The following is a 56,823-nucleotide window of genomic DNA, read 5'->3' on the forward strand; positions in this document are numbered from 1 at the left end:
CGGCATTTCAGAGTCGAGCGATGCCACGGAGGAACGCGGACCCCATGAGCCACACCTCCGCCACCGGTACTAGTCTAGAACAGAACGCATCCACTGATCTGCTAAATTCAAAGGTAGACCCCATTTATCTTTATTAGCGTCAGAGTTGGTCAATTAATATGCGCCTTCACTTTTTATACTGATAACTCATATACCCTAAATAAAACATACAGCTCTAAAAAAATAAATAGAACCGACATAAATATATCAAAATACTTAAACGTCCGTCCTCTCTTGCACCAAACCCGCCTTACTTCATTCCGATATGTGGCAGAAATAATGTAAATCCAACCTCTATATATCCAGGAAAAACTAGAGCCCAATTCGAACAAAAAATCCAGCACCAAAACATCTCCTAGAACTCAGGAAGCACATCTCCAATTTCAAAAAATACGCGATCCGCCCCCGTTGATTTGGTCAAAATTAAATCGACCTGCCCTATCATTCTTGACTTTGCGGATTCTAGCGCAATGCGGGTAAGACGTCAGAGGTGGTCAATAAATATTCACTCTGACCCCATTAATTCTCAGTTGGCGCATGCCTTTCGATAGATTGCCTTCCGGCGTTTCGATCAGCAGGTGGTAGTGATTGCCCATCAAACAATAGGCGTGGCATACCCAGTTGAAGATCTCGCAAACCTCATCGAGGATCGACAACCAGGCGCGGCGGTCGTCGTCTGATTCGTAAATCATCTCCCGGCGGTTTCCGCGAGACGTCACGTGATACAACGCGCCGGCAAACTCCAGTCGCAGCGGTCTGGCCATTCCTTGGCTCCTTCCGTGGTTCTACTTTGGGCGAGAATAGACTGCGGTCATCACAACGAAATGACAAGGCGGGGCAAAACGCAAGACCTGACCCCGACGTCCCGGACGTCCCGCGTCCCGTGACCCCGACGTCCCGTTTATTTATTTTAAATTTGCCAAAGCAAGCGAAATTTTATTTAAAGTTTCACAATATTTATCTATACCCCATTTCGCTTTCGTTAAAATAAATAAAAAAATCACAGAGGCGACTAAGAGCGGCATATGATCATTCGCAAAAAGATAGGTGCACGATAAACCCAGAGCCGCAATCATTGCGGAATAGAGCTTGCTAAACGTTCCCATAGATATAGCGTGAGAATCGGCGCGAAAAGCCCAATAAGAGGGATAGGCTTCGTCCCCGCTCTTTTCCGACAGAGCTTGACCTATCTTATCTTTAAGCTTACGATCAAAATCCATGTCATCTTCTCGAATCTTAGAGAAACCCCTCGAACTTTCCCTCATCGAGGCGCAGAACACGGACACATTAAACTTCGCTTTCTTTGCCTGTCTTTCTACTTCAAAAATACCTGCTTGAATAGGATCCATAAAAATTCCATAACCATTCATTAAAGCAACCGCCCGACCACTCTTTAATAAATATGTGCTCTAATCCATTAATTACTATAAATCCCGTTTTCTACGCCCGTAATCTAAGGAGGGAGGCAATGCCTCCCTCCCAGTAAACATTACATGCCCATACTGGGGCCCGGCGTAGGTGGTTCAAAATCTTCGCCTAGCTCTTCGAGTCGTCTCAACGCATCATCATATGAAAGACCCGACTCGACCACCCGACCGCTAGGGTCAACGATCACATAAGACACGCCAATAGGGTTACCCTCTTCATCCAACTCAGTAATCTTTACAACCGCATAACCGCCCTTCTCCCGAACGATTTCCTTCGTACTGCTCATTGCCTTCTCCTGCAAATGGACGTCGTAAGGGAATCGTGCCCGATCGACATCGGGTTTTCTGTAATATTTTGATTTAAATACGTTTCCAATAAGTTAACTTGGGCGGAAAGGCAAGTTTACAGCTTCTGATCTAACCACTCCGCACGAGTCATTATGCCGCTCAAGGGAACATATACGCAGGTTTCATCCCGGGCGCTTGAATTCAGCGCGATGTAGCAATAACAACTGAGCAGATAATTTTCCGCATCCACCAGACTGCCCTTGTGCCGCCCTTCCCAGAGCGTGCCTGATCGGCGATATGTGCGATTGATATAGCGGACGTACAAACTGCCCACGTGCTGCATCAGCCGGGAGAGGCTGTCGGGCTGGTGGGGCGTGAATAGCAGATGAACGTGGTTGGTCATCAGGCAATAGGCATGGAGTTCGGCGCCATACCGTTTCATGCCTTCGGCGGGCAGGTGTTGGTAGTAGCGGAAATCCTCATCCGCAAAGAAACAGGCATACCGATTGTGCCCACGCTGGACAACGTGCACCGGAACGCCGGGGAGATACATCCGTGTCTTCCTGGGCATTGCGACATCCGTGTTTTGATCCACTTTGAAGCCAAATCCTTTGGCTTTGCGGATTCTAGCGCAATGGGGATTGGTCGTCAGAGTTGGTCAATAAATATGCGCCCTGACACCTTTTATTAAATTCAAAGGTAGACCCCATTAATTCTGCCCCCATTAATTGCTCGTGTTATAGTCATCAGCCATTTAATGAATGAGACGCGCCATTATGGAAAAGACATACATTGCCGCTAAATATAATGAGAAGCATCACATTCTGGTTTGCGGTTCATGTGGAAAGAAGTTAGTCACTGACCCTAATAAACAGTGCCGTTCGCCCGGCCACGACTCCCCCCCGCATGAATGCAAATCTATATGCGTCTGCAGGCATTGCGAAACAACCAATTGTTGTGATCACGGCAAGCTCGAATACAACAACGTTGAACCATCAGGTGGCAATGGCCCTGCAGGAATGAGCTAGGCATTGAGCAACAAAGAAACACGGGGTTAGATTGAACTAACCCCATCGTTAGAAATGGCAAGGAGGGGCAAAACGCAAGACTTGCCCCCCCGCCGCTCCCTCAACGCGCCGGCAAACTCCAGTCGCAACGGTCTGGCCATTCCTTGGCTCCTTCCGTGGTTCTACTTTGGGCGAGAATAGACTGCGGTCATCACAACGAAATGGCAAGGCGGGGCAAAACGCAAGACCTGACCCCGCGTATCACCAAAACGTATCACCAAAAAGTTGTGCAGCCAAACTGGAAAAATATAAATTTTAATAACTTCGACAGCATTTTATCGAGGATAGAAGAAGCAATACGACACTATCATCTAAAAAATTAAACTACTCTTTTTTAATAAATATGCGCCCTGACACTTTTTATTTTTGTAAATTTAGAACATTGCCTTCATAATATGGCCCAACGCCATAAATTTCGTTATTTAGCTCATCAAGAACCATTGACGTACAGAATATTAACTGAAAATCTTTTCGATCTCTGAACAGATTAAAAATCGTTTTTTGAAAATTATGGCTACGATAAGGCTTCATACCTCCATTTTCTATAGCGTCAAGCATCAAAAAACGTGGCAATCGATACTCAGGGTCATCCAACGATTCTTTCAAGGCCGCCAAATGGAAAGCATTCTTCTTTACAAAATTAGAACTGCCAGAAAATTTAATCCTTCCGTCAATTAGATAACGATCTTTCGCGAAATCAATTTCAATATCAGACTCAGTGGCATCCGCGAACACCTCCTCATACGGGTCCCCATTATCGCGCCTCTCGCCTCCAACGATAGAAACAATATTTTCGCTGATCCCAGCAATCACCTTATCTCGTCTAGCCTGATTGGAACTGGTGGCCACTTCTATTTTATTCCTAATTTCAGTAATCCTACCATTCAGCTCAACCTTGAGCTCTTTATTTTTATCCAGCTCTTTTATGAGCTCCATCATTTTCACCAGATTCTTATTCTGTGACTCCAGATAACCAATTTCCCTTGAGTTTTCAATCGCTTTTTGTGAAGAAATATTTACCATCTTCGCAATCGATTCTAATTCTTGCTGAGCAACCTTAAGCTCGCCTTCTGCTATCTTTATTGTCGAAGCCAGTCCGGATTGATGTTCACGGTACTCATCCAATACCTTTTGATTGCTAGTAAGCTGGAAATCAATTTCCGTGATTAGCTCAATATAATTATTGTTAATTTGAGAACCGTCTAATGGAGCATGACACAAATGGCAACAGTCATCGTCCAGATTTTGCAGTTCTTTCATACACGAAGGGCAATGGTTGTATTCAACAACCCCTATTTCCTCATATGAAACCCTAGATTCCAACAAGCTTTTCTTTCGGTATTTCAAAGATTGATCGTAGGCTTCACAGTCGACAATTTCACCGTTAACTACCAGCAGGTCTTGTTTAAAAGCTTGCAATTGACGATTTAATAACCTAACTTTTTCATCGAGCTTTCTGAAGCGTTTATCTCTTTCTTTTTGGACATCCGTTTCGGCTTTAGTTTCAATAGGAAAGTCGCTCAACTGTGCAATACTATCAAGATTCGAAAACACCTCCTTTTCTAAAATTTCTGAAGTTAGCGTCGAATCCCTGCCCATCAATTTATACATCGCATTAAGGTCAGCGGAGATTTTTTCAAACTGCCTTTCCGTTAAAAGCAACTCTTGCCGCAACTTGTGTGTATCCAAATTATCCAAGCCCAGCAAGAATTCAAATATTGCAGTTCTTATACCCTCGCTATCAGCTCTTGGGTTATCTTCGGCACGCAATAACCTTGCAGAAGAAGTCTCCTGGTCTACATACAAGAATCTAAGAATCTGATGCATAGTCAAATTCGCATAGTCATCAGATTTATGAGTGTCCCACCCTAATAGCTCAAAGATCTGCTGTGAGAATGAAGCTTTGTTATTGGACTCACTTCGCCTAGGTCCGAATTTTTTCCATGCTTCTGCCTCACAATCTTTTAGTTCTAGGTTGCCAGACCTTATATATATTGGAGGTATAGATTTCTTATCAATATCTCGCTTAAGCGTAAACACCTTGCCATTGATATTTAGCTGACACAACACATCGTCACAGAGATCGGCGGGCGTCAGCCATTGGCTCTCTTTTATTTCACCACCCAAAACATAAAATATAACTTCCAGTATAGTGGTCTTACCTACAGAGTGATCGCCTCGTATTACATTTATACCTAAGTGATACTTTTCATCGTATATATGGCGACCCGACTTCCTAACAACAAGCCTCTCAATAAAAAAAATAGACTTATCCATATCTAAATTCCATCAAACCACTTTTCGATTTAAAACCATTCGGCCCATCAAGATTTACTTTAGGAAATGATTCCAGCAGCATTTTAAAAAAGTCACAAGACAAAAATTCGTCGCTGTTAAATGATTCAATCAACCTTTCAGACAGCGACTCAATATTCAGCTTAATTAAACCGTTATCCGAATTAACAAATAATTTACCCTCTAATGACTTTAATACAGATTCTTGTGTTTTACCAAGCTCATAAAACATCAACCTTGGATTCGGCGTTATCTCAAACGGGTCCTCTAACTTATCAATTATCTTTTTCTTATAATTTAAAGGTCTGGGCAGAGAGCCCATCCTCTTTAACAAATGCGGATACAGGTAATAAAAGTCGATGAATCTTATCATTTCATGAGAGATTGAAGTATCGTCAATAAAATACAGGATGCTCAATATTCTATATGAGCAGTGATAGGCGTCGTATGCAGGATGATATAAAATCATTACACCCACTCCACATGACACTTCTCGGTCAAAAAATAAAGCATACCCTCTATCAAGTCAGCAGAAATCATCCCGCCCGCCATTGACACTTCCTGATATAGAGGCTCTACGATAGTAGTATTTATGGCAGACTTTAAAGTCACGTCATCGGTACCGTTTTTAATTAGCGGAAGAATATATGAGTTGAACCTGGTCAAAATAAGGCCCAAGACGTGATTAAAAATAATCTGATAGGACTTAACGTGCTGAAATCTAGTTATTGTTTTTGAAGCCTTCTGACTAGAGACTAGTGCCTGATCATAATATATTTTCTTACCAGCCTTTTTCAGCTTGCCTTCAAGACCGATCATCTTTCTCGATTCACAGGCTTTAATTTTGCTCTGAAGCTGCTCTATCAGAAAGATATACTCTGGGCTGTCTTCTGCGAGCTCATTATGTTTTTTAATCAGATCCTTTAGCGCACCCGCTCCTACCGAAACATCAAATGAGGGAAGCTTGACAATGGTAGATCCAACATTAAGGTCTCCACCAATATCATTTCCGCTTATATCGTTTCCCGTAATAGCGATACTCTTAGGTACTCTACCATCTCCGGGACTAGGCATCGGAAAATTGTCCTTTTGAGCCATCAAAAACCCTTATCCAATATTAATGTCGCCACCAGATTTATTTTTTTTTATTTTATTACCTCGAAAAGCACCAGTTTGTTTACCAATATTTATATCAGAATTAGAATAATTTTCTTCTATCTCATTGTTAACAAAGTCTTTTTTATTAGAACCATCGCCCTTCACCTTCCGAGGAATTAAAAGCCAAGCTAAGAATAAACAAAATAAAAAAACGAAAACCAGTAGGACAATATTAACTATCAAATTAGTTTCAATTAGCTTGGATTCAATTAAATAGGTGGAAATCAACTTATAAAACACAAAGGCGGCGACCGTTGCAGGCCCACCAATTTTAAGAGCTTGTCCCCAATCCATATTAATCTTCCTGTTCTCCCTACTCCGCCTGAAAATTCAGCATTCCCCGACACTTCGGAAACGCTGAACACCCCCAAAACTCCTTCCCAACGTTCTCGCCGCGTTTCACGACACGCCGAACCATATCGCCCTGGCACTTCGGGCAGCGAACCGCATTCTCTTTCTCTTCAACAATGCTCTGGACGTGCTTCACATGTTCCCGATGCGTCTTGAAGGAAGACTTCAGGCGCCCCGAATCGATTTTCTCCAAGACCTGACTGACTTCTTCCGCAGCCAGCACCGCTTCATCATAGGATTTGATAAACCGCAGATACCCACCGCCACGCGTCACATTCCCCGGCATCTCCGTCTTAAAAGCCGCATCCCCCACAAACACCACCACCGAATGCACCTGCGCACCACTCAGCCCCAGCAGTGCCTGAATCGTTTTCACATGCTTGTAGTTCTGATGCAGTGGATTCTGAAACTTCTGCGAATGCTTATAGATCTTCTGTGTCCAATACCGTTGATGGGGACTCCCGAAAATCCACCCTTTCATGTTCTTGGTTTCCACGACGAACACGCCGTAGGGCGACACGATGATGTGATCGATCTGGGTGGTGCCGTCTTCGGTGGGCAGGGTGACGTTGCGGATCAGGTGATAAGTGTTCTTGTCGAGAAACAGGCGTACCGAGAGGTTAACCAGGCTTTCGCCGACCCAACCCTTGAACTGTGGCGATTTGAGAATGCCGCCGAGGATGGCCAGCGGGATGAGGTACCAGAGGGCGTGGATTAACGGTTGTAAGACGGGAGCAAAGTCCATTTTTGTTGTCCTCAGCCAGTGCTGACTCCTTGCCTGGCTGTCGTGCGAGTGGTGATTGAGCGCTTAAGCTTTCTGAAAGTTAATGTTGTTTATAGCGAGGGAAAAGGTAGGGAGCAAATGTTGGCGGGGTGGTTGGGCGCAAAATGTTGTTAAAGTTGAGCTGGGTCATATAAGAAAGAGGCAGGCTGAGGCCTGCTCCCCCTCTCTCCAAACCTCCGCTCCGCGCCCCGGCCCATTGCCTGAGGCAATGGGCGTTCCGGCGGACGAAGCGGTGCTTCGTGTCTATCCGCCTCCACCCCACCAGGGGAGAGAGGCTTAGAAAGCAGGCCTCAAGCTACTAGGAAAGCTCCAGTTGCTGCCAGGGCTGCGCCAATGGCCTGGGAAACGCGGTTGTCGGTTTTCATCAGCAGCGCGCCGAGACCACGACCAGCAAAGGCGATGATCAGGGTGGCGATGCCGAAGCCGGCCATGTACGCCATGAAGTGAGAGCCCGCCGGCATTTCAGCGCCGTGGGCGTAGCCGTGGAAGATCATGAAGGCGGCGACCAGCGAGCCGCCCACGGCGGTCGGCAGTTTGGCCAGGGTGGCGATCAGTACGCCTGCCAGCATGACGGACAGCGCAATGCCGGTTTCAACGCCCGGGATGCTCAGACCCGCGAAGGCCAAGCCTGCTCCCAGGAACATGCCGCCGATCATGAACAGCGGCGTGCCGCGTTTCATCCAGCCGCTCTGGCGCATGCTCCAGAAGCCGATGGCGGCCATGGCCAGCAGGTGGTCGAGGCCCAGCATGGGGTGCAGCAGGCCGCTGGTGAAGCCGCCCTGGCCGTGGCCCGGGTGGGCAGACGCGGCGGTGGCGGTCAGCATGAGGCCGGCGGTGAGCAGGGTTTTGGTGAGTCGTGTCATGGTTATCTCCGTTTAACTGCAATCCAATTTGTTTGGTGTGGGCCGATCTCAGGCTGAGGCTTCGATTTTCTCGGGGCGGCGTTCCGGCAACATCCCGCGTTCCAGAATGAAGCTGATGATGGTGTCCAGCCCTACCCCGTCGTACAGGTTGGTGAACACGAACGGCCGCTCGCCGCGCATCTTTTTGGAGTCCCGATCCATCACCTCCAGTGAGGCGTGGACCTGTTCGGCGATGTCGATCTTGTTGATGATCAGCAGGTCTGACTTGGTGATGCCCGGCCCACCCTTGCGGGGGATTTTGTCGCCGGCGGAGACGTCGATGACGTACAGGGTGAGGTCCGACAGTTCCGGGCTGAAGGTGGCGGAGAGGTTGTCGCCGCCGGATTCCACCAGCACCAGCTCCAGGTCCGGGTGGCGGGACTGGAGGTCGTCGATGGCCGCCAGGTTCATGGAGGCGTCCTCACGGATGGCGGTGTGCGGGCAGCCGCCGGTTTCTACGCCGAGGATGCGGTCGGCTTCCAGGGCTTCGTGGCGCAGCAGGAAGTCGGCGTCTTCCCGGGTGTAGATGTCGTTGGTGACCACGGCGATGTTGTAGTGGTCGCGCAGGGCCAGGCAGAGCTGGCGCAGCAGGGCGGTTTTACCGGAACCGACAGGGCCACCGACCCCGACTCGCAGACAATGTTTCATGGTGTGTTCCTCATCGTTGTTTGTTTTCAAAGGCCTCCACCGGGCGTCGAAGCAGTCAGGCATCCAGCTTCCGGGACATCCCACAGCAGGGATGCTGTGGGTAGCGTACAGGGACGTATGTATAGCGCGTCCCGGAAGCTGGGTGCCTGTCTGCGCACCTCAGTCGAAGCCCTCCTAACTTCTGAACAGTCTTGAATACTGTGTTTCGTGGTGCGCGGACGCGAGTGCCAGACCCGGCAGGATCGGGCCCAGTTCGTCGTCCTTCAGCACCAGTGCGTTATCCACGGCCCTCACCAGTGCCGGGCGCAGTTGTTCGGTCAGCCGCTGGGCGGCGGTGTGCCCGAGGGGCAGCGCCTTGCAGGCCACGGCGAGCTGGTTTTCCAGCCAGGCCCAGGCGAAGCCGAGCAGGGTCTGGCGCACGGGCACGTGGCGCTGGTGCGCGGCCCAGGCGAAGACGGTGACGTAACCCGGCTCGTGGGGCATCTGGCCGTCTTCCGGCATCAGCTCCAGGCTGGTGAGCAGGCGCGTGAGGGCGGAGCCCAGGCGGACGTCCTCGTCGCTCAGCTCGGCGGTTTCCCGGGTGGCGTGGAGCCAGTCGTTCCACTGCGCCAGGGTCGCGGCGTCGCCGTCGGCCCAGGCCTGTTGCTGGCGTGCCAGCACGGGCAGTTCGCAGCGGGTGAGGCCGTCGTCCAGCACGCCCGCCAGCCACTGGCCCAGGTCGGCCTCGTTGCGCACCCAGTCCAGCTCGAAGGCGCTTTCCAGCCCCTGGGACCAGGCAAAGGCCCCGATGGGCAGCGCCGGGCTGACCAGTTGCAGCAGGCCGAGCAGGCTGAGATCCGCCATGGGCGATGCCTCAGTGGACATGGTCGCTCCCGTGTCCATGGCTGTGCGGGTGATCGTGGTCGTGATCGTGCGAATGGCCGTGGCTGTGTCCATGGCCATGACTGTGACCGTGGGAATGCCCCGCCTGGGAATAGGCGCCCGGCTCGGGATCGAACGGGGCCTGGTGGTGCTTCAGGGTGGCGCCGAGGCGTTCGGCCAGTTCTTCCAGCACGTGGTCCGGCGGGAAGCGGACCCAGCCGGTCTGCTCATCGATGGTGCCGATGGCCAGCTGTACGTGGCGGTTGCCCAGGTGGTAGCACAGGCGCGCCAGCGGCAGGCCCGCCGGGATCTGGGCGGTGACCACCGGCTCGTCGGCGGCGCGGATGCGGACCACTTCGCCGCCGGCGGATTGCAGGCAGTCGCCGTCCCGCAGCACGGGGCCGCGATCCAGGAACAGGCCCACATCGGTGCCGTTGTCGGTGGTGGCCCGCAGGCGGCCGCGGATGCGCAGCTCGAACGGCAGGGTCAGGCTGTCGAAGATTTCCGCGGGCTCGACCGGGGCGATACGTTGTGTCAGTTCAATCATGCGGGCGTCCTCAGAACAGGTGATAGCGCTGGGCCAGCGGCAGCTCGGTGGCCGGCTCGCAGGTGAGCAGTTCGCCGTCGGCGTGGACCTCGTAGGTCTGCGGGTCGACGGTCAGCGTCGGGCAGGCGTCGTTGAGTTTCATGTCGCCCTTGCGCACCTGGCGCACGCCTTTGCAGGCAGACAGCGGGCTGTCCAGCCCCAGAGCCTTGTCGATGCCGGCGTCCAATGCGGCCTGGCTGACGAAGGTCAGGCGGGTGGCACTGGCGGCCTTGCCGAAGGCGCCGAACATGGGGCGGTAGTGCACCGGCTGCGGCGTGGGGATGGAGGCGTTCGGGTCGCCCATCGGCGCCGCGGCGATCATGCCGCCCTTGATGATGGTGGCGGGCTTCACGCCGAAGAAGGCCGGGCTCCACAGCACCAGGTCCGCCAGCTTGCCCACTTCCACCGAGCCCACATCGTGCGCGATGCCGTGGGTGATGGCGGAGTTGATGGTGTACTTGGCGATGTAGCGCTTGGCGCGGAAGTTGTCGGCGCCCAGTTCCTGGTCTTCCGGCAGCAGGCCGCGCTGGACTTTCATCTTGTGGGCGGTCTGCCAGGTGCGGCAGATGACCTCGCCCACCCGGCCCATGGCCTGGGAGTCGGAAGAGATCATGGAGATCACGCCCATGTCGTGAAGGATGTCCTCGGCGGCGATGGTCTCGCGGCGGATGCGGGAGTCGGCGAAGGCCACGTCTTCCGGGATGTTCGGGTCCAGGTGGTGGCAGACCATGAGCATGTCCAGGTGCTCGTCGATGGTGTTCACCGTGTAGGGCCGCGTCGGGTTCGTGGACGACGGCAGCACGTTGGCTTTCGAGCATGCGGTGATGATGTCCGGCGCGTGGCCACCGCCCGCCCCTTCGGTGTGGAAGGTGTGGATGCAGCGATCCTTGAACGCGGCCAGGGTGTCTTCGACGAAGCCGGATTCGTTCAGGGTGTCGGTGTGGATCGCCACCTGCACGTCGTACTTGTCGGCGACGGTCAGGCAGTTGTCGATGGCGGCCGGCGTGGTGCCCCAGTCTTCGTGCAGCTTGAGGCCGATCACGCCCGCTTCCACCTGGATTTCCAGCGCTTCCGGCAAGGAGGCGTTGCCCTTGCCGAGGAAGCCGATGTTCATGGGCAGCGTGTCCACCGCCTGGAGCATTTTGCCGATGTGCCAGGGGCCCGGCGTGCAGGTGGTGGCATTGGTGCCGGTGGCCGGCCCGGTGCCGCCGCCGAGCATGGTGGTGATGCCGCTCATCAGGGCTTCTTCCACCTGTTGTGGGCAGATGAAGTGAATGTGCGGGTCGATGCCGCCGGCGGTGAGGATCTTGCCCTCCCCGGCGATGATTTCGGTGCCCGGGCCGATGACGATCTCGACGTCCGGCTGGGTGTCCGGGTTACCGGCCTTGCCGATGGCGGCGATGCGGCCTTTCTGGATGCCCACGTCCGCCTTGACGACGCCCCACCAGTCGAGGATCAGGGCGTTGGTGATGACGGTGTCCATGACGGCGTCGTCGCAGCGCTGGCTCTGACCCATACCGTCACGGATGACTTTGCCGCCGCCGAATTTAACCTCGTCGCCGTAGTGGGTGTGGTCTTTCTCGACCTCGATCCAGAGTTCGGTGTCCCCGAGCCGCACGCGGTCGCCCACGGTGGGGCCGTACATGTCGGCGTAGGCCTGACGGGAAATCTTCATGGCTGGCCTCCTGCTTTCTTCTTGTCCACGGCGCCCATGACCTCGCCCCGGAAGCCGTAGATCTCGCGCTTGCCCGCGTAGGGAATCAGGGTGACTTCGCGGGTCTGGCCCGGCTCGAAGCGGATCGCGGTGCCGGCGGCGATGTCCAGCCGGTAGCCGGTGGCCTTCTTGCGGTCAAAGGTGAGCGCCGGGTTGGCTTCGGCAAAGTGGTAGTGGGAGCCGATCTGCACCGGGCGGTCGCCGGTGTTGCCCACCTCGACGGTGATGCGCTCGCGGCCGGCGCAGAGCTCGATGTCGCCGTCCTTGATCTGGTATTCGCCGGGAATCATCTGCGGGCTCCTTACACAATCGGGTTATGAACGGTGACCAGCTTCGTTCCATCTGGGAACGTCGCTTCCACCTGGACTTCGTCGACCATTTCCGCGACGCCTTCCATCACGTCGTCCCGGGTCAGCACTTCGGTGCCCAGGCTCATGAGTTCCGCGACGGTGCGGCCTTCGCGGGCGCCCTCGAGGATTTCGGCGCTGATCAGGGCCACGGATTCCGGGTAGTTGAGCTTGAGGCCCTTGGCCTTGCGACGCTCGGCGAGCAGAGCTGCGGTGAACAGCATCAGCTTGTCTTTGTCTCTGGGGGTGAGTTCCATCGTCGTAACTCCGTTGTTTGCGATGTTCTTTTGTCTTTTATGGTGTAGCCGACGCTTTAGCTTCGGAGCGGGCCGTAGGACCGCCGGATGTTGGCCGGGCGTCTGGCGACGCCTCCGAAGCTGAAGCGTCGGCTACATTGGTTCGTGCTTCCTGTTCTTGGTGACGCCTCCGAAGCTGAAGCATCGGCTACATTGGTTCGTGCATCTATGTGAGCCAGATGCGCGGTATGTGCGCCTCCTGCCCGGTCAATCCCGGCCTCAGGATCTCCCACGCCTGCTGGCAAATGGCCCAGGCTTCGTTGCGTTCGTGTCCGATGTAGCGCAGCAGCAACACGCCCCGGCGGCGGGTGACCGCCCATCTCGGGTTCGCGGTGATCTGCTCGCGCAGGGCTTCGATGGCTTCGTTTTCATCCCCTAGACCCACCGCCCACAGCGTGGCCTGGACGGTGCTGCCGCCCTGCCCCCAGTGGCCCTTGAACCGGGGATGCGTCGGGTCCATCGGCTGGCGTTCGATCCACAGGGGGCGGCCGTCGCGGGTCAGGCGGAAGCGTTGTTCCAGGTGGCCGCTGACGAACGGCAGATCCCCCACCGGACGGCCGAGGGCCAGCACTTCCCAGCCAATGCAGCGGGCCGATCCGGTGAGGTCGATGGTGGTGGTCTGTTCACCCCGTGAGCCGTCGAAGGCGAGGGTTTCCTGGGGCAGCCATTCCAGGGTGGCGCCGTCGGCCACGTTCAGGTGCGTGTGCTGGGCCCAGGCGACGCCGTGGCTGTCTGCCTTGTAGAGCTTGGCGGCGGCGGGCGTGGTCAGCAGCGCGTGCGCGCCTTCCGCCAACGAGGCGGTGATGGACAGCGCGTCACCGCTCACCAGTCCGCCGGGCGGATGCAGCAGGTACACGTGGCAGCAGCCGTCGCGGCCTTCCGGGTAGAAGGGTTTCTGGACCCGCAGCGGGCCGTAGTGGCGGCGGCGAACCAGTCGGGTGATGCGCTGCAGCGACTCGCGCCGGGCTTCGAAACCCAGTTCGATGGACGCCGCCCAGCGCCGCCCGGTATCGAAGCGGTGGCCCGAGTCGTTGGCGGACTCGCGGTCGTTGGGCAGCGGCGTGTTCAGGGGGGCAAAAATCGTCATACGGTCAGGTGCTGCTTGATGAGTGCGTCGGACAGCTCGGCGATCTCGCCTTCAGCCACACGACGGCCCCGGTCCATGATGGCGAAACGGTCGGCGTACTTGCGGGCAAACGGCAGTTTCTGTTCCACCAGCAGCACGGTCAGACCGTCTTCCTCGATCAGCTTGCGGATGACCTCGCCGATCTGGGCGACGATGTTGGGCTGGATGCCCTCGCCCGGTTCGTCGAGGATCAGCAGGCGCGGTTCGATCACCAGTGCCCGGCCGATGGCCAGTTGCTGTTGCTGGCCGCCGGAGAGGTCGCCGCCGCGGCGATTCTTCATTTCCCTGAGCACCGGGAACAGCTCGTAGACCCGTTCCGGGATGGTCTTGCTGCCGTCCTGCCGCACGGCCAGGCCGGTGCGCAGGTTTTCCTCGACGGTCAGCAGCGGAAAAATCTGCCGCCCCTGGGGAACATAGCCGATGCCCAGACGGGAGCGGTCCTCGATCTTGCGTTGGGTCAATTCCACGTCGCCGGCGAACAGGATGCGGCCGTCCTTGACGCTTTCCTCACCCATGACGCATTTCATCAGGGTGGTCTTGCCCACGCCGTTGCGGCCCATGACGCAGGTGCACTGGCCCTGGGGCACGTCCAGGTCGAGGTCCCAGAGGGTGTGGCTCTCGCCGTAGAACTGGTTGAGTTTTTCGATCTTGAGCATCAGGCGCCCTCCCCCAGATAGACTTCGATCACCTTGGGATCGTTGGACACGTCGTCCATAGAACCTTCCGCCAGCACGCTGCCCTGATGCAGGACGGTGACGGTGCGGGCGATGGAGCGGACGAAGCCCATGTCGTGCTCGACGACGACCACGGACTGCTTACCCGCCAGGCTGGTGAGCAGTTCGGCGGTGCGCTCCATTTCCTGTTCGGTCATGCCGGCGACGGGTTCGTCCACCAGCAGCAGGCGCGGCTTCTGCATCAGCAGCATGCCGATCTCCAGCCACTGTTTCTGGCCGTGGGAGAGGATGCCCGCCTCGCGGTGGCGCAGGTCGGTGAGGCCGATGGTGGTCAACACTTCGTCGATGCGGGCCTTGGCCTCGCCGGTGAGTCGGGCGGTCAGGGTCGGCAGCACCCGCTTGTCGGTGGCCATGGCCAGCTCGAGGTTTTCGAACACGGTCAGGGCCTCGAACACGGTGGGCTTCTGGAACTTGCGGCCGATGCCGAGGCTGGCGATGTCCGGCTCGTTCATCGTCAGCAGGTTGTGACGGCTGCCGAACCAGACCGAGCCCACGTCCGGGCGGGTCTTGCCGGTGATGATGTCCATCATCGTGGTCTTGCCCGCGCCGTTGGGACCGATGATGCAGCGCAGCTCGCCGTCGTCGATGGTCAGGTTCAGGTTGTTGATGGCCCGGAAGCCGTCGAAGCTGACGGTGACGTCTTCCAGGTAGAGGATCGGCCCGTGACGGACGTCCACCGGGGACGCCGTCGGGGTCAGGAAATCAAAGACCCGGTCGCGGTGGGTCAGCTCGCTCATGATGCTCATGCGGTGGCCTCCTTGCCGCTGGTGGGTGCTTCGGATTCATCATCCGTTTTCTTTTTCAGGCCCGGGAGCAGGCCAGCGATGCCCTTGGGCAGGAACACGGTGACCAGCACGAACAGCGCGCCCAGGGCGAACAGCCACGCGTCCGGCATGATGCCGGTGAACACGGTCTTGGCGTAGTTGACGATGATCGCGCCGATGACCGCCCCGTAGAGCGTCGCGCGGCCGCCGAGAGCCACCCACACCACGATCTCGATGGAGAACAGCGGCGAGAATTCACTGGGGTTGATGATGCCCACCTGAGGCACGTAAAGCGCCCCGGCGACGCCCGCCAGCATGGCGGAGACCACGAACACGAACAGCTGCACCCGTTCCACCCGATAGCCTAGGAACCGCGTGCGCGCCTCGGCGTCCCGGCAGGCCACGCTGACCCGGCCCAGCTTGGAGGTGACGATGGCGCGGCAGATCACGTAGCCCACCGCCAGCGCGATGCCGGTGGCGATGAACAAGCCGAGGCGGGCGGCGTCGGTGCGCAGGTCGAAGCCGAGGATGTCCTTGAAGTCGGTCAGCCCGTTGTTGCCGCCGAAGCCCATCTCGTTGCGGAAGAAGGCCAGCATCAGGGCGAAGGTCAGCGCCTGGGTGATGATCGACAGGTAGACGCCGGTTACCCGCGAGCGGAAGGCGAGGAAGCCGAACACCAGCGCCAGCAGGCCCGGGGCCAGCAGCACCATGATGAAGGCGAACCAGGCCATGTCGAAGCCGTGCCAGTACCAGGGCAGCGAGTCCCAGTTCAGGAACACCATGAAGTCCGGCAGGGTCGGGTCGCCGTAGACGCCGCGATCGCCGATCTGGCGCATCAGGTACATGCCCATGGCGTAGCCGCCGAGGGCAAAGAAGGCGCCGTGGCCCAGGCTGAGGATACCGAGGTAGCCCCAGACCAGATCCACCGCCACCGCCAGCAGTGCGTAGCACAGGTACTTGCCCAGCAGGGTGACGGTGTAGGAACTCACGTACAGGGCGCTGCCTTCCGGCATCACCAGGTGCAGCACGGAAACGACCATGACGGCCAGGAACAGCACGCCCAGGAAGATCTGGGTCGAGCGCTCAGTAAACGGGCGTGTGAGCCAGGATTGGGAGTAACTCATGGATCAGCCCTCTGCCGCTCGGCCCTTTTGCGGGAATAATCCGCGCGGGCGTTTCTGGATGAACAGGATGATGAAGACCAGCACCAGGATCTTGGCCAGGACGGCGCCCGCCCAGGGTTCCAGCAGCTGGTTGATGGTGCCCAGCGACAGACCGGCCACCAGCGTGCCCCACAGGTTCCCGACGCCGCCGAACACCACCACCATGAAAGAGTCGATGATGTAGTTCTGGCCCAGGTTGGGACCGACGTTGGTAATCTGCGACAGGGCCACGCCCGCCAGCCCGGCAACGCCGGAGCCGAGGGCGAAGGTCATGATGTCCACCTTGGTGGCCTTGATGCCCATGGAGCGGGCCATGGCGCGGTTCTGGGTGACGGCGCGCACTTCCAGACCCAGGCGGGTCTTGCGCATGATCAGCATCAGGCCGACGAACACAACCAGCGCGAAGCCGATGATGTAGAGCCGGTTCAGCGTGAGTGACAGGGCCTCGTTCACCATGATGGAGCCGCTCATCCAGTCCGGCGTGACCACCGTGCGGTTGAGCGGGGAAATGACGGTCCGGACCAGCTGCTGCAGTACCAGGCTGATGCCGAAGGTGGCCAGCAGGGTTTCCAGCGGGCGGCCCTTCAGGAACTGGATGACGCTGCGCTCGATGGCCACGCCCGCCAGCGCGGAGACCAGGAAGCCCGCCGGGATGGACAGGATCAGCGCCAGTCCCGGCTGACCCGGCAGCATCTGCTGCATGCCCCAGGTGGTGTAGGCGCCGAGCATGATCAGCTCGCCGTGGGCCATGTTGATCACGCCCATGACGCCGAAGGTGATGGCCAGGCCGATGGCCGCCAGCACCAGCACGGAACCGAGCGACAGGCCGAAGTACAGGGTCTCGGCGGCGCGGTTCCATTTGAGTTTGGTTTCGATGGAGGCCAGCGCGTCCTGGGCCGCTTGCTTGAGGGCCGGATCGTCGCTGTAGGTGGCGCTGTTCAGGGCGGCGCGGGCTTCGGAGTTGAGGCTGCCGGAGAGCGTCTTCACGGCCCCGATGTCGCCCTGCTCTTCCACCTTGTAGATCGCCAGGGCCTCGTCCAGCGTGGCCTTGACGTCGGCGTCTTCCTCGCTGGCCATCAGCTCGGTCAGCTTCTTGGCCATGGCTTCATCAACGTTGCCGCGCAGGCCCCGGGCCGCTTCCAGACGCTTGTCGGCGTCGTTCACGGTCAGGTCGATGACCGAGAGGATGCCGTCGATCTCGCTGCGCAGGGAGTTGTTGACGCGGATGGTATCCAGGTCGCGGCGGGAGATCTCGCCCAGGTCGTCGCCGGTCAGGGCGTCCTGGACGGTCCAGTTGCGGCCGCGGTTGGACAGTACGATGACGAATTTTCCGGAGTCCTCAACTTTAGCGAGCTTTCCGGCGGAGAAGGCTTCCAGCCAGCCCCGGGCCCGCTCGTCGCCACTGCGGGCGATCTCACCGGCGATCTTCCCTTTCTGGGCGTAGGAAGCGTCCGCCAGTTGGGTCAGTAACGACTGCGCCTGCTCGTCGTTGGCCTGGGCGTGCCCCAGCACCGGCAACGACAGCAGGCAGACAATAAGCAGCTGTTTGAGCGATCGGATGATGCTCATGGTTGCGTCCTATCCAATGTGAATCCTTGTGGCGGCGACGCTTCGAAAAAGGGCTGTGACAACCCAACGACAGTCCCTTTCGGAAACGCCCGCCCTGTGCCTTGAGGTGGGCGGGTGCCCCGAAGGACACCCGCACCGGATGGTGCCTTACTCGGCAGCGACTTCAGACTTGCCACCGCAGGACTTGGTGACGACGTTGTAGTTGCCGCAGTGCAGGGGCTTGCGCCAGTCACTGATCAGGTCCTTGGAACCCGGCAGGTAATCCGACCACGCATCGCCCGCAACGGTGGACGGGGTCTGCCAGACGACGGAGAACTGACCGTTGTCCTGGATCTCGCCGATCAGCACCGGCTTGGTGATGTGATGGTTCGGCATCATGGTGGCGTAGCCGCCGGTCAGGTTCGGTACGGACACGCCGATGATGGCGTCCTTGACCGCGTCCACGTCGGTGGTGCCCGCCTTCTTGACCGCTTCTTTCCACATGTTGAAGCCGATGTAGTGCGCTTCCATCGGGTCGTTGGTCACGGCGTCTTCCTTGCCGGTGTAGGCGACCCACTTGTCGATGAAGTCGTAGTTGGCGTCGGTGTCGACGCTCATGAAATAGTTCCACGCGGCCAGGTGACCGACCAGCGGGCCGGTGTCGATGCCGGACAGTTCCTGCTCACCCACGGAGAAGGCGACGACCGGGATGTCCTCGGCCTTGATGCCCTGGTTGGCCAGTTCGCGGTAGAACGGGACGTTGGCGTCGCCGTTGATAGTGGAGACCACAGCGGTCTTCTTGCCCTGGCTGCCGAAGGTCTTGATGTCGGAGACGATGGACTGCCAGTTGGAATGACCGAACGGCGTGTAGTTGACCATGATGTCGTCATCGGCCACGCCGTGATCCTTCAGGTAGGCCTCGAGGATCTTGTTGGTGGTGCGCGGGTACACGTAGTCGGTGCCCGCCAGGACCCAGCGCTTCACGCCGACCTGGTTCATCAGGTAGTTCACCGCCGGGATCGCCTGCTGGTTGGGCGCGGCACCGGTGTAGAACACGTTCTCGGAGGATTCTTCACCTTCGTACTGGACCGGGTAGAACAGCAGGCCGTTCAGTTCCTCGACCACCGGCAGTACGGATTTACGGGAGACGGACGTCCAGTTACCGAAGATGACGTCGACTTTGTCCTTGGCCAGCAGCTCGCGGGCCTTCTCGGCGAACAGCGGCCAGTTGGAGGCCGGATCCACCACCACCGGCTCGAGCTTGCGACCCAGCAGGCCGCCGTTCTCGTTCTGCTCCTTGATGAGCATGAGCATGGTGTCTTTCAGGGTGGATTCACTGATGGCCATGGTGCCGGACAGGGAGTGAAGGATACCGACCTTGATCGGGCCTTCGTCGGCGGCAGCCACCGGGGCAGAAACGGAAACAGTCAGAGACAGAGCCAGCGCAGATAAACCTGCTGTTATTTGCTTTTTGATTTTCATGGAATGCGTCCTTTTATCCTGGTTGGGTTTTCCAATGCTTCAAACGCATCCCAGGGCAGTGCATCCGGCATTCCAGCACTGAATTACCTTTTATATTTCATGGATTTATCTAGTATACAAGGCTTAAAATCGCCTCTCTCACGACGACACCGACGCCCCGATAGAAGTCAGGCGCTCTATTTGCGCACCATATAAGTGCAACGCTACCGAAAGTCCGGTCCTCGGGCTGCCGGCGGAAAACTTCAATATCGGCAAAGAGTTACTGAATCACCTCGAATATCGCCTCCCTGGCACCCTGATGCGCACCGTGATGGCGCCACTGATCGGTCCCTGCTCACGCGCAGTGCATTCGAAGACGCACCATTAGGTGCAACGAATCACCAGCCGCTTGTTTTTAAAGGCTTTCCAACCATCGATCTGGAATGGCACGCGGCTTGCGAAAGGCTCTTGTATACAAGGGAGCCACGCCTCCCTCCCCGCTGACCACAAAGGATGTTCCCATGACCGACCTTCGAGGATGGACGCTCGCCGAGTGGCGTGAGGCCTACCAGCACCAGAAGACACCGGCGGAATTGCTGCCCCGATTGCTGGACCAGCTCGCCGAGGACGACCCGGCCTGGATCAGCCGACTGACCCACGATCAACTGGATGCGGCGCTGTCGGACCTGGCGCATCGCCTGGAGCGGGCAGGCGGCGATCGGAAAAGGCTGCCGCTGTATGGCATCCCTTGCGCGGTGAAGGACAACATCGATGTTGCCGGCTTCCCCACCACCGCGGCCTGCCCCGATTTCGCCTACACGCCGGAGAAGGACGCCGCCGCCGTAAGCCGGTTGCGGGCGGCCGGCGCGATCATCATCGGCAAGACCAACCTGGACCAGTTTGCCACTGGTCTGGTGGGCACCCGCTCGCCTTACGGTGAAGTGCCCAACAGCTTCAACCCCGACTTTGTCAGTGGGGGCTCCAGCTCCGGTTCCGCATCGGTGGTGGCCCGCGGGCTGGTGCCGTTTTCGCTGGGGACGGACACCGCAGGCTCTGGCCGGGTGCCCGCGGGGCTCAACAACATCGTCGGTCTCAAGCCCACCAAAGGCGCCATCAGCATTGAAGGCGTGGTGCCCGCCTGCCGGTCGCTGGACTGTGTCTCCGTGTTTGCGTTGACCATTGGCGATGCCGGTGAGGTGTTCGAGCTGATCCGCGGGGAGGAACCCGCCGATCCCTATTCCCGCAGCGCGCCGCCCGCGTTTGCCTCGACGCCGGCCCTGCGACGCCCGGGCCCGATCCGTCGTCTGGCCATTCCCGCCAATCCCGACTGGTTCGACGATGCCCGCAATGCCGCAGCCTGGGACACCCTGCTGCGCCGCTGGAGTGCACTGGACGTCACGCTGGTGCCAATGGATTTCACTCTCCTGTTCGAACTGGCTGCCCTGCTCTATGAAGGGCCGTGGGTGGCCGAGCGCCATGCGGCCATCGAATCCTTTATGGCAGAGCATGCGGACGGGATGAACCCGGTGGTGCGCGGCATCATTGAGAAGGCAAAACACTTCTCGGCCACCGATACCTTCAACGCAATCTACCGGCGGGAGGCGCTGCTCAAGGCCATCGATCACCTGCTGAGCGATGTGGATGGATTGCTGGTACCGACCGCGCCGATCACGCCGACCCGGGCGCAAGTCGCCACCGATCCGGTGGGCGTGAACAGCCTGCTGGGCACCTACACCAACTTCGTGAACCTGGCGGACATGAGCGCCCTGGCCATTCCCGCCGGTTTCCGCACCGACGGCCAGCCCTTCGGACTGACCCTGATCAGCGGCGCCTGGCGGGACAGCGACCTGCAGCAGCTCGCCGTCCGCTGGCTGAACAGCCATCCCACAACCCTGGGGGCCACCGGTCGGCCTCGCCCCAAAGAAACGCTGCCAACGTCCGCCGACGGTGAAGCGACCATCGATGTGGCGGTCGTCGGCGCCCACCTGAGCGGCATGCCCCTGAACGGGCAGTTGCTGGAGCGCGAGGCGGAGTGCATCGCAGAAACCACCACCACCTCCAATTACCGGCTTTATGCGCTGCCCGGCACCACACCGGCCAAGCCCGGCCTGCGCCGGGTGGCGGCCGACGACGGTGCGGCCATTATCGTGGAGGTGTGGCGCGTGCCGGCGGCCGCCTTCGGCTCGTTTGTGGACCTGGTGCCACCGCCCCTGGGGATCGGCAACGTGGAACTGGCGGACGGCACCTGGGTCAACGGCTTCGTCTGCGAAGGCTATGGCTTCGAAGGAGCGCTGGACGTCACCCATTTCGGCGGCTGGCGCGCCTATATCGAAAGCCTGAAACAGACCACGGCCTGAGGTCGTTATGGCAAAGACACGTGAAACCGAAACGGGCAATGACCCACCACGTCGACGGGGCAGCGTTGCGGACCGGGTCTATGAGGCACTGAAGGAAGACATCTTCGAATTCCGGCTGATTCCCGGCGACAAGTTCAGTGAGGGGGAAGTGGCGACCCGGCTGTCCGCCAGTCGCACGCCGGTACGCGAAGCGCTCTACCGATTGCAGCGGGAAGGCTACGTGGAGGTGCTGTTCCGCAGCGGCTGGCAGGTGCAGCCGCTGGATTCACGCAAGGTGGATGAACTCTACGACCTGCGCATCACCCTGGAACGGGCGGCCGTTCACAAGCTATGCCGTCAGACCACAGCGCCGGCGGTCCTGCGCCAGCTCAATGCGGTCTGGCGACCGGACCACCCATCGGAACGGGCCTTCGGCAGCACCGTTCGGGCGCTGGACGAACATTTTCACTGCGACCTGGTCGCGGCCGCCGGCAATCAGGAAATGACCCGCATCCACCAGGAAATCACCGAGCGCCTGCGCGTCATCCGACGACTCGACTTCACCCGCAGCGACCGGGTGGATGCCACCTACGAAGAACACGCCGAGATCCTTGATGCCCTGGCCAACAACAACCCGGCCGAAGCCGCCGCCAGACTGACCGCGCATATTCGTGCCAGCCAGGCCGCCGTGCGGGAAATCACCATGGAAAAGATTCGCGAGGCGGCGGCCCTGCAGCGCCAGAAAAAGCCGGACTGAACGGCAACTGTCAATCGGTTTACAGACGACGGTGACAATTCCGGCTATGTTGTCGGGCACGACAATAACCGGAAGACGTTCATGGCCCAGACTCCCCGTATCGCAATCTTCGGCGCCGGCAGCATTGGCTGCTACCTGGGCGGTCGCCTGCTGGCCGGGGGCGCCGATGTGGTGATGATCGGCCGCGACCGGCTGGCCACGCTGTTCCAGACGCACCCCTTGCGCGTCAGCGACTACCAGGGCGTCGACAGCACCCTGACGCTGTCGCCCGAGCATTACACCACCGATCCGGCAGCTGTCGCCGGCGCTGATCTGGTGCTGCTTACCGTCAAATCCGCCGCCACCGAGGAAGCCGGCCAGGCCATGGCGCCGTATCTGGCCCCTGGTACCGTCATCATCAGCCTGCAGAACGGGATTTCCAATGCCGAGCGCCTGGCGCCGTTGCTTCCGGAGCAGGCGGTGCTGCCGGGCATGGTGCCCTTTAACGTGCTGCAGCGCTCGCCGGGCCATTTCCACCACGGGACGGAAGGCGAGCTGATGGCGGCCCAACATCCGGCCATCACCCCGGCCATGGTGGACGCCTTTGCCCGCGCGGGCCTGCCCCTGAGCCTGCAGCCCGATATGCGGGCGGTGCTGTGGTCGAAGCTGCTGCTCAATCTCAACAACCCGATCAATGCCCTGTCGGGTCTGCCGCTCAAGGCGGAACTCTCACAACGGGCCTACCGCCTCTGCCTGGCCCGGGCCCAACGGGAAACGCTGGCGTTGCTGCGGGCGGCGGATATTCCCACCGTCAAACTGGCCGCCGTCCCCATGCCGCTGATTCCCTTGGTGATGTCGCTGCCCGACTGGCTGTTCCAGCGGCTGGCCCAGGCGATGCTCTCAATCGACCCGCTGGCGCGCTCGTCCATGTGGGAAGACCTGCAGGCCGGACGACGCACGGAGGTGGACTGGATCAATGGCGAAGTGGTCCAGCTGGCCCGGCGTCTGGGGCGTCCTGCACCGGTGAATCAATGCCTGGTGGATCTGGTCCGCCAGGCCGAGGCGGGCACCCTGAAAAACCTGTCCGGCGAGGACTTGCTGACAAACCTGAACGCCGCGTCACGCAAGGCATGAGGGAATCTGACGACCGACCTTTCCAAACGATTACGTGCGTGTAATCCATTTCGCACACGCGCGAGCGTGAATGTCCGATTTGCCAAATCCCGCGATCCAGTAAACTTGTTTTCAGCAAGGACGCAGAACTGCACGGACGCAGCACAAGGAAGTTACTGCCTGACGGAACAGGCACACAGGGAAAGGACAACCTGAAGGATCAGGTCGCTCAGGGACGGACTCAGCCTGAAGGATCAGGCGCTATAGGGATATTTCAGCCCAACGGATCAGGGCTTTTAAGCCACGGAACGGGTGCACAAGGATTGTGGGCCCGCATCCGTGACTTAACACTTCTCACGGATTCCACCTCGACTGTCTTTTTTCTCCAAACAACACTCACTTCCTGACCCTATCCTCGTCAGCTCCCTGCCGGAGCCTCGACGATGGCTGCGCTTTGCGATCCTGGCCGGTTTGCACGCTGTGCGTTCTTCGCTGAACAACACACTGCAACGAACCATGGAGACTTCATGAAATTTCTCATCTCAGCTTTCTTTGTATTCGCTACCCTGCTTTCCGGCGCCGCCATGGCCGACAGTGCCGCCACGGACAAGGCAGCCACCACCGTTAACATCAACACCGCCGACGCCAAGACCCTGTCCGAGCAACTGGATGGCATCGGTGAGGTGAAGGCCCAGGCCATTATCGATTACCGCAAGGCCAACGGCCCGTTCAAGACCGTCGCCGACCTGGACAAGGTGGACGGTATTGGCGCCGCCACACTGGACAGCAACCGCAGCCACATCACCGTCCAGTAAGCCGCAATCCGCATCAGCCTGCGGGAGCCGGCCCCCGCAGGTTGCCACGCCCGCCGATTCCCGCTAATCTCGCGGCATGATGAAACTGACCCACCTTTTCGGAAAACGCACACCACCGCCTGTCCGGTCCTGAACCGGATATGGTCTGGATAACGCAGCGACTCGCTCTTTTGGGAGCGTAAAGCGCCGCACCCGCCTGTCCGGTTGTTATCTCTACATCCTTCTCTTTTTATACCGGACGAGATTTGAGTCATGACCGTTTTATCCTCAAAGAATGCCGCCGTGCGCGGTGCCATCCTGATCGCCATCGCGGCCGCGCTCTGGGCGACCACCAGCATTGCCGCCAAAACCCTGTTTACCCGAAGTGAGTTGGAGCCGCTGGCCCTGGCTTTTCTGCGCCTGTGCGTAGCCTGCCCGTTTTTCGGTGTGCTGATGTGGCGCACGCGCAAGCCCGGCGGGTTCCGTCTTAGCCGGGGTCTGTTCATCGGACTGGTAGGGCTGGGCTTTTTGCAGGCGGGCTATCAGGGGGCTTACCTGTGGGCCGTCGACCTGACCGGGGCGGGGATCGCTACCCTGATCACGCTCTGCCTGGCGCCGGTTCTTGTCGCCATAGCGGCGGCACCGCTATTGGGCGAGCGCCCCACACTGACCACCGTTCTGGCGCTGATCAGCGCGATTGTCGGCACCCTGATGCTGGTCTCCGGGGATATCAGCAACCCTGACGCCACCCGTCTGGGCGGGGTGATGATTGCCGTCCTGGCGGCGGCGGTCTATGCCGCGTTCACCCTGACCAGCCGGCATGTGTCCGGCAGCGGATCGGTGTTCGGGACGGCCTTTATCTGCTTTACCACCGGCGCCATCGTGCTGGCGCCCATCGCGTACCTGACCGGCAGCCTCGACGGACTGGGCACCCTGGATGGATTCGACTGGCTGCTGATTGCCTACATCGGCATCGTGCCGACCTGCGTGGGCTATGTCTGCTTCTTCCGGGGCATGGAGACCACACCGGCGACCACCTCCAGCATCATCGTGACGCTGGAGCCGCTGTTTGCGGCGCTGTTGGCGTGGATGATCCTGGGAGAGTCGCTGGGCACCCTTGGGGTCATCGGAGCGGTGGTGCTGACAGTGTCGGTGCTGGTGGCGTCGAGAAATGGATCGCCGGCTCGGGACGAGTAACCGGCCTCGGTAGGTTGGGCTGACGCAGGAAGCCCAACACAAAACATGCCGAACAACATCGTCGATCCTGGGAGTCCAGAACGGGCGTAAAGCGGCGTACCGAGTCAAATCGGTTCTGCCTGGAGGCGGTCGCAAGCCTCGAATGTTGGGCTTCCTGCGTCAGCCCAACCTACCCAGGATAATCCGGGGTGAACGCCTTCCCTTCCAATAACCTACAAAAAAGGCCGGGACATGCCCGGCCTTCTTCGTGATTCGGGCCTCAGCCCTCTTGCGCTTCCTTGCGTTGACGCTCCAGCATGTTCGGCTGCAGGATCTCGATCCAATAGCCGTCCGGATCGCGGATGAAGGCCAGGCCTTTCATCTTGCCGTCGTCCGGACGTTTCTGGAACGGTACGCCCAGTGATTCAAAGCGCTCGGCGGCCTGGTAGACGTCCGGCACGGCGATGCCGATGTGGCCGAAGCCCTGGGGCTCGTCGTTGCCGTTGTGGTATTCAAAATCCTCTTTGTCCTCGGTGCCCCAGTTGTGGGTCAGCTCGAGCATGGCTTCGCGGGCGAAAATGTAGGTGGTGCGATGGCCATCGCCCTGCGGCACGGTGGTCGCCTGCCGGTCATCCAGATAGCCGAGGAAGTACAGGGTGAACTGCATTTCGGGGAAATCGAGCTTGCGGATCAGGCGCATGCCCAGCACGCGCGTGTAGAAATCCAGACTGCGCTCTGGATCCTTGATGCGCATCATGGTCTGGTTGAACACATAGCCGTCGGTCGCCGGATCAATTTCGGTGGAAAGACCGGGGGCTTCCTCAAAATGGGGGGTCATGTCATGGCTCCTGTAGTGACGCATGAGAACGAACTCGCTCTCAAAGCAAGACTTCGTTATACGTTTCGAGGATTAAAATTGGACGACGCCGTCAGTCGGCGTCTTGCGTGCGCGTTGTATTCCGGGGCGCCCTGATACACAACAAGGCGGTTTACCACTACATTAACCATGGGGCGCGTCGGCTAAACTTTCAAGCCGTAGTGCCTCCTAATACCCGCCATTCCGGTTTGCCGGCAGTAAGGAAACCCATGAACCCTCTTGGCCAACTTGTTGTTCTCTTCCTCGTGGCGGTGGTCGCCGTACCCTTGTTCAAACGCGCCGGCCTGGGCGCCCTGCTGGGCTATATCGCGGCCGGTGTACTGATCGGCCCCCACGGACTCGGTGTGGTGGGCGATGTGGACAACATGCTGCACATCTCCGAATTCGGGGTCGTGCTGTTGATGTTCGTGATCGGGCTCGAGCTGCAGTTCTCACGCCTGAAAGCCCTGCGCAAACCCATCTTCGGACTGGGCACGATACAGGTGGTCAGCGGCATTGTCGGCATCGGCGGGCTGATCATGCTGGCCGGGTATCCGCTCACTCTGGCCGTCGTTTTGGGCTGCGGCCTGGCGCTGTCTTCCACCGCGTTCGTCCTGCAGTTGCTGGCGGAGAAAAAGGAGCTGGCCACCGGCCACGGCCGCCTGTCGTTCACCATCCTGCTGTTCCAGGATATGGCGGCGGTGCCGATGCTGGCGTTCATCCCGTTCCTCGCCTCCGGCGGTGCGGACGAAGCCGCCAGTTGGCAGGAGATCGCCTACGGCGTCGGCCGCGTAGCCCTGATCTTCGGCGCCATCGTGATCGCCGGCCGCTACCTGCTGCGCCACGCCCTGCGCTTTATCCACGCCACCCGGGTGCGGGAGATTTCCATCGCCGCCACGCTGCTGCTGGTGACCGGCACGGCTTTCCTGATGGAATCCGTCGGCCTGTCGATGGCCCTGGGCGCCTTCGTCGCCGGCGTGCTGCTCGCGGATTCGGAATTCCGCCACCAGCTGGAAGCGGACATCGAGCCGTTCAAAGGGCTGCTGCTGGGGCTGTTCTTTATCTCCGTCGGCATGACGCTGAACCTGGGTGCCGTGTTGGCCGAACCGCTCAAACTGATTGCCGGCGCGGCCCTGCTGATGCTGATCAAAGCCATCCTGGTCGCCGCGATCGGGCGCTGGGGCGGCAAGCTGAATGGCATCAGCGCCATGCGGCTGGGCCTGCTGCTGAGTCAGGGCGGTGAATTTGGCTTCGTGATTTTCTCACTGGCGACGCAGCTGCAGCTGATCGACCGCCAGCTCCACGAACAGCTGATCGCCGTAGTGACCATTTCCATGGTGCTGACACCGCTGGTGCTGTTTGTGTTCGAGACGCTGGTCAAACACTTTGCCAGCGACACCCGACCGCCGTTCGACACGATAGACGATGGCAAAACCGGGGCCGTCATCGCGGGCTTCGGGCGCTTTGGCCAGATCAGCGGTCGTCTGCTCCGCTCGCTGAAGATTCCGTTTACCGCCCTGGACATCAACCCGGACCAGGTAGACGTGGTGCGGCGCTTTGGCAACAAGGTCCACTACGGTGATGCGTCCCAGCTGGACGTTCTGCGCGCCGCGCGTGTGGGCGAAGCCAGCGTGTTCATTCTCGCCATCGATGACATCGATGCCTCGCTGCGCGCCGTGCGATTGGTCCGCCAGTATTTTCCGGACGTCCGCATCCTTGCCCGGGCCCGCAACCGTCGACATGCCCACCTGTTGATGGATGCCGGGGTGCGCTGGCTGGTGCGGGAAACCTACCACTCGGCCCTGCTGATGGCGGAGGAGATGCTGGTCAGCCTGGGTCGTGAGCGTGAAGAGGCCCAGGAGTACGTGCGCCTGTTCCGCGACACCGACCAACGCAACCTGGTCCGCCAGCACGAGAAAGGCCTGCATCACGATGCCGCCAAGATCCTGCAGTCGTCCCGGGATGCCGCCGAGGAATTGCAGCGGCTGTTCGAGGAAGATCAGGACGAGGATGAGAAGAAGGATGGTTGAACGATTGCACCCGGGCCTGAATTAAAAGGCGACGCCGGGGTTTTCCGGATAAAAGTCGGGCGCCTTCGGCGCCTCAGAAGCTAAAGCATCTGCTACATACCCGGGGCGACCGGTCCACCTGATTCGAACCCGCTTATTGGTTAGGCATCCACATGAAGCCGGTTGAGGCAACCAGCCAATGTAGCCGACACTTTAGAGGGTGTTGTAAAAGCTTTCGGGTAAAAGCCTCTCTCCCCTGGCGGGAGAGAGGTTTGGAGAGAGGGGGTCGAGGCGAAAGCCTCGCCGGACACAATCCCCTGCGAAAGAAGGGCGCCGGGGCGGCGCCTCCCCCTCTCCCCGGCCCTCTCCCTCGAGGGGAGAGGGAGTGTACGACGCAACTTTTGGAATACTGGGGCTTTTGCAACACCCTCTTTAGCTTCAGAGCCGCCCACAGGGCGGCCAAGTAGATACCATCTCACGCCAACTGATGCTCTTCCCCTTCGTAATACGCCTCCACTCGCGGATTCATGACCCGCATCCACAGCGGGGGCACCAGTGCCAGCACCACCATGGCGGCATAGCCCGCCGGCAGCTGAGGCGCGACGTCGTGATGGCGCAGCACCTGGTAACGGCGCTTGGCATAGGCGTGGTGGTCACTGTGGCGCTGCAGATGGAACAGGAACACGTTGGTCAGGAAATAATTGGAATTCCAGCTATGGGCCGGCGTGGTGCGCTCGTAGCGACCGTTCTCCAGCTTGCGGCGGTGCAGACCGTAATGCTCCAGGTAGTTGACGATTTCCAGCAGGGTGAAGGCAATGAAGCTCTGCCCGATAAAGAAGGCCGTGCCCAGCCAGCCGAACGCGACCGTGAAACCCACCAGCGTCAGCAGCGTGATGCCGTACCACCAGATCAGTTCGTTGCGCCAGCTGAACGGCGAATGCCCCTTGCGCTCAAGGCGCTTCGCCTCCAGCCGCCAGGCGTTCATGAAGTTGCGGCCATAGGCCTGCGGCAGGAACTGGTAGAGCGACTGGTTGTAGCGTGACGAGGACGCGTCTTCCGGCGTGGACACGTGCACGTGATGCCCGCGCAGGTGCTCCACCTTGAAGCCGGCGTAGCTCACCAGGGACAGCAGCAGCCCGCCGGCCCAGGTCTCCAGCCGGGCATCCTTGTGAATCAGCTCATGGGCCACGTTAATGCCCAGCCCACCAACAATGCCGATCGAAACGGTCCAACCGATCATCCCAACCGGTGAGAACACGCCGCTGGCCAGCACCTGCATGCCCCAGACCAGTATGGCGGCGAACGCGACCACCCAGCCTAGGGTGAGGAAACGGTAGAACGCCTCGCTGTTCATGTGCGGGACATCGGCCTGCTCGTCGGGATTCAGGGCATCCTGCCCCAGCATGAAGTCCAGCAGCGGAATAATGCCGAAGACGACCACCGGCACGCCCCAGGCGAACAGGTTGATCCAGCCGGTGGCTTCGCCCGCGCTCAGCAGCAGGAAAGGCAACGCCAGGGGCAACAGCGCAATCACGAAGCTGTATTTCTTCAGGCGCAACAGGAGCCGCCGGCGGGTGGGTGACTGTTCCAGGGTGGCTTGTTGTGTACTCACGTCTTTACCTCGCTTGTCGGGGCCGCTTTGTCGTGAGCGATCCCTTTCCGTGTGGTGACGGGTTTGTTGTTGGAATCCGTTGGCCAGCGACGCTCACTGTTATTCGGTGATGGGTGCTCGTCGCTCAACCTTGATTGCTATATTGTCCGACAATATAGCAATAGTCAAACAAAGCGGGCAAAATATGATCGATCAAAGCCACATGGCCCGAGGGGCCTGCCTTTTGGCCCCGCTGCACGGTAGGATGGTGACTTCCGCCCCTGCCGGGACGGCCGTTCTCTCTTCAAGGGCAACACAACGTCTATGGATTTCCAGGCCCCCAACACGCTGGCCGAGCAGATCGCCAACTACCTGGCCGAACGCCTGATGACCGGCGACATCCAGCCGGGCGAACGCATCCAGGAAGCCACCGTCGCCAGTGACCTGGCCGTCAGCCGGGCATCGGTCAAGGAAGCGCTGTATACCCTGGAACGCTGGCATCTGGTGGACATCACGCCGCGCAAGGGCGCGTCAGCGACGGTACTGGACGCCAGCCACGCCGCCGAACTCTATGACGTGTATATGCATTTGCTGATCATGCTGGCCCGGCGGCTCTGCGAGCGCTGGGAAGAAGGGGATCGGGATGGTTTGCTGGCCGCCATCAAGCAGGCAACGACGCGGCTATACGCCAAGCCGCCGAACATCCTGGCGGTGGTCCAGGCGAGTTTTGATGTGATGGATGCCTGTTGCGCGGTGGTGCGCAACCCTTATTTGACCGAGGCTCTGGCCAACTTCAAACCGGCGGTCAGCCGCACCTACTATTTCTGTGCCGACCGCTACCGCCAGGATCTGGATCGTACGGCCGCGTTCTTCGCCCGGCTCACCCAGGCGGTTCTGGCGCGGAACACCGATGCCGCGGAAGAACAGATCGTCCAGTTTGCCGAACACCAGAAAACGTTGATTCGCCAGGCCCTGGAGCAAGACACGCCGGCGACCACGTAGGTCGCCACTAAAAAAGGCGCGTTTACACCCTCAGATGCCTCCGGCCACTTGCTCCAGCACGACACCGCCAATGCACCACCCGCCGTCCTGACGTTCCATTCGGTAGTAGGCGTCCCAGTAAAGGCCGTTGGGGCCTCGCAACTGGACCCGCTGCACGACAAAACCCTCGTGCGGCACCTGCTCGCGGAACCTCACTGTCTTGGCGCTGTACACCGCCGGATAGCGCTCACGAACCATATCACCGAAGGCCTGTGGGCTCTCGAACCCTCGTTGGATGGCCGGCGAGGCAAAGCTGAAGGCCTTTTCGTCATCGTCCCGGGAGAACGCCTTCAGTTGGGCCCGGATGACCCGCTCAACGGCTTCACGCGCGGCGGTATCGTCGGCCTTTACGGCGACGGGGACCGTGATGAGGACCATCAGGATGACCAGCCAGGCAGCGCGCCCGGGACAATGGCCGGCAAATAATCTCAGGCTCATGGCGATTCCTCCTGGCGGTTGATACGCGCCCAGGCCCTGGCCGGATGCCCTGTGGCCGACGGCCGTGGAATCAGATTTTGCAATCTTTTGTCGTCGGGGCCTCTTACGTCCTCCCCTGTTAGCTATATTAGACCTGTGGCCCGGTTGGCACTACGCAAAACTCCGGGCTCCCTTAAACCGGCAACAAGTGGGCTTTAATGCACGGCAGTCGTCACCGAATCAAGATCCGGCTCTTCCTGCTTGTCATCGGCTTCTGGATGCTCGGGATCAACGTCGTTCAGGCCATGGACCAGGCAGAGCAGGCGCACGGACTGCCGCCAGTCATTCGCTTCAACATTGCGCCGGGCGGCTACCCGCCTTACACCATCATTGATGCAGACGGCCGGGTCTCGGGCATCATGTGGGACGTGATGCAGGTGCTGGCCAAACGCCAGAACCTGACCCTGGAAACCCGCCAGATTCCGACGAAGCGGGTCAACCACTTCCTGTTAGCCGGTCGCCTCGATGCCACCATGCGAGCCATTGAATGGACGCCGGATCCCGACCGGTTTGCGTTTACCGATGGCGTCGTGAAAGCCCACGATGTCATCTTCAGTGCCCGCAACGCGCCCATCGATGCCCACACGATCAACGACCTCAAAGGCCGTACCCTGTTGGCGAACCTGGGCTACCACCACCCGGCCCTGAAACCGCTGTTCGAGGCGGGCGACATTCGGCGCGTCGATGTGCCGAATACACTGGAGATGCTGCAGCGACTCAACGCCGGTGCCCATTTCGACGGCGGCATTGCCAACGCCCGCGCCGGCCAGTGGCTGATCCGCCAGCATGGTTGGGAAAATGCCTTCCACATCGAACCGGTAAAACTGGACGTCACGGAATACCGCCTGATGTTTGCCCCACAATGGGCGCCCCTGGTCGAGGCCTTCAACCAGACCCTGCTCGATCTGCGGCAATCCGGCGAGCTGGACGGCATCATCAGCCGCTATGTGCCCATCGATCCTCAAACCGTGCCCGGGACGTGAATCCGGTCACAGACCCGACACACCCTGCCCTTTAATGTAACTCTGTGTCATTTGCCCTGAGCCCGCAGTCCGGCGCAAATGCAGACAACAACACGGAACCTTCGCGTCGTCGGCCTGAACGGCGCGGACAACAACGATAAAAACGTGGCGCACAAGACGCCGCGACAAGGAAAGAATCATGACCGGACTGCAGCGTACAGCCCTGTGCTTGCCCCTGTTCGTCATCTCGCCATGCACGCTGGCTGACATCGAAGCACTCGACGACAAGAGCATGAGCCAGGTGACCGGCCAGTCGGGGGTGACCATCGAACTGGCCACCCGCATCGACCTGGATCGATTTTCCTACATCGACGAAGGCTCCCTGAGCATCTACGACCTGTCGCTGTCCGATATGGACGGCTCCGCCATGGACAACATGAAGCTGACCGTGGATGTGGCCGGCGACGGTGAGGTGCTGGAACACGGCTTCTCGGAAATCGCACGGCGCGCCAATGCGGGCCAGCTGGACACCAGCAACCCGGATGTAGCCGACGCTCTCGCCAAGTACGCCGTTGGCGGCAGCTTCGGCAAGCAGTTCAATTCGGGCGACGCGGTGATTCACCTGGGCCCGGTCGACAGCGGCGACCCGACCTCCCTGGACGATTACCTGCACTCGGTGGACTTCGCCCTGGACATCGGCTCGGTGAAAGCCGAAGGCCCGGTGGACAGCACGACGCTGTTCTCCAACATTCATCTGGAAGGCTATCTCGGGCCGACGGACATCGTCATCCGCAATGCCGGCGATGCGACTCACACTTTGGCCAACGGCGATACGGTGTCGGATTCGGAGCTGCAGCTGGACACCCACTTCGAGATCACCGACGGCTCCCTGGACTGGGATGTGGGCGACGTCATCCTGCTGTTCAACTTTGCCGGCGTGGGCATCGAGGGTCTGCAGATTCACAACCGCTGGGGTGAGGATACGGCCGGGCATTTCGGCATGGCCAGCGCCACCGCCAAGCTGTCCCAGGGCACCAGCGGACGCAGCGGTCACGACGGGCTATCGATCCACGACGTGGAGTTCCGCGCCGACATCGACATGCCCGTGTTCAAGGTGGGCGGCACCAGTATCGGCACCGTGCAGTTTGAGGATTTTGTGATCAGCAATACGAATATGATGGTTTATGGGCACTGAGACCCCGTATCGACTCCATGCAATGTAGCCGACGCTTCAGCTTCGGAGCAGGCCTGAGGCCTGCCGTGCTTCGTCTGGGGCACCTGCGGCGCCTCAGAAGCTAAAGCATCTGCTACATTTTCAGCGGAACACGTAGGTTGGGCTAACGCAGGAAGCCCAACAATGATCGGACATCGGACTTTGCCGTTAAGGCGAGAATGTTTGTAGCCTGGGTTTTCTAAAACCGACTTGGCGGCCACTGGATTGGATGAGATTGGCCATAAGCCGGGTTTGTTGGGCTTCCTGCGTCAGCCCAACCTACGCCCTGAGGCTCCGAAGGTGCCCCGGGTTGATCCCGGCAGGCCGCGGGCCTGCTCCGAAGCTGAAGCGTCGGCTACATTTTTCAGGGACCTCTTGAAAACCCCGCCTCAATCCCGATTACTCAACCAGATAAACTGATAAGGCTCCAACGTGACCGGCTTCATCCGGTCCTCGAACGACTCCCCGCTCACCAGATCCTTCCACTGATCCGTCACGATCAGATTCAGTTCCGATAGATTGAATACCTGCGCCTGCCCGCTGATGTTATGGATGGCGAATATGCTCTGCCGGCGGTCGATGCTCTGCCGCCAGAAGGCGAACAGCCCATCGCCCAGGTGCAGGGTGTACTGGGTGGCGTTGGGGTGAAACGCGCCTTGCCGGGTGCGGATGGCCAGCAGGCGGCGCAGGGCCTTGAACACGTCCCGGTGGTGCGTGTCGCTTTCCAGCAGCTTGTCCAGCTCGTCCGCATCCCACACGTGGCGGTTGATGGAGCGGTTCTGGCTGGTGTGTTCCACCCGGGCCTCGTCGTTCTCGGTGGCCAGCAGGCTGTGGATGTAGAACGCGGGCATGCCCTCCAGCGCCATCATGATGGCGTGGGCGCAGATAAAGCGGGCGAACTGCAGGCCGTCGTTCTCGCCAGACGTTTCGGTCCGGGCCATGGCGTTCCACAGGCTGATGTTGATTTCATAGGGCCGCACTTCGCCGGAGGCCCCCGTCCGCGCGGTGATGCGGGCACCGGACTGGACCAGGGTCTCGATCATCCGGTCCCGCTCGTCGTCGGTCAGCAGCCCTTCCACCGGACGCAGGCCGATGCCGTCGTGGGAGGCGATGAAATTGAGGTAGGCGGTGCCCTGCTGCGCCGGCGGCATAGTCATCAGCCAGTGTTTGAGGTGCTGGGCGTTCCCGCTGAGCATGGCGTGCAACAGCAGCGGCGGCAGCGAGAAGTTATAGATCATGTGGGCTTCGTTGGCGTTGCCGAAGTAGGTCAGGTTCTCCTGGTTGGGGATGTTGGTCTCGGTGATGATCACCGCGTCCGGATCCCGGTGTTCCACCAGCAGGCGGATCAGTCGAATGACCTCGTGGGTCTCCGGCAGGTTGATGCACGGGGTGCCGATGGTTTTCCACAGGAAGGCCACCGCATCCAGCCGGAACCAGCGCATGCCGCGGTCCATGTAGAGCTTGATGATGCCGAGGAATTCCAGCAGCACATCCGGGTTGGCAAAATCCAAATCCACCTGGTCGTGGCTGAACGTGCACCACACGTGCCGTTCACCGCCGACCGTTTCCACCGCCCGCAAAAGCGGCGAGGTTCGGGGCCGGACCACGTCCGACAGGTCCTCGTCCGGCGACACTTCAACAAAGTAACGTTTACCCGGATCCCGGCCGGCCTTGTAGTTCTCGAACCAGAGGCTGCGGCTGGAGCAGTGGTTGATCACCAGATCCGTCATCACCTGAAAGCTGCGGGACAGCTCGGTGAGATCCTCCCACTGCCCCAGCGACGGATTCACCGTGGTGTAGTCCATCACCGCGAAGCCATCGTCCGAGCTGTACGGGAAGAACGGCAGCACGTGGACGGTCGAGATCATGCCGGCGAAATGGGCCCGGCAGAATTGCGTCAGGGTCTGCAGCGGCGCTTCCCCGTCCCGGCGCACCGAATCCCCGTAGGTGATCAGCATCGCCGTGCCGGGCCCCCAGTTGTTGCGATGGGGACCGGGCGTCGGGGCGTCCGGTGCCACGCCGAACACCTCGAGACAGCGAGTCGCCAGCGCGTCGATATCCTCCGCCGGATACAGACACTGCAAGTGGGCCTGAACACGCTGCGCCAGCGAAGGTAGGGCCTCTGGGTCGTTCATGGGTGAGTCCTTCTGCTCATTCATCCTCAGGACCGTCGAGCGTTGCTCTTGGGAATGTGTTCCTCCAGATCTTTCTCGACGGCATCGTGCAGTTGGTCCATCACACCGGGGAAGGCGCTGGCCACCCGGTTCCAGCAGGAGATAAACGGGGCTTCCATCGGGTTTTCCAGGAAGTACACGCCGGCTTTCATGATGTTGCGGGCGAACAGCTCCACCGCCTGTTCTTCCTGGTGCACGTCGAACTTGAGGCCGTTGATCTCGGCGTCGTTGCGGTAGGTTTCCACGAAATCCAGGGCGATGCGGAAATAGGTCGCCTTGATGGTCCGGAACGACTCCTGGTTGAACACGATGCCGTTGGTGGCCAGCTTGCGGAAGATCGCCTTGGAGATGTCGATGGACATCTTGGACAGGCCACCGCTATCGTCTTCCGGCGACAGGTTCTGGTGCTTGTGGTCGTAACAATCGGCGATATCCACCTGGCACAGCCGGTTGGTGCTGTAGTTGCGTTTCATCTCGCTGAGCACCCCGATTTCCAGGCCCCAATCGCTGGGGATGCGGATATCGGTCATGACGTCCTTGCGGAAGGAAAACTCGCCGGACAGCGGATACCGGTAGCTGTCCAAGTAATCCAGGTAGTCGAGATTACCGAGTACCTTCTTGAGGGCCCGCAGCAGCGGTGTCACCAGCAGCCGGCTGACCCGGCCGTTGAGTTTGCCCTCGGCCACACGAGCGTAGAAGCCCTTGCAGAATTCGTAGTTGAAGTTGGGGTTGGCGACCGGGTAGATCAGGCGTGCCAGCAGTTCCCGGTCGTAGGTGACGATGTCGCAGTCGTGCAGCGCAATGGATTCCGCGCGACCGGACGCAAGCACATACCCCATGCAGAACCAGACGTTGCGCCCCTTGCCCGGTTCGTTGGGTGCCAGCTCCTCGCCTTTGAGCTCCTTGTCGATCTGGCGCAGTCTTGGGCCGTCATTCCAAAGGACCCTGTGGCGCTGTGGCAGGGCCGAGAAGAATTCCAGCGCGTGGTGGTACTGCGCTTCATTGGCCCGGTCCAGGCCGATCACGATCTCGCTCAGATACGGCACCTGCTTGAGGTGTTCGAGGATCCGGGGCATGGCCTCGGTTTCCAGTTCCGAGTAGAGGCACGGAAGGATCAGCGCCATCGGCCGCACCTTCGAGAACTTCACCAACTCCGCTTCCAGATCCTCCAGTGGGCGACGTGACAGGTTGTGCAGCGTGGTCACAATGCCGTTCTGGTAGAAATCACCCATAGCCTTATCCTCTTTGTCGAGCGCCTTACCTGAACGTTGTTATCGCGGCGCTGTTATGCCCTCCTGCTCCAGTACGGAAGTCACCGCTTCCGCCCAGCCTTCGGGGCCACAGTGAGAGGTAATGCACACTTCGGGCCGATCCGGGATCTCTGGTGGTGCATGCACCGGGGAGCGCACCAGAAACGGGATGTCCGAGGCCGACAGCATGTCCACATCATTCTCGCTATCCCCCAGCGCCATGGAGGTTATGGCGTCTCCGAAGGCATTCTGGTAGACCGCCAGCAGCCAACTCATGGCCTGCCCTTTATCGCAGGCACCAATCACATGATGGAAACGGCCGCCGCGCACCAGGCGCAGATTGAGCGCGTCCAGTGCCTCGGCGCACTCTTTTAGTGCATCTTCGGTATCCATCCACACCAGCGGCTCGCTGAACTCCCGCTGCGACGCCAGGATGGCCTGCTGGCGCTCCAGCCCTGTGCGCTCCATCAGCTCGTTGACACCCATATCGGACAGGCCGCGGAACCGGAAGCGGTGGCGCAGCGGCGCCAGGATCTCGAGAATTTCCGTACGGGGAATCGACAACAGTTTGCAGTACAGGCCATCGGTGGGCCGGGCGTCGGGCGGCAGCGGCAACTCCGTGTCCCCCGGGAACCAGACGGCCGCGCCGTTCTCGACAATAAAGGGTTCGTGCAGGCCCAGTTTTTCCTGCAGCTGTTCGACTTCCGCCCGGGTCTTGCTGGTGTTGAAGACGCAGGGAACGCCGGCCGCCTCGGCCGCTTCCCAGGCCGGACGCGCCGGCTCTGCGGTATAGGTATGGTGATCCAGCAGGGTGCCGTCGAGGTCGGTAAAGATAACCAGCCGTGACATGGCCTTTCTCCTCATAAACGCCCCGAGCCGTGGTGCCGGGACGTGATCTCATCCATTGATGATCGGTGTTTCCCACGGTGGTTCCCCACCGCCCCGAAGCGACCTATGCAAGGGGGACGCCAGAAGCCGGCCTGGTGCGCCTGACAGTTTTGTAACCTGCTGATTGTCAGCGCCATCCCGGCTCAGGCGCCATCGGCGGATCCGCACCGGCCGGGGTTTCGTGATGGCGCACGCCGGTCATTCCCGCCCGAATCCAGCACATACTCCACATTTCTTGATGTCTCAGAGACTTGCCAGTGCCCCCTGCACTCGCAGTACACTTCCGCTGCACCCACACAGAGAGCCCTCATGGCCGAGTCCCGACAACAACCCGAAGGTTCCGGATGGCGTCTGGCCGGCTTCACGCTGCTGTTTCTTCTCTTCAGCATAGCCGGGACCTGGACCATCTATTCGCAGTTCGCCGAGCGCAATTTCCAGTTCGACGAGCGGCTGCTCAATCCCTGGTTCCTGGTCGGGGCGCTCCTTCTGTTGCTGGTTTATTGGCTGTCGGATGGTCTTCGGCTCTACTACACGCTGCGGGCCCTGGGGCACACGATTCCGTTCCGGCACATGGTGCGGCTGGTTTTCATCAATATCTTTTTCTCCAACGTCACCCCCATGGCCACCGGCGGCGGCGTGGCACAGATCTGGTACCTGCGGCGACACGGCGTCCGGCTGGGGACGGCCACCGCGGCGACCACCATCCGGACCGTGCTGGCGATCGCCTTCATCTTTACGGTCACGCCGGCCTGCCTGCTCTGGCTTGATGCGCTGCAGGGCCGCGCCATCATCGGCCGGGTTTCCGAGTTGCTGGCGGTGTTTATTGCCCTCTACCTGGGCTTTTTTGCGGTGGTGCTCTGGCGCACCCGCTGGCTGATCCTGCTGCTGACACAGGTACTGCAGGGCCTGCGACGGGCTCACCTGATCGGCCCGCGCCGGCACAAGCGCTGGCAGTTCCATATGAAGCGGGAGATGACCCGTTTCTCACGGGCGTTCAAGGTCTATCTCAGGGGGCCACGCCACTGTGTCGCGCTGTCGGTGCTGTTCACCCTGACGTTCCTGATCAGCCTGTTTTCATTTCCTGCCCTGCTGATGCTGACACTGGGGTACGATGTGGATTACCTGACGGTCCTGGGCCTGCTGTTCGTGACCACATTCGTGATGTATTTCGCCCCGACCCCCGGCGCCTCTGGCATTTCCGAGGGGGTTTTCGGTACCTTTTTCAGAACGCTGCTCAGTCCGGGCCACCTGGTGCTGGTGACCATTGCCTGGCGGTTCCTGACGATCTACCTGGGCATGATCATCGGACTGATCCTGATGCAGGTGGAGCTGTCGGCCGGACGCCGCCAGCGTCGGGAGGCGGATGCCGCGCTCACAAGGACCGGGGATGATCCAACGTAAACCGCTCAAGGCGCTGTTCTACCTCTGCCTGCTGACCGTCATTCTGGTGATCGGCTACAAGATCTATCTGGACTTTTTCGAGCCCAACTACGAAGGCGTCCACACCGACCAGATCGACCGGCTGCACCAGTCCCTGGACGGTCAGGACTCCTACAGCTTTGCGGTGGTGGGCAACATCAACAATTCGGTGGGGGTGTTCGAGCGCAAGATCATCCCGATGCTGAACGACGCCGACGTGGACTTCGTGATCTCCGCGGGCAACGCCGTGAGCAGTGGCGGTGAAGACAAATACCGAGCCATCTTCCGCACCCTCAGCCGGCTCCACGTGCCCTACCTGCTGACCTTCGGCGACAACGAATTCAGCAACTTCGGCAGCTTCCGCTTCTACGAACACTTCGGCCCCTATTTCTACTCGCTCCACACCGGCAACAGCCTGTTCGTGTTCCTCGACGCCACGGGCAAGACCTCCTGGCGCTGGCAGCTGCGCTGGCTGGATGACCTGTTCAAGCAGGACAAAAGCCAGCACCGCTTCGTGTTCATCGGTGAGCCGCTGCAAAAGACCAACCAGGACACGCTGTTCGACGACGAGGACGAATACCTGCAGAACAAGCCGTTCCGTGACGGGTTGGTCAAGCGCTTCCGGCAATACGATGTGGACGCCGTATTCTCCGCCAACCTGCCGCTGTATTCCGAGCAGCGCCACGGCCCGACCCGCTACATCATCACCGGCGGTGCCGGTGGGCTGGTGCTGAACAACGACACCAGCTTCTATCACTTCGTTCGTGTGGACGTGTCACCGGAGGGCATCAACACCACGCTGGAACGGCTGGATATCGGCCAGCACCCGATTTTCAAACAGCTGGAAAGCCTGTGGTTCTTTATCCACTCGCTGTTCTACGTGGGCTACGTCAATTTCATCCTGTTCCTGTGCATCCTGGGGCTGATCACCATCAAGCTCTACTCGCTGATTTTCGTGGACCGGGACTACTACCCGGACTTCGACCTGGATCCGTCCCCCTGGCGCGAGAAACACCTGCGCATCGTCATGTTCACCAACAACTACCTGCCGTTCATCGGTGGCGTGCCCCTGTCGATCGAGCGTCTGCGGCGGGGGCTGGAAGCCCTGAAGCACCCGGTCCGCATCGTGGCGCCCAGCTACCGCGACCAGAAACCGGATGAGGACCACGTACTGCGAGTGCCGTCGCTGGTGAGCATGGGGGCCCAGAGCGAGTTCCGGCTGGCGAACATTTTCCTGGGTCGGATCCGCCGGGAAGTGCGCGCCTTCAAGCCCGACCTGATTCACCTGCACCACCCCTTCTGGCTGGGCTCACTGGGCCTTTGGATGGCGCGGCGCCTGAAGGTGCCGGCGGTCTACACCTACCACACGCGGCTGGAGCACTACGCCCACTTCGTGCCGCTGCCCGGCAAGATCTTCCGGAACCTGATTTCCCACGCGCTGATCAAACGCTTCGCCAACAAGTGTGACGGGGTGATCGTGCCGACGTATTCGGCGGAGGAATACCTGCGCATGATCGGCGTGAAATCCCTCGCCTTCGTGCAACCCACCGGGATCGAGTTCGAGCGTTTCCAGCAGGTGTCTGATGAAGACGTCGCCAGGCTGCGCCGCAAACTGGACATTCACGACGACGAGCACGTGTTTGTCAGCGTCTCGCGCCTGTCCACCGAGAAGAACATCGACTTCATGATTGAGGCCATCGCCAGCCTGAAAGCGAAGAGTGAGCGCCCGTTCCGGTTCCTGATGATCGGCGACGGCCATGAGCGCCAGCGCCTGCAGCAGAAAATCGACGACCTGAAGCTCTCGGACACCTTCATTCTCGTGGGCGCCGTCCCGCCGGACGACATGCCGACCTACTACCAGTTGGGCGATACCTTCCTGTTCGCCTCGGTGTCGGAAACCCAGGGCATGGTGATCCTGGAGGCCATGGCCGCGGCGATGCCGGTGGTCGCGGTCCGTTCCAGCGGCATCGACGATGTGGTCCGGGATGACTACAACGGGTTCAAGACGCCCCGCAATCGGGAGAAATGGCGCCGTGCGGTGCAGCACCTGATGGATGATCCGGAACTGCACCAACGCCTGTCCGAGAATGCCCTGGCCTTCGCCCGGGACTATTCCATTGATCACTTCGCCTACGACGTGGAAGGAATCTACGCCACGGTGCTGGCCGACTACCACAAACGCAAAGGCCGCTGATCGGCTGCAGGCCGGACCACGTATCAGTTCTCCATACGCAATCGTTGAAAGGGCTGGCACATCATGAGCAAAATTCCCGTCGGTATCAGTACCTGCCTGCTGGGCAAAAACGTCCGCCACGACGGCGGTCACAAGCACTCTCGTTTCTGCACCGGCGTGCTGGCCCGCTACTTTGACTACCGACCGCTCTGCCCGGAACTGGAAGCCGGCCTGGGCGTGCCCCGCCCCGCCATTCAATTACGTCAGGACGGCGATGCCGTACGTTTGATCGAGTCCAAAGGGACCGCAGACCACACGGATGCCATGCAGGAGTGGATCGGGAGCGCCCTGCCCGGCCTGGACGATCTGCGTGGCTATATCCTGATGGCCAAATCGCCCAGCTGCGGCATGGAACGCATCAAGGTGCACAACGACAAGGGCCGAACGATTCACCGGGACGGCCGTGGCCTGTTTGCGGAGGCGCTGATAAACGCCTATCCCCTGCTTCCCGTGGAAGAAGAAGGCCGGCTGCACGACAGCCACCTGCGGGAAAACTTCATTGAGCGGGTCTTTGCCTACGACGACTGGAAACGGATGGAGAGCGAAGGCTTTACCCGAGCTGGACTGGTGGCGTTCCACACCCGCCACAAATTCCAGCTGATGGCCCATTGCGAGCCTTCCTACCGGGAACTCGGCCGGCTGATCGCTAACCAGAAGCAGGAACCTGTGGACGTGGTGGCCGGCCGTTACATCGAGCTGTTCATGAGCACCATGAAGAAGCACATCAGCCGGGGCGCCCACGCCAACGTCATGCAGCACATGATGGGCTTCCTGCGGGAGACGTTGAGCGCCAGTGACCGGGCCGAGATCAGCGAGCAGATCAACGCTTATCAGCGTTCGGAGGTTCCGCTGATCGTGCCCATGTCGTTACTGCGTATGGCCCATCGCCGCCAGCCCGGGGAATACCTGGACCGGCAGGAATACATGGCCCCTTACCCGGAGGAGCTGGGCCTGAGGAACACCATCTAGACGGTGATCAGAAGCCGTACAGGAGGGCGAGAGAGATTTCGGTGTCGGTTTTTTCGGTACCCGGCGGCACTTCAGACTCGTGCTTGACGCGATAGCCGAGCTTCATGGACAGGTTGCCGACGACATTCGCCTGCAGTGCGGTTAAAGACTCCGACGTGGCCTTGCCATCCTGGACCCCCACTTCCGTGCTCAGCTCCTGGATAAACAGGGCGTTTTCAGACAGCGCGTAGTTGAAGGCTCCGGCGAAGCGCAGGATGGTCCCTTTTTCGGCATCGTTACCATTTTCGTCCGGTTCCTGGAGTTGATTGTAGCGATAACCGGCACCGGCCTTGAGCTCCAGAAATGATTTTTCACCCTGCTCCCAGACCCGGTTACCGTAACCGGTACTGGCAGAGGACTGGAAATCGTAGCCGGAAAACCGGTCATCCTCGTAGGCGCCCCGCAGGAACCAGAACTGCCTCTCATCAAACTTGTAGTTGGTTTCGGCCTGGGCGTTGTATTTCTCGGAGGTGGTTTCGTCTTCCCCGGTCTCATCGTCCTCGGCTTCTGCATAAACCGAGCGCAACTCCATGGTATTACGCCACTTCTCCACTTCGTGCTTGAGGGCGAGTCGGGCGTTGATATTGGTGGACTTACTGTTGCCCTCGGTGATCAGAACACCCAATTCACCCTCGCCTTTCCAGGGCACTCCGGCATCCTCCGCCAGGGCGACGGGCGATGCTGACGCCACGACCGTCGCCAGAAGAACCTGTTTACTCACTCGCATGCCAACTCCTTTCGTCACCTTTCATCGTACTTGATGGTTATGCACCAAACGTGCCTATGAAACACGATGGGGGACAGCCAGGAAAAGTCGATAGTCGAGACAGGCACACAATCAGGGCAGATCAGCCCTGCTCACCCTGACGGCTCTGCTCGGCCTGACGGGCACGCTCTGCACGCTTGGCGGCCTTGCGTTCGGCAATCACGGCGGCGGCTTCACCACCCACGTGGGACTCGCCGCGTTGACGGGCCAGACGGATCTGCTTCTCGCGCTCGGCGAACCGGGCGCGCTGCTCGGGCGTCAGGTCGTCAATGCACTGGTGGCAGCTGACGCCCTGCTCGTACTCGGGTCGGTCCTTGTCCGCATCGGTAATGGGACGCCGGCAGGCGTGGCACTGATCGTAGCCACCCCGCTCGAGTTTGTGATTAACGGTCACCCGGTCGTCAAACACAAAACACTCGCCTTCCCAGAGGCTGTCCTCTTCAGGTACGTCTTCCAGGTACTTCAGGATGCCTCCCTTGAGGTGATAGACCTCATCGAAGCCCTGCTCCTTCAGGAACGCGGTGGACTTTTCGCAGCGGATACCGCCGGTGCAGAACATGGCGACCTTGCGGTGTTTCTGCGGGTCCAGGTTCTGGGCCACGTATTCCGGGAATTCCCGGAAGGTGTCGGTGGCCGGGTTGACGGCATTGCGGAAGGTGCCGACTTCCACTTCGTACTGGTTGCGGGTGTCGACCAGCACGACCTCAGGGTCGGAAATCAGTGCATTCCATTCCTTGGGGTCGACGTAGGTACCGACGGTACGGCGGGGATCGATATCTTCCACGCCCATGGTGACGATCTCTTTCTTGAGCTTCACCTTGGTGCGTTTAAAGGGTTGGATATCGACGAAGGATTCCTTGAAATCGACACCATCGAAACGGCTGTCTTCAGCCAGCCAGTCCTTGACCGCATCGATACCGGCGCGGGAACCGGCGATGGTGCCATTGATGCCTTCGCGAGCCAGCAGCAGGGTACCGCGAACATCGTGGGTATTGAGCAGCGTCAGCAGGGGATCGCGCAGACGCTCATAATCTTCCAGCGCGGTGAATTTATACAACGCGCAGACAACAACATCGTTCATTTTCTTCTCCTGCGGGCCGGACCGTAAATCCGGAGCATGGGTTAACAGAGGGCGAATTCTAACCAATGCACACAGGAGAAAGAAGAGTCTTGCGGAAGACACCGATGTATCACGGTGCCTTCACGGCAGAGATCAGAACTTGAACTGACCACCAAGGGAGAGGCCGGCAATTTCAACGCCGTCTTTGTCGTAGTACTGCATGTACTCGATATTGGCCGCAACGTTGTCGGTGATATTCAGGTTGATACCGGCACCGTATGAGACATCTGATCCGGAATCCGAGTTAGAGGCGCTGTAATAGCCGTCAGAGGCACTCACTTCCAGTTCCGCACGTGTAAAACCCGCGATTACGTATGGGTAAATCAAGGTTCCGGTGGGAATCCCCGCTTTCAGATAGCCGCCGAACAGGTTCTTGAGCTCGAGACTCGCATCCACTCCGTAAATGGTCGTGGAATCGTCGGTCACACCCGAGCCAACACGAAGTTCGCCAGCAAGGTAGGGATTGATCTGCGCACCCAGTTGAACATAGATGGCGCCCAGATCCAGAGTATCGTCAACGCCGTCTTCTTCATATTGAGCCGCCAGGTAATTCAGGCCCAGATAGGCCTTGGGCTGGGCGTCATCAGCCAGCACGTGTCCAGAGAAGAGAACGCTTGCCAGCACAGCGATAGCGCTTTTTTTCATGACTGATCCTTATCGTTGAATACCTTATGTATCGTTTCATGCCCCACTCTTAACGGTACGGGTCACGAAATCGCGGTTATGGTATTCAAGGCGACAGGAACTCGCCAGCCAACAAGCGTCATAGAACGTAAAAGCTGTCGGTCCAAATCACAGAATGTAGTGCCACAGATATAGTCTCCGGGAGCGCTACCAGTCAGAAACGACTACGGCTGCCCGGACAGTTCCCGCTTAATCACCGCATCCAGCTGCGCCCAGCCCGGGCGGGTCAGGCGGATGTTGTTCACGTAGACGGTCGGTGTGCTGGCCACTTTCATTTTCTGGGAGACGCCGACGCTCTGGTTGATCACATCCCGGTGCAGGTCGGTTTCGATGCAGCGGGACAGGCGACGGCTGTCGAGCCCCAGCTCATCGGCATAGCGGGTGAAGGCGGGAACCGGATCGGACAGGCCCTCCCAGTCGGACTGGCTGTCATAGAGTTTGTCCTGCATCGGCCAGAACGCCTGTTGGTCGGCGGCACAGCGGGCAGCCAAGGCCGCGGGCATGGCATTCTTGTGCTGGCGCAGGGGCAGGTCGAAAAACACCAGGCGCACCTTGCCCTCTTTCACGTAAGTGTCGCGAAGCTTCTCCGAGGCCGGTGCAAAGCGGGCGCAGGCCGGACACTGGTAGTCGGCAAATTCGCGCACCACAATGGGCGCATCGGCTGCACCGATGGAGACGCCGACGGCATCATACGTGGATGGGAAAGGTCGATTGCTGGTCGCCACGGGCAGCTCGTCAGAGCCCGCCCCCGGTGGTTGCGTGACCCACCACAACAACGCCATCAGGACGAGAACGCCGACAGCGGCAGCCGCGCCAAACAACAACGTGCGATGATGCTTGCGCTCCGAAACAGGACTGCGCTTCCCTGTGGCCTGACGCCGTTTTGCCTCACCCATTTTTCTTGTCTCCTTATTCGGGTTCCTATCCCGTGTCTTCCGCTGGAAACCAGCTTACACCACCGGCTATCCGCTACAATAGACGACCGGCACAGGTTGGGGTAACGTCCCCTTCTGACCTGCGCCACAAGCATAATAAGAGGATCGCCCCGTGCCCATACCTGCCGCGCTGAAAGATCAGCTCAGCCTGCCCCTGATCGCCGCACCCATGTTCCTCATCTCCGGACCGGAGCTGGCACTGGCATGCTGCCGCCAGGGCATTGTGGGCAGTTTCCCGGCCCTCAACCAACGGTCCAGCCAGGGCTTCGAGGATTGGCTGATCCAGATGAACAACACGCTCTCAGGGCTGCGTGAGGCCGAGCCCAACCGCGTCGTCGCTCCTTATGCCGTAAACCTGATCGTGCACCGCACCAACCCACGCTGGGAAGCCGACCTGGCCCTGTGCAAGCAGCATCGCGTACCGATCGTGATTACCTCCCTCGGTGCCGCCAGCCATGTGGTGGACACGGTACACAGCTACGGCGGGCTGGTGTTCCACGACGTCACCAACCAGAAGCATGCCAGGAAAGCCGCCGAGGCCGGTGTCGATGGCATTATCGCGGTATCCGCAGGAGCCGGTGGCCATGCCGGGACCACCAATCCAATGGTTCTGGTCAAGGAAATCCGGGACGTGTTCGACGGCACCATCCTGCTGGCCGGTTGCCTGTCGCGCGGTGAAGATCTGCTGGCCGCCCAGGCCATGGGCGCCGATCTGGGTTACATGGGCACCCGCTTTATCAATACCCGGGAATCCCGGGCGGATCAGGCCTATCAGGAAATGATTCTGGAGGCAGTTTCCGGCGACATCATCCACACGCCGGCGGTCTCCGGCATTCCCGCCAACTTCATGCGCCAGAGCCTGGAAGCAGCCGGCTATCCCATGGACAAGCTCAACCAGCCCGGCGCCATCGATTACGGCGAGAAGCTCAAGCCCGTGGACGACGAGGCCAAGGCCTGGAAAACGGTCTGGTCCGCCGGCCAGGGCGTGAGTGCCATTCACGATGTGCTGACAGTCGAAGAACTGATTGGCCGTCTCCGCGGCGAATACCGGGACGCCATGACGCAGCTCAGCGCCCGGTACTTCAGCGCCTGACGGGTCAGTCTTCCATAAACTGACGCAGCTGCTGGTTCAGCCGGGCCACCTCCCGGCGCAGCTGCTCGACATCGTCCAGCAAATCCAGGGACATGGCCAGGCCCGGCACGTTCAGTTTCAGGTCCCGTTGCAGGCGTTGGGCCTTGCGCAGGCGGGCCAGCGCCATGGCATCGAACGCCCAGGTGCTGGCCGGACCTTCGTCGATAGGCGCAATCACGCCGTAATTCACCAGTTTGACCACAAACTCCGCATGCACATCGCTGCGCTCGCACACTTCCCGCAGCGTAAACCGGGTGCGCTGGTCGAGTATTTCCACCTGATAGCTTGTTTCGGTCTTCACAATCGATGCTCCGTTACACTTTCAGATGGGCGCGGGGATTGAATCCCTTCTCCGCCTCAGCCAGTTGCTTATAGAGGGCTTCGCTGTCGTCGGTGTGCTTGTGCGGCACAGCGATCTGCAGCACCACGATCTGGTCGCCGGCCGTCTTGCCGGGCAGCCCCTTGCCTTTCAGACGCAGCTTCTTACCCGCGGTGGCGCCCTTGGGCACTTTGACCTTCACCTTGCCGCCGAGTGTCGGCACCGTGACCTCCGCTCCCAGCGCCGCTTCCCAGGGTGTCACCGGGAGCTTCATGATCAGGTCACGCCCTTCGACGGTAAAGACCGGGTGAGGCGCCAGCTCCACCTCAATGAACAGGTCACCCGGCTCGCCGCCGCCAAATCCCGGAGCCCCCTGGCCTTTCAGGCGAATGTGCTGACCCTGGGACATGCCCGCGGGAATTTTCACCTTCAAGGTCTTGTTGCGCCGCAACGGCATGCCTTGACTGTCGGACTCGGTGACGTCGAAGCTCACCTGCTTTTCGCAACCGTTGTAGGCTTCTTCGAGGAACAGGGCGAGCCTGGCATGCACGTCCTCGCCGCGCATGCGCATGTTCTGACGGAATCCGCCAAAGCCGCCATGACGACCGCCGCCGCCAAAGATGGACTCAAAGAAATCGCTGAACTGGCCGGCATCGGCTTCGGTGTAACCGCCACCGCCAAAGCGGGACGAGCTCTGCCAGCCGGGCGGCGGTTCGAAATGATCGCCGCGCCCGGCGCCGTATTTGCGCAGCTGGTCGTATTCCTCGCGCTTCTCCGGATCCTTCAGCACCTCGTAGGCTTCGCCGACGTCCTTGAACTTGTCCTCGGCCTTGTCCTCTTTGCTGATGTCGGGATGATACTTGCGCGCCAGCTTGCGGTAGGCCTTCTTGATCTCATCGGGCGACGCGTCTTCTTTGACGCCCAATGTCGCGTAGTAGTCCTTGAATTCCATACTGGATTCGCACCCTCCGGATGAGTCTGCGCTTACCTCATGCAAGCGTAGTCGATTTGTTTATTGATCAATAATTGTTCCGAATCAGCGGAATACAAGTATCCGGTGATGAGGGCTTGTTCGCATAGGGGGCGGGATTGATGCGGGTCAATGAATCAGCAAAGAAAAAGCCCCGGGGCCGTGAAGCGCCCGGGGCTTTCAGTCATCGCAACAGGAGGATCAATTCACCTTCGGATCCAGCTCACCGCGCTCGTAGCGCCCGAACATCTCTTCCAGGTTGATCGCCTTGATCTTGCTGGCGTTGCCGGCAGTGCCGAAGGCTTCGTAGCGGGCCATGCAGATTTCGCTCATGGCCTTCACGGATTCCTTCAGGTATTTGCGCGGGTCGAACTCGGCGGTGTTCTGGGCCAGGAAGCGACGGATCGCGCCGGTGGACGCCAGACGCAGGTCGGTGTCGATGTTGACCTTACGCACGCCGTGCTTGATACCTTCGACGATCTCCTCAACCGGCACACCGTAGGTTTCCGGGATCTCGCCGCCGAACTCGTTGATGATCTGCAGCCAATCCTGGGGCACGGAGCTGGAGCCGTGCATGACCAGGTGCGTGTCCGGGATGCGGGCGTGGATCTTCTTGATCTGGTCGATCGCCAGGATGTCGCCGGTGGGCGGACGGGTGAACTTGTAGGCGCCGTGGCTGGTGCCGATGGCGATGGCCAGGGCGTCCACGTGGGTCTTCTTGACGAAGTCGGCGGCTTCTTCCGGATCGGTCAGCATCTGGCTGTGATCCAGGGTGCCTTCCGCGCCAATGCCGTCTTCTTCGCCGGCCTGACCGGTTTCCAGGGAGCCCAGGCAACCCAGCTCGCCTTCCACGGACACGCCACAGGCGTGGGCCATTTCCACAGTACGACGGGTGACGTCGACGTTGTACTCGTAGTCGGTCGGGGTCTTGCCGTCTTCACCGAGGGAGCCGTCCATCATCACGGAGCTGAAGCCCAGCTGGATGGAGCGCTGGCACACGGACGGGCTGGTGCCGTGATCCTGGTGCATGACCACCGGGATGTGCGGGAATTCTTCCACCGCCGCCAGGATCAGGTGGCGCAGGAACGGTGCACCGGCGTACTTACGTGCACCGGCAGAGGCCTGGACGATGACCGGGGAATCGGTCTTGTCCGCCGCTTCCATGATGGCGCGCATCTGTTCCAGGTTGTTGACGTTGAAAGCCGGCACGCCGTAGCCGTACTCGGCGGCGTGGTCCAGCAGCTGGCGCATTGAAATCAGGGCCATTGAATCATCTCCTCGAAGGAATTCGGTTCAGGTTTCGGGATTTAAGCGCCGCGCTCTTCCAACACCGCGACGGCGGGCAGGGTTTTGCCTTCCACGAACTCCAGGAAGGCGCCACCGCCCGTCGATATATAGGAAATCTTGTCACTCACGCCGTACTTGTCAACGGCCGCCACAGTGTCGCCGCCGCCGGCCAGTGAGAAGGCGTCGCTCTGGGCAATGGCGTTGGCCAGGGCCTTGGTGCCCTCACCGAACTGGTCGAATTCGAACACGCCGACCGGACCGTTCCAGAGAATCGTGTTGGCGGACTTCAGCAGCTCTGCAAAGTGCGCCGCCGTTTTCGGGCCGACGTCCAGGATCATGTCACCCTCGCCCACCTCGTCGATGGACTTGGTGGTGGCCTTGGCGTCTTCGGCAAATTCACCGGCGACAACCACATCTTCCGGCAGCGGAATCTTCACGCGGCTGGCGATGTCCTTGGCGGTGTCGACCAGATCATGCTCGCACAGGGACTTGCCCACCGGGTGCCCGGCCGCCGCCAGGAAGGTATTGGCGATGCCGCCGCCGACGATGATCTGGTCGCAGATTTTGGACAGGGCGTTCAACACATCCAGCTTGGTGGACACTTTAGAGCCACCCACAATCGCTACAACCGGGGCTTTCGGGGTTTCCAGCGCCTTGGTCAGCGCCTCAAGTTCCGCCGCCAGCAGTGGGCCGGCACAGGCCTCCGGGGCGAATCTGGCGACGCCGTGGGTCGACGCCTGGGCCCGATGAGCCGTACCGAACGCGTCCATCACGTAGACGTCGCACAGCGCGGCATACTGTTTCGACAGGGCCTCGTCGTCTTTCTTTTCGCCCTTGTTGAAACGGACGTTCTCGAACAGGACCACTTCGCCGTCCGCAACCTCAACGCCGTCCAGGTAGTCCTTGATCAGGCGCACCGGCTGGCCCAGCAAGCCGCCCAGGTGCTCCGCAACCGGTTTCATGGACGACGCCTCGTCATAGACGCCTTCTTCCGGCCGCCCCAGGTGGGACATCAGCATGACTTTGGCTCCGGCTTCCAGCGCCGCCTTGATGGTCGGCAGGGACGCGCGGATACGGGCATCGCTGCTCACCTTGCCGTCCTTGACCGGGACGTTCAGGTCTTCACGGATCAGGACGCGTTTTCCGGCGAGATCCAGCTCGGTCATTTTCTTGATCGTCATGAAACTTTCCTTTTTTCAAAGCGTTGATAAAGGCGTCAAAACGTTTTTAGTGGTTATCGGGATTCGACGAATCGGGACAGCCAGCTGCGACTGACGTCCAGCATGCGGTTGGCAAACCCCCATTCGTTATCGAACCAGCACAGAACCTTCACCATGCGACCGCCGCTGACCCGGGTCTGGCCGCCGTCGACAATGACAGAGCGCGGGTCATGGTTGAAATCGGCGCTGGCCAGGGGCTCGTCGGTGTAGCCGACAATGCCGTCCAGCGAGCCTTTTGCGGCCTCCCGGATGATCCGGTTCACGGTCGCCACATCGGTGTTTTCGGAGACGTTCACGGTCATGTCGATGGCGGACACGTTCAGGGTCGGTACCCGCATCGCCACCGCACTGAAACGGTCTTTCATCTTGGGCAGCAAGCGCTCAATGCCGCGCGCCAGACCGGTATCCACCGGCACGATGTTGTGCAGGGCACTGCGGGTGCGCCGCAGGTCGTTGTGGTGGTAGGCGTCGATCACCGGCTGGTCGTTCATGGCCGCGTGGATGGTGGTGATGGCCCCCTGCTCCACCCCGAACGCGTCATCCAGCGCCTTGATCACCGGCACCACGCAATTGGTCGTGCAGGAGGCGTTGGACACGATGCGGTCGTCCGAGGTCAGGTCCTGCTCGTTGATGCCATACACCACCGTCCGGTCCACATCGGGTTCCGCCGGCTGGGAAAACAGCAATCGCGGGGCGCCGGCGTCCAGGTGATGCTGGGCCGTCGCGCGATCGCTGAACGCCCCGGTGCATTCGAGCACCAGGTCCACGTCCAATGACGACCAGGGCAACTCCGCCGGTTGGCTGGCCCGCAGGACCTGGATCTCGTCGCCGTTGACCACCAGACCGGTGCCGTTGCTGTTAACGTCCCCGCGGAATCGGCCGTGGGTCGAGTCGTAGCGGGTCAGGTGGGCAATGGTTTCGAGATCGGACAGTTCATTAATGGCGACCACCTGCAGCGCATCGCGATAGCCGTTCTCATAAAGGGCCCGCAGAACACACTGACCGATGCGGCCGTAGCCATTAATTGCCAGACGATATGCCATGACGTAGTGGCGTCTCCCGGATGAAAAAATACAGTCGAAGGGCAACCCAACGACTGTATTTTACTTGAATCGTAACGATGATTTTTAACTGAATCGTGACGACTTAGTTATCCAGCAGGTCCTGGGCCACGGCGACCACGTTGTCGACCGTGAATCCGAAGAACTTGAACAGGTCACCGGCCGGTGCGGACTCGCCAAAGCTGCTCATGCCAACGATGCGACCGTCCAGGCCGACGTACTTGTACCAGTAGTCCTCAGCCGCCGCCTCGATGGCGATGCGGTTGGTGACATCCAGCGGCAGTACCTGCTGCTTGTACTTGGCATCCTGGGCTTCGAACACTTCGGCGGACGGCATGGACACGACGCGGACTTTCTGGCCCTGCTCACGCAGTTGCGCCGCGGCGTCCTGGGCCAGGCCAACTTCGGAGCCGGTGGCGATCAGGATCAGGTCCGGTGTGCCGTCACTGTCGGACAGGACGTAGGCGCCCTTGGCGATATCCGCCACCTGCGCCGCCGTACGATCCTGATGCGGCAGTCCCTGGCGGGAGAACACCAGCGAGGACGGACCGTCGTTGCGCTCCAGCGCGGCTTTCCAGGCCACCGCGGATTCAACCGCATCGGCCGGACGCCAGACGTGCATGTTGGGGGTGACCCGCAGCGTCGCCAGTTGTTCGATCGGCTGGTGGGTCGGGCCGTCTTCGCCCAGACCGATGGAATCGTGGGTAAACACGAAGATGGAACGCTGCTTCATCAGCGCCGCCATGCGCACGGCATTGCGACAGTATTCCATGAAGATCAGGAAGGTCGCGCCGTAGGGTACGAAGCCGCCGTGCAGGGCGATGCCGTTCATGATGGCGGCCATGCCAAACTCGCGCACCCCGTAATAGAGGTAGTTGCCGCTGGCGTCTTCCTTGTTGATGCCTTTGCTGCCGTTCCAGATGGTCAGGTTGGAGCCGGCCAGGTCGGCGGAGCCGCCCAGCAGTTCCGGCAGCATCGGGCCGAACGCGTTCAGGGTATTCTGCGAGGCTTTACGGCTGGCAACGGTTTCGCCCTTGGCCTGCAGCTCGTTGATGTAGGCGTCCGCCTTCTCGGAGAAGTCCGCCGGCAGATCGCCTTTCACGCGGCGTTCGAATTCGGCGGCCAGCTCCGGGTGCGCGCTCTTGTAGGCGGCGAAGGTTTCGTTCCAGCTCTTCTGGGCTGCGGCGCCCTTTTCGCGAGCGTCCCAGGCGGCGTAGATGTCGTCCGGGATCTCGAACGCCGGGTGGTTCCAGCCCAGGTTCTCGCGGGTGGCGACGATTTCGTCTTCACCCAGAGCGGCGCCGTGGCAGCTCTCGGTGCCCTGCTTGTTGGGTGCGCCGAAGCCGATGATGGTCTTGCAGCAGATCAGCGTGGGCTGATCGGTGTTGGCACGGGCCTCTTCGATGGCGCGGCGGACTTCCTCGGCGTTGTGGCCGTCGACGTCCGGAATCACCTGCCAGCCGTAGGCATCGAAGCGCTTGGGCGTGTCGTCGGTGAACCAGCCGTCCACTTCACCGTCGATGGAGATACCGTTGTCGTCATAGAACATGATCAGCTTGCCCAGGCCCAGCGTACCGGCCAGCGAGCAGACTTCGTGGGAGATGCCTTCCATCAGGCAGCCGTCGCCCAGGAACGCGTAGGTGTAGTGATCGACGATGTTGTGGCCGTCACGGTTGAACTGGGCGGCCAGCGCCTTTTCCGCAACAGCGAAACCGACCGCGTTGGCAATACCCTGGCCCAGCGGCCCCGTGGTGGTTTCAACGCCCGGCGTGTAGCCGTATTCCGGGTGCCCCGGCGTCTTGCTGTGCAGTTGGCGGAAGTTCTTCAGGTCGTCGATGGAAAGATCGTAGCCGCTCAGGTGCAACAGGGAGTACTGCAGCATGGAGCCGTGGCCGTTGGACAGAACGAAGCGGTCCCGGTTGGCCCAGTGCGGGTCGGTCGGGTTATGGCTCAGGTAATCGTTCCAGAGCACTTCGGCAATATCTGCCATGCCCATGGGGGCACCGGGGTGGCCGGATTTGGCCTTCTGGACCGCATCCATGCTGAGTGCGCGGATGGCGTTGGCAAGATCTTTACGGGACGGCATTCAGTTATCTCCAGGGTATACAACGGCTTTCAAAGCGGACTCCAGTACGGCGTTGGCCGCACCGGAACCCGGGCCCGAAATCTAGAAGGCGCATATTTTCGCCGATTAGGCAGGCAATGGGCAAATGCATCCCCGGGAAATTCCGGGAAAGATTCAATCGCCGCGTAAAGGAGTTTGCCAAGGTTGGCATCGAAGTGTCGGAAAGCTTTGGAAATAGGCCTGCCTGAACGCTTAAAAGAAACACACGACGGGATCGCCAGCGGCAATCTGAAAGTATTGGCCGGAGCCGATCCCCGACCCCTTCGAGACCTATATCAAAATTTTTTGATATATTTATTGATCCTATTTTGAACAGCACCTAAACTGCACCCCATGAACAGTATCGCCCCCCTCTCCGCCGACCAGCCGGCTGCGCTGGATGTATTGGCGCCGGTTCTCAAGGCCAGCGGCGATCCGTTGCGCCTGGAGATTCTGCGGGTACTGCAGCGGGATACGTTCGGGGTACTGGAACTCAGCCGCATTTTCGAGATGCGCCAGTCCGGCATGAGCCATCACCTCAAGGTGCTGAGCCAGGCGGGTCTGCTGGAGCCGCAGCGGGAAGGTAACGCGATTTTCTACCGGCGGCCGCTACGCTCCAATGTGGAGTCCCTGGCCGATCGCGCGGTGCATCAGGTGTTCGAACTGGTGGACCAGGTGGTATTGCCCATGCATTTGAGCGAGCGCATCCAGGAAATCCGCGACCAACGGGCGGATCAGTCCCAGGCCTTCTTTGCCCGGCATGCCGAACAATTCCGGGAGCAGCAGGAGTTGATTGCGGCGTTTGACCAGTATGCCGAGCCTGTGACCGGTCTGATCGAGCAAAAGGCCGCCGGACAGCGCTGGCGGACCAGCCTGGAAATCGGCCCCGGGGAAGGCGCCTTCCTGGCGGAATTGAGCCGGGTCAGCGAGCAGGTGGTGGCGGTGGATAATTCCCGCGACATGCTGTCCAAGGCGCAGGCCAGTTGCGACGATGCCGGCCTGGGCAATGTGGTGCTGATCGAAGGGACGGCCGACCGTCTCCGGTCAACACACACCGGTGGCTTCGACCTGGTGGTTGCGAACATGGTCCTCCACCACGTCCCGAGTCCGGCGGACATTTTCGTGGACGCGGCGGCGCTGATGCGCGGTGGCGGTTATCTCGTCATCAGCGATCTGTGCAGCCACGACCAGAACTGGGCCAAGGCCAACTGTGGCGATCTCTGGCTGGGTTTTGAACCCGAAGAGCTGAGCGCCTGGGCCCGTGATGCCGGTCTGGAGACCGGTGAAACCCTCTTTATCGGATTGAGAAACGGTTTCCAGATTCAGGTTCGTGAATTCCGGAAACCGGAAAGCCAGTGATGGCGTAACCTTCAACCACACGTTGTTTAAACCCTTTGTTTCATCAACATGTTGCGGCGCGATAAGCCGCCTGAACAAAAAGGAATTCGCAAGCATGTCTGACTACAGCATCTTCACGTCCGAGTCCGTGTCCGAAGGTCATCCGGACAAGCTGGCCGACCAGATTTCCGATGCGGTTCTGGACGCCATCCTGACCGAAGATCCCAACGCCCGTGTCGCGTGCGAAACCATGGTCAAGACCGGCGTGGCGATCGTCGGCGGCGAGATCACCACCTCCGCCTGGGTCGACCTGGAAGACCTGGTGCGCTCGGTGATCAAGGACATCGGCTACACCTCCTCCGACGTCGGCTTCGATGGCGACACCTGTGGCGTGATCAACATCATCGGCAAGCAGTCCGTCGACATCGCCCAGGGCGTCGACCGCCAGAAACCTGAAGACCAGGGCGCCGGCGACCAGGGCCTGATGTTCGGCTACGCCAGCAACGAAACCGACGTGCTGATGCCGGCGCCGATCTGTTACGCCCACCGCCTTGTGGAGCGCCAGGCCGAAGCGCGCAAGAACGGCCTGCTGCCGTGGCTGCGTCCGGATGCCAAGAGCCAGGTCACCTGCCGCTACGAGAACGGCCGCGTGACCGGCATCGATGCCGTGGTCCTGTCCACCCAACACGACCCGAACGTCAGCCAGGCGGACCTGAAAGACGCGGTGATGGAGCTGATCGTCAAGCACGTGCTGCCGGCCGAGCTGCTGCACGCGGACACCAAGTTCCACATCAACCCGACCGGCAAGTTCGTGATCGGCGGCCCGGTGGGTGACTGTGGCCTGACCGGTCGCAAGATCATCGTCGACACCTACGGCGGCATGGCCCGTCACGGTGGTGGTGCGTTCTCCGGCAAGGATCCGTCCAAGGTCGACCGTTCCGCCGCTTACGCCGGCCGTTACGTGGCCAAGAACATCGTCGCTGCGGGCCTGGCGGATCGTTGTGAGATCCAGGTCTCCTACGCCATCGGCGTGGCCGAGCCGACCTCCATCT

53 protein-coding genes (1 of these 53 only partly in view) are annotated in these 56,823 nt (G+C 59.9%); 15 read left to right on the forward strand and 38 right to left on the reverse strand.

Annotated features, from left to right (window positions below):
* Positions 1-533: 533 nt before the first annotated feature.
* From JL474_RS16650 to urtA, 22 genes are all read right to left on the reverse strand, one after another.
* Complete coding sequence (locus JL474_RS16650) at positions 534-803, reverse strand: transposase (protein WP_236012332.1); 270 nt, start codon at positions 801-803, stop codon at positions 534-536.
* 141 nt (positions 804-944) lie between these two features.
* Positions 945-1,388: a hypothetical protein gene (locus tag JL474_RS16655; protein ID WP_203142974.1), complete on the reverse strand. Its 444-nt coding sequence runs from the start codon at positions 1,386-1,388 to the stop codon at positions 945-947.
* 140 nt (positions 1,389-1,528) lie between these two features.
* Complete coding sequence (locus JL474_RS16660; RefSeq protein WP_203142975.1) at positions 1,529-1,753, reverse strand: hypothetical protein; 225 nt, start codon at positions 1,751-1,753, stop codon at positions 1,529-1,531.
* A 116-nt stretch (positions 1,754-1,869) separates the two neighbouring features.
* Complete coding sequence (locus tag JL474_RS16665) at positions 1,870-2,325, reverse strand: transposase (protein WP_236012333.1); 456 nt, start codon at positions 2,323-2,325, stop codon at positions 1,870-1,872.
* A gap of 856 nt (positions 2,326-3,181) precedes the next feature.
* Positions 3,182-5,098: a hypothetical protein gene (locus JL474_RS16670; protein WP_203142976.1), complete on the reverse strand. Its 1,917-nt coding sequence runs from the start codon at positions 5,096-5,098 to the stop codon at positions 3,182-3,184.
* Positions 5,091-5,585 carry an ABC-three component system middle component 5 gene (locus tag JL474_RS16675; RefSeq protein WP_203142977.1) on the reverse strand — a complete coding sequence of 165 codons (495 nt, stop codon included), beginning with the start codon at positions 5,583-5,585 and terminating at the stop codon, positions 5,091-5,093. The genes JL474_RS16670 and JL474_RS16675 overlap by 8 nt, the downstream gene beginning before the upstream one ends.
* The gene (locus tag JL474_RS16680; protein ID WP_236012334.1) at positions 5,585-6,214 is read right to left on the reverse strand and encodes an ABC-three component system protein; all 630 of its coding nucleotides are present in this window, start codon (positions 6,212-6,214) and stop codon (positions 5,585-5,587) included. Before JL474_RS16680 ends, JL474_RS16675 begins: the two co-directional genes overlap by 1 nt.
* 9 nt (positions 6,215-6,223) lie before the next feature.
* Positions 6,224-6,568 (reverse strand): hypothetical protein, encoded by a 345-nt coding sequence (locus JL474_RS16685; protein ID WP_203142978.1) that lies wholly within the window; start codon positions 6,566-6,568, stop codon positions 6,224-6,226.
* Between the two features lie 19 nt (positions 6,569-6,587).
* Positions 6,588-7,370, reverse strand: a complete 783-nt coding sequence (locus JL474_RS16690; protein WP_203142979.1) for a nuclease-related domain-containing protein — start codon at positions 7,368-7,370, stop codon at positions 6,588-6,590.
* Positions 7,371-7,699: 329 nt separating this feature from the next.
* The gene (locus JL474_RS16695; protein WP_203142980.1) at positions 7,700-8,272 is read right to left on the reverse strand and encodes a HupE/UreJ family protein; all 573 of its coding nucleotides are present in this window, start codon (positions 8,270-8,272) and stop codon (positions 7,700-7,702) included.
* A 48-nt stretch (positions 8,273-8,320) separates the two neighbouring features.
* Entirely contained in the window at positions 8,321-8,959 is a 639-nt protein-coding gene (gene ureG / locus JL474_RS16700) for an urease accessory protein UreG (protein ID WP_131483882.1), read from the reverse strand.
* A gap of 174 nt (positions 8,960-9,133) precedes the next feature.
* Positions 9,134-9,823, reverse strand: a complete 690-nt coding sequence (locus JL474_RS16705) for an urease accessory protein UreF (RefSeq protein ID WP_203142981.1) — start codon at positions 9,821-9,823, stop codon at positions 9,134-9,136.
* Positions 9,813-10,367 carry an urease accessory protein UreE gene (ureE, locus tag JL474_RS16710; protein WP_203142982.1) on the reverse strand — a complete coding sequence of 185 codons (555 nt, stop codon included), beginning with the start codon at positions 10,365-10,367 and terminating at the stop codon, positions 9,813-9,815. The genes JL474_RS16705 and ureE overlap by 11 nt, the downstream gene beginning before the upstream one ends.
* Positions 10,368-10,377: 10 nt before the next feature.
* Positions 10,378-12,081 (reverse strand): urease subunit alpha, encoded by a 1,704-nt coding sequence (ureC, locus tag JL474_RS16715; protein ID WP_203142983.1) that lies wholly within the window; start codon positions 12,079-12,081, stop codon positions 10,378-10,380.
* Positions 12,078-12,410: an urease subunit beta gene (locus JL474_RS16720; RefSeq protein ID WP_203142984.1), complete on the reverse strand. Its 333-nt coding sequence runs from the start codon at positions 12,408-12,410 to the stop codon at positions 12,078-12,080. Before JL474_RS16720 ends, ureC begins: the two co-directional genes overlap by 4 nt.
* An 11-nt stretch (positions 12,411-12,421) precedes the next feature.
* Positions 12,422-12,724: an urease subunit gamma gene (ureA, locus tag JL474_RS16725; RefSeq protein ID WP_111494800.1), complete on the reverse strand. Its 303-nt coding sequence runs from the start codon at positions 12,722-12,724 to the stop codon at positions 12,422-12,424.
* A gap of 205 nt (positions 12,725-12,929) precedes the next feature.
* Positions 12,930-13,850, reverse strand: coding sequence for an urease accessory protein UreD (locus tag JL474_RS16730; RefSeq protein ID WP_203142985.1), 921 nt, complete (start codon positions 13,848-13,850; stop codon positions 12,930-12,932).
* The gene (gene urtE / locus JL474_RS16735; RefSeq protein WP_203142986.1) at positions 13,847-14,545 is read right to left on the reverse strand and encodes an urea ABC transporter ATP-binding subunit UrtE; all 699 of its coding nucleotides are present in this window, start codon (positions 14,543-14,545) and stop codon (positions 13,847-13,849) included. The genes JL474_RS16730 and urtE overlap by 4 nt, the downstream gene beginning before the upstream one ends.
* Positions 14,545-15,369: an urea ABC transporter ATP-binding protein UrtD gene (gene urtD / locus JL474_RS16740; protein ID WP_203142987.1), complete on the reverse strand. Its 825-nt coding sequence runs from the start codon at positions 15,367-15,369 to the stop codon at positions 14,545-14,547. The genes urtE and urtD overlap by 1 nt, the downstream gene beginning before the upstream one ends.
* Positions 15,366-16,511, reverse strand: coding sequence for an urea ABC transporter permease subunit UrtC (gene urtC / locus JL474_RS16745; RefSeq protein ID WP_203142988.1), 1,146 nt, complete (start codon positions 16,509-16,511; stop codon positions 15,366-15,368). Before urtC ends, urtD begins: the two co-directional genes overlap by 4 nt.
* Positions 16,512-16,514: 3 nt before the next feature.
* Complete coding sequence (urtB, locus tag JL474_RS16750; protein ID WP_203142989.1) at positions 16,515-18,119, reverse strand: urea ABC transporter permease subunit UrtB; 1,605 nt, start codon at positions 18,117-18,119, stop codon at positions 16,515-16,517.
* A gap of 147 nt (positions 18,120-18,266) precedes the next feature.
* Positions 18,267-19,580, reverse strand: coding sequence for an urea ABC transporter substrate-binding protein (gene urtA, locus JL474_RS16755; protein WP_203142990.1), 1,314 nt, complete (start codon positions 19,578-19,580; stop codon positions 18,267-18,269).
* Between the two features lie 500 nt (positions 19,581-20,080).
* Between urtA and atzF the strand changes: the two genes are divergently transcribed.
* The 5 genes from atzF to JL474_RS16780 all read left to right on the forward strand — a co-directional run bounded on the left by atzF (position 20,081) and on the right by JL474_RS16780 (position 25,735).
* Positions 20,081-21,916, forward strand: a complete 1,836-nt coding sequence (gene atzF, locus JL474_RS16760) for an allophanate hydrolase (RefSeq protein ID WP_203142991.1) — start codon at positions 20,081-20,083, stop codon at positions 21,914-21,916.
* Between the two features lie 7 nt (positions 21,917-21,923).
* The gene (locus JL474_RS16765; protein ID WP_203142992.1) at positions 21,924-22,652 is read left to right on the forward strand and encodes a GntR family transcriptional regulator; all 729 of its coding nucleotides are present in this window, start codon (positions 21,924-21,926) and stop codon (positions 22,650-22,652) included.
* Between the two features lie 81 nt (positions 22,653-22,733).
* Positions 22,734-23,765 (forward strand): 2-dehydropantoate 2-reductase, encoded by a 1,032-nt coding sequence (locus tag JL474_RS16770; RefSeq protein WP_203142993.1) that lies wholly within the window; start codon positions 22,734-22,736, stop codon positions 23,763-23,765.
* A gap of 506 nt (positions 23,766-24,271) precedes the next feature.
* Positions 24,272-24,559, forward strand: coding sequence for a ComEA family DNA-binding protein (locus tag JL474_RS16775; RefSeq protein ID WP_123635091.1), 288 nt, complete (start codon positions 24,272-24,274; stop codon positions 24,557-24,559).
* Between the two features lie 252 nt (positions 24,560-24,811).
* Positions 24,812-25,735, forward strand: coding sequence for a DMT family transporter (locus JL474_RS16780; RefSeq protein WP_203142994.1), 924 nt, complete (start codon positions 24,812-24,814; stop codon positions 25,733-25,735).
* Between the two features lie 259 nt (positions 25,736-25,994).
* Here JL474_RS16780 and gloA read toward each other — a convergent pair whose 3' ends face one another.
* Positions 25,995-26,552, reverse strand: a complete 558-nt coding sequence (gene gloA, locus JL474_RS16785; protein ID WP_123635089.1) for a lactoylglutathione lyase — start codon at positions 26,550-26,552, stop codon at positions 25,995-25,997.
* Between the two features lie 248 nt (positions 26,553-26,800).
* Here gloA and JL474_RS16790 point away from each other — a divergent pair, with 248 nt between their 5' ends.
* A complete protein-coding gene (locus tag JL474_RS16790; protein ID WP_203142995.1) occupies positions 26,801-28,600 on the forward strand; it encodes a monovalent cation:proton antiporter-2 (CPA2) family protein in 1,800 nt (599 codons plus the stop codon).
* A 454-nt stretch (positions 28,601-29,054) separates the two neighbouring features.
* Here JL474_RS16790 and JL474_RS16795 read toward each other — a convergent pair whose 3' ends face one another.
* A complete protein-coding gene (locus JL474_RS16795; RefSeq protein WP_203142996.1) occupies positions 29,055-30,191 on the reverse strand; it encodes an alkane 1-monooxygenase in 1,137 nt (378 codons plus the stop codon).
* Between the two features lie 303 nt (positions 30,192-30,494).
* On the opposite strand from JL474_RS16795, the gene JL474_RS16800 reads away from it, so the two are divergent.
* Positions 30,495-31,172 carry a GntR family transcriptional regulator gene (locus tag JL474_RS16800; protein ID WP_203142997.1) on the forward strand — a complete coding sequence of 226 codons (678 nt, stop codon included), beginning with the start codon at positions 30,495-30,497 and terminating at the stop codon, positions 31,170-31,172.
* Between the two features lie 30 nt (positions 31,173-31,202).
* Here JL474_RS16800 and JL474_RS16805 read toward each other — a convergent pair whose 3' ends face one another.
* Positions 31,203-31,649, reverse strand: coding sequence for a DUF4864 domain-containing protein (locus JL474_RS16805; RefSeq protein ID WP_236012335.1), 447 nt, complete (start codon positions 31,647-31,649; stop codon positions 31,203-31,205).
* 197 nt (positions 31,650-31,846) lie between these two features.
* On the opposite strand from JL474_RS16805, the gene JL474_RS16810 reads away from it, so the two are divergent.
* Positions 31,847-32,671: a substrate-binding periplasmic protein gene (locus JL474_RS16810; protein ID WP_203142998.1), complete on the forward strand. Its 825-nt coding sequence runs from the start codon at positions 31,847-31,849 to the stop codon at positions 32,669-32,671.
* A gap of 178 nt (positions 32,672-32,849) precedes the next feature.
* Positions 32,850-33,845: a DUF6160 family protein gene (locus tag JL474_RS16815; RefSeq protein WP_236012336.1), complete on the forward strand. Its 996-nt coding sequence runs from the start codon at positions 32,850-32,852 to the stop codon at positions 33,843-33,845.
* 407 nt (positions 33,846-34,252) lie between these two features.
* Here the strand turns inward: JL474_RS16815 and JL474_RS16820 are convergent, their stop codons facing one another.
* From JL474_RS16820 to JL474_RS16830, 3 genes are read right to left on the reverse strand one after another with little or no spacing between them, the layout of a single operon-like run.
* On the reverse strand, positions 34,253-35,998 hold the full coding sequence (locus JL474_RS16820; RefSeq protein WP_203142999.1) for an alpha-amylase family glycosyl hydrolase: 1,746 nt from the start codon (positions 35,996-35,998) through the stop codon (positions 34,253-34,255).
* A gap of 26 nt (positions 35,999-36,024) precedes the next feature.
* The gene (locus JL474_RS16825; RefSeq protein ID WP_123635082.1) at positions 36,025-37,269 is read right to left on the reverse strand and encodes a glycosyltransferase family protein; all 1,245 of its coding nucleotides are present in this window, start codon (positions 37,267-37,269) and stop codon (positions 36,025-36,027) included.
* Between the two features lie 39 nt (positions 37,270-37,308).
* The gene (locus JL474_RS16830) at positions 37,309-38,136 is read right to left on the reverse strand and encodes an HAD-IIB family hydrolase (protein WP_203143000.1); all 828 of its coding nucleotides are present in this window, start codon (positions 38,134-38,136) and stop codon (positions 37,309-37,311) included.
* 348 nt (positions 38,137-38,484) lie between these two features.
* On the opposite strand from JL474_RS16830, the gene JL474_RS16835 reads away from it, so the two are divergent.
* The 3 genes from JL474_RS16835 (at position 38,485) to JL474_RS16845 (ending at position 42,796) form a co-directional block, all read left to right on the forward strand.
* Positions 38,485-39,576: a lysylphosphatidylglycerol synthase transmembrane domain-containing protein gene (locus tag JL474_RS16835; RefSeq protein WP_123635080.1), complete on the forward strand. Its 1,092-nt coding sequence runs from the start codon at positions 38,485-38,487 to the stop codon at positions 39,574-39,576.
* Positions 39,563-41,788 (forward strand): glycosyltransferase, encoded by a 2,226-nt coding sequence (locus tag JL474_RS16840; protein WP_203143001.1) that lies wholly within the window; start codon positions 39,563-39,565, stop codon positions 41,786-41,788. The genes JL474_RS16835 and JL474_RS16840 overlap by 14 nt, the downstream gene beginning before the upstream one ends.
* Before the next feature lie 63 nt (positions 41,789-41,851).
* Positions 41,852-42,796: a YbgA family protein gene (locus JL474_RS16845; RefSeq protein WP_203143002.1), complete on the forward strand. Its 945-nt coding sequence runs from the start codon at positions 41,852-41,854 to the stop codon at positions 42,794-42,796.
* Between the two features lie 7 nt (positions 42,797-42,803).
* On the opposite strand, the gene JL474_RS16850 is transcribed toward JL474_RS16845, so the two are convergent.
* The 4 genes from JL474_RS16850 to JL474_RS16865 all read right to left on the reverse strand — a co-directional run bounded on the left by JL474_RS16850 (position 42,804) and on the right by JL474_RS16865 (position 46,301).
* Complete coding sequence (locus JL474_RS16850; protein WP_203143003.1) at positions 42,804-43,562, reverse strand: DUF481 domain-containing protein; 759 nt, start codon at positions 43,560-43,562, stop codon at positions 42,804-42,806.
* 121 nt (positions 43,563-43,683) lie between these two features.
* Complete coding sequence (gene trhO, locus JL474_RS16855; RefSeq protein ID WP_203143004.1) at positions 43,684-44,682, reverse strand: oxygen-dependent tRNA uridine(34) hydroxylase TrhO; 999 nt, start codon at positions 44,680-44,682, stop codon at positions 43,684-43,686.
* Between the two features lie 132 nt (positions 44,683-44,814).
* A complete protein-coding gene (locus JL474_RS16860) occupies positions 44,815-45,366 on the reverse strand; it encodes a porin family protein (protein ID WP_203143005.1) in 552 nt (183 codons plus the stop codon).
* A 203-nt stretch (positions 45,367-45,569) separates the two neighbouring features.
* Positions 45,570-46,301, reverse strand: a complete 732-nt coding sequence (locus JL474_RS16865) for a DsbA family protein (RefSeq protein ID WP_203143006.1) — start codon at positions 46,299-46,301, stop codon at positions 45,570-45,572.
* Between the two features lie 151 nt (positions 46,302-46,452).
* Here JL474_RS16865 and JL474_RS16870 point away from each other — a divergent pair, with 151 nt between their 5' ends.
* Positions 46,453-47,433, forward strand: coding sequence for an NAD(P)H-dependent flavin oxidoreductase (locus JL474_RS16870; protein WP_203143007.1), 981 nt, complete (start codon positions 46,453-46,455; stop codon positions 47,431-47,433).
* A 4-nt stretch (positions 47,434-47,437) separates the two neighbouring features.
* On the opposite strand, the gene JL474_RS16875 is transcribed toward JL474_RS16870, so the two are convergent.
* From JL474_RS16875 to tkt, 6 genes are all read right to left on the reverse strand, one after another.
* Positions 47,438-47,776 (reverse strand): chaperone modulator CbpM, encoded by a 339-nt coding sequence (locus tag JL474_RS16875; protein WP_123635072.1) that lies wholly within the window; start codon positions 47,774-47,776, stop codon positions 47,438-47,440.
* 10 nt (positions 47,777-47,786) lie between these two features.
* The gene (locus JL474_RS16880) at positions 47,787-48,743 is read right to left on the reverse strand and encodes a DnaJ C-terminal domain-containing protein (RefSeq protein ID WP_123635071.1); all 957 of its coding nucleotides are present in this window, start codon (positions 48,741-48,743) and stop codon (positions 47,787-47,789) included.
* 219 nt (positions 48,744-48,962) lie between these two features.
* Positions 48,963-50,027 carry a class II fructose-bisphosphate aldolase gene (gene fba / locus JL474_RS16885; RefSeq protein WP_123635070.1) on the reverse strand — a complete coding sequence of 355 codons (1,065 nt, stop codon included), beginning with the start codon at positions 50,025-50,027 and terminating at the stop codon, positions 48,963-48,965.
* Positions 50,028-50,068: 41 nt separating this feature from the next.
* Positions 50,069-51,229 carry a phosphoglycerate kinase gene (locus tag JL474_RS16890; RefSeq protein WP_203143008.1) on the reverse strand — a complete coding sequence of 387 codons (1,161 nt, stop codon included), beginning with the start codon at positions 51,227-51,229 and terminating at the stop codon, positions 50,069-50,071.
* Between the two features lie 53 nt (positions 51,230-51,282).
* Positions 51,283-52,311, reverse strand: a complete 1,029-nt coding sequence (gene gap, locus JL474_RS16895; protein WP_203143009.1) for a type I glyceraldehyde-3-phosphate dehydrogenase — start codon at positions 52,309-52,311, stop codon at positions 51,283-51,285.
* Between the two features lie 103 nt (positions 52,312-52,414).
* The gene (gene tkt / locus JL474_RS16900) at positions 52,415-54,415 is read right to left on the reverse strand and encodes a transketolase (protein WP_131483249.1); all 2,001 of its coding nucleotides are present in this window, start codon (positions 54,413-54,415) and stop codon (positions 52,415-52,417) included.
* A gap of 372 nt (positions 54,416-54,787) precedes the next feature.
* Between tkt and JL474_RS16905 the strand changes: the two genes are divergently transcribed.
* Entirely contained in the window at positions 54,788-55,792 is a 1,005-nt protein-coding gene (locus tag JL474_RS16905) for an ArsR/SmtB family transcription factor (RefSeq protein ID WP_203143010.1), read from the forward strand.
* 94 nt (positions 55,793-55,886) lie between these two features.
* A protein-coding gene (gene metK / locus JL474_RS16910; RefSeq protein ID WP_203143011.1) for a methionine adenosyltransferase crosses the window boundary here: on the forward strand, positions 55,887-56,823 show its 5' portion. 254 nt of this gene lie beyond the right edge of the window; 937 of the gene's 1,191 nt are visible here — the first part of the coding sequence; it begins with the start codon at positions 55,887-55,889; its stop codon lies beyond the right edge, outside the window.

Source organism: Marinobacter mangrovi, assembly GCF_016798325.1.
GTDB classification, from domain to species: domain Bacteria; phylum Pseudomonadota; class Gammaproteobacteria; order Pseudomonadales; family Oleiphilaceae; genus Marinobacter_A; species Marinobacter_A mangrovi.

Excerpts from the sequence above, each read along its gene's own strand:
- JL474_RS16650 (WP_236012332.1), bottom strand. The coding sequence starts at position 803 with ATGGCCAGACCGCTGCGACTGGAGTTTGCCGGCGCGTTGTATCACGTG.
- JL474_RS16655 (WP_203142974.1), bottom strand. The coding sequence starts at position 1,388 with ATGGATCCTATTCAAGCAGGTATTTTTGAAGTAGAAAGACAGGCAAAG.
- JL474_RS16660 (WP_203142975.1), bottom strand. The coding sequence starts at position 1,753 with ATGAGCAGTACGAAGGAAATCGTTCGGGAGAAGGGCGGTTATGCGGTT.
- JL474_RS16665 (WP_236012333.1), bottom strand. The coding sequence starts at position 2,325 with ATGCCCAGGAAGACACGGATGTATCTCCCCGGCGTTCCGGTGCACGTT.
- JL474_RS16670 (WP_203142976.1), bottom strand. The coding sequence starts at position 5,098 with ATGGATAAGTCTATTTTTTTTATTGAGAGGCTTGTTGTTAGGAAGTCG.
- JL474_RS16675 (WP_203142977.1), bottom strand. The coding sequence starts at position 5,585 with ATGATTTTATATCATCCTGCATACGACGCCTATCACTGCTCATATAGA.
- JL474_RS16680 (WP_236012334.1), bottom strand. The coding sequence starts at position 6,214 with ATGGCTCAAAAGGACAATTTTCCGATGCCTAGTCCCGGAGATGGTAGA.
- JL474_RS16685 (WP_203142978.1), bottom strand. The coding sequence starts at position 6,568 with ATGGATTGGGGACAAGCTCTTAAAATTGGTGGGCCTGCAACGGTCGCC.
- JL474_RS16690 (WP_203142979.1), bottom strand. The coding sequence starts at position 7,370 with ATGGACTTTGCTCCCGTCTTACAACCGTTAATCCACGCCCTCTGGTAC.
- JL474_RS16695 (WP_203142980.1), bottom strand. The coding sequence starts at position 8,272 with ATGACACGACTCACCAAAACCCTGCTCACCGCCGGCCTCATGCTGACC.
- ureG (WP_131483882.1), bottom strand. The coding sequence starts at position 8,959 with ATGAAACATTGTCTGCGAGTCGGGGTCGGTGGCCCTGTCGGTTCCGGT.
- JL474_RS16705 (WP_203142981.1), bottom strand. The coding sequence starts at position 9,823 with ATGTCCACTGAGGCATCGCCCATGGCGGATCTCAGCCTGCTCGGCCTG.
- ureE (WP_203142982.1), bottom strand. The coding sequence starts at position 10,367 with ATGATTGAACTGACACAACGTATCGCCCCGGTCGAGCCCGCGGAAATC.
- ureC (WP_203142983.1), bottom strand. The coding sequence starts at position 12,081 with ATGAAGATTTCCCGTCAGGCCTACGCCGACATGTACGGCCCCACCGTG.
- JL474_RS16720 (WP_203142984.1), bottom strand. The coding sequence starts at position 12,410 with ATGATTCCCGGCGAATACCAGATCAAGGACGGCGACATCGAGCTCTGC.
- ureA (WP_111494800.1), bottom strand. The coding sequence starts at position 12,724 with ATGGAACTCACCCCCAGAGACAAAGACAAGCTGATGCTGTTCACCGCA.
- JL474_RS16730 (WP_203142985.1), bottom strand. The coding sequence starts at position 13,850 with ATGACGATTTTTGCCCCCCTGAACACGCCGCTGCCCAACGACCGCGAG.
- urtE (WP_203142986.1), bottom strand. The coding sequence starts at position 14,545 with ATGCTCAAGATCGAAAAACTCAACCAGTTCTACGGCGAGAGCCACACC.
- urtD (WP_203142987.1), bottom strand. The coding sequence starts at position 15,369 with ATGAGCATCATGAGCGAGCTGACCCACCGCGACCGGGTCTTTGATTTC.
- urtC (WP_203142988.1), bottom strand. The coding sequence starts at position 16,511 with ATGAGTTACTCCCAATCCTGGCTCACACGCCCGTTTACTGAGCGCTCG.
- urtB (WP_203142989.1), bottom strand. The coding sequence starts at position 18,119 with ATGAGCATCATCCGATCGCTCAAACAGCTGCTTATTGTCTGCCTGCTG.
- urtA (WP_203142990.1), bottom strand. The coding sequence starts at position 19,580 with ATGAAAATCAAAAAGCAAATAACAGCAGGTTTATCTGCGCTGGCTCTG.
- atzF (WP_203142991.1), top strand. The coding sequence starts at position 20,081 with ATGACCGACCTTCGAGGATGGACGCTCGCCGAGTGGCGTGAGGCCTAC.
- JL474_RS16765 (WP_203142992.1), top strand. The coding sequence starts at position 21,924 with ATGGCAAAGACACGTGAAACCGAAACGGGCAATGACCCACCACGTCGA.
- JL474_RS16770 (WP_203142993.1), top strand. The coding sequence starts at position 22,734 with ATGGCCCAGACTCCCCGTATCGCAATCTTCGGCGCCGGCAGCATTGGC.
- JL474_RS16775 (WP_123635091.1), top strand. The coding sequence starts at position 24,272 with ATGAAATTTCTCATCTCAGCTTTCTTTGTATTCGCTACCCTGCTTTCC.
- JL474_RS16780 (WP_203142994.1), top strand. The coding sequence starts at position 24,812 with ATGACCGTTTTATCCTCAAAGAATGCCGCCGTGCGCGGTGCCATCCTG.
- gloA (WP_123635089.1), bottom strand. The coding sequence starts at position 26,552 with ATGACCCCCCATTTTGAGGAAGCCCCCGGTCTTTCCACCGAAATTGAT.
- JL474_RS16790 (WP_203142995.1), top strand. The coding sequence starts at position 26,801 with ATGAACCCTCTTGGCCAACTTGTTGTTCTCTTCCTCGTGGCGGTGGTC.
- JL474_RS16800 (WP_203142997.1), top strand. The coding sequence starts at position 30,495 with ATGGATTTCCAGGCCCCCAACACGCTGGCCGAGCAGATCGCCAACTAC.
- JL474_RS16805 (WP_236012335.1), bottom strand. The coding sequence starts at position 31,649 with ATGAGCCTGAGATTATTTGCCGGCCATTGTCCCGGGCGCGCTGCCTGG.
- JL474_RS16810 (WP_203142998.1), top strand. The coding sequence starts at position 31,847 with ATGCACGGCAGTCGTCACCGAATCAAGATCCGGCTCTTCCTGCTTGTC.
- JL474_RS16815 (WP_236012336.1), top strand. The coding sequence starts at position 32,850 with ATGACCGGACTGCAGCGTACAGCCCTGTGCTTGCCCCTGTTCGTCATC.
- JL474_RS16820 (WP_203142999.1), bottom strand. The coding sequence starts at position 35,998 with ATGAACGACCCAGAGGCCCTACCTTCGCTGGCGCAGCGTGTTCAGGCC.
- JL474_RS16825 (WP_123635082.1), bottom strand. The coding sequence starts at position 37,269 with ATGGGTGATTTCTACCAGAACGGCATTGTGACCACGCTGCACAACCTG.
- JL474_RS16830 (WP_203143000.1), bottom strand. The coding sequence starts at position 38,136 with ATGTCACGGCTGGTTATCTTTACCGACCTCGACGGCACCCTGCTGGAT.
- JL474_RS16835 (WP_123635080.1), top strand. The coding sequence starts at position 38,485 with ATGGCCGAGTCCCGACAACAACCCGAAGGTTCCGGATGGCGTCTGGCC.
- JL474_RS16840 (WP_203143001.1), top strand. The coding sequence starts at position 39,563 with ATGATCCAACGTAAACCGCTCAAGGCGCTGTTCTACCTCTGCCTGCTG.
- JL474_RS16845 (WP_203143002.1), top strand. The coding sequence starts at position 41,852 with ATGAGCAAAATTCCCGTCGGTATCAGTACCTGCCTGCTGGGCAAAAAC.
- JL474_RS16850 (WP_203143003.1), bottom strand. The coding sequence starts at position 43,562 with ATGCGAGTGAGTAAACAGGTTCTTCTGGCGACGGTCGTGGCGTCAGCA.
- trhO (WP_203143004.1), bottom strand. The coding sequence starts at position 44,682 with ATGAACGATGTTGTTGTCTGCGCGTTGTATAAATTCACCGCGCTGGAA.
- JL474_RS16860 (WP_203143005.1), bottom strand. The coding sequence starts at position 45,366 with ATGAAAAAAAGCGCTATCGCTGTGCTGGCAAGCGTTCTCTTCTCTGGA.
- JL474_RS16865 (WP_203143006.1), bottom strand. The coding sequence starts at position 46,301 with ATGGGTGAGGCAAAACGGCGTCAGGCCACAGGGAAGCGCAGTCCTGTT.
- JL474_RS16880 (WP_123635071.1), bottom strand. The coding sequence starts at position 48,743 with ATGGAATTCAAGGACTACTACGCGACATTGGGCGTCAAAGAAGACGCG.
- fba (WP_123635070.1), bottom strand. The coding sequence starts at position 50,027 with ATGGCCCTGATTTCAATGCGCCAGCTGCTGGACCACGCCGCCGAGTAC.
- JL474_RS16890 (WP_203143008.1), bottom strand. The coding sequence starts at position 51,229 with ATGACGATCAAGAAAATGACCGAGCTGGATCTCGCCGGAAAACGCGTC.
- gap (WP_203143009.1), bottom strand. The coding sequence starts at position 52,311 with ATGGCATATCGTCTGGCAATTAATGGCTACGGCCGCATCGGTCAGTGT.
- tkt (WP_131483249.1), bottom strand. The coding sequence starts at position 54,415 with ATGCCGTCCCGTAAAGATCTTGCCAACGCCATCCGCGCACTCAGCATG.
- JL474_RS16905 (WP_203143010.1), top strand. The coding sequence starts at position 54,788 with ATGAACAGTATCGCCCCCCTCTCCGCCGACCAGCCGGCTGCGCTGGAT.